The 57,671-nt window shown below is 44.8% G+C and carries 43 protein-coding genes (2 of these 43 cut by a window edge); 27 read left to right on the plus strand and 16 right to left on the minus strand.

The annotated features are described in order from the left end of the window. From Q5691_RS03760 to Q5691_RS03770, 3 genes are all read left to right on the plus strand, one after another. Positions 1-3,278, plus strand: partial view of a response regulator gene (locus tag Q5691_RS03760; protein WP_333343930.1) — the 3' portion only. It extends 1,423 nt beyond the left edge of the window; only the last 3,278 of its 4,701 coding nucleotides appear in the window; the start codon falls outside the window, past its left edge; it ends in the stop codon at positions 3,276-3,278. After that, positions 3,244-5,271 (plus strand): adenylate/guanylate cyclase domain-containing protein, encoded by a 2,028-nt coding sequence (locus Q5691_RS03765; RefSeq protein WP_333209827.1) that lies wholly within the window; start codon positions 3,244-3,246, stop codon positions 5,269-5,271. The genes Q5691_RS03760 and Q5691_RS03765 overlap by 35 nt, the downstream gene beginning before the upstream one ends. A gap of 264 nt (positions 5,272-5,535) precedes the next feature. Then, positions 5,536-6,426: an alpha/beta fold hydrolase gene (locus Q5691_RS03770; protein ID WP_333343931.1), complete on the plus strand. Its 891-nt coding sequence runs from the start codon at positions 5,536-5,538 to the stop codon at positions 6,424-6,426. Positions 6,427-6,985: 559 nt separating this feature from the next. Here Q5691_RS03770 and Q5691_RS03775 read toward each other — a convergent pair. After that, positions 6,986-7,867, minus strand: a complete 882-nt coding sequence (locus tag Q5691_RS03775) for a Cof-type HAD-IIB family hydrolase (protein ID WP_333343932.1) — start codon at positions 7,865-7,867, stop codon at positions 6,986-6,988. A 366-nt stretch (positions 7,868-8,233) separates the two neighbouring features. On the opposite strand from Q5691_RS03775, the gene Q5691_RS03780 reads away from it, so the two are divergent. The 4 genes from Q5691_RS03780 to Q5691_RS03795 all read left to right on the plus strand — a co-directional run bounded on the left by Q5691_RS03780 (position 8,234) and on the right by Q5691_RS03795 (position 18,391). After that, positions 8,234-13,762 (plus strand): ATP-binding sensor histidine kinase, encoded by a 5,529-nt coding sequence (locus tag Q5691_RS03780; RefSeq protein WP_333343933.1) that lies wholly within the window; start codon positions 8,234-8,236, stop codon positions 13,760-13,762. Positions 13,763-13,810: 48 nt separating this feature from the next. Beyond that, on the plus strand, positions 13,811-15,223 hold the full coding sequence (locus Q5691_RS03785; protein WP_333209818.1) for an adenylate/guanylate cyclase domain-containing protein: 1,413 nt from the start codon (positions 13,811-13,813) through the stop codon (positions 15,221-15,223). 142 nt (positions 15,224-15,365) lie between these two features. Beyond that, complete coding sequence (locus tag Q5691_RS03790; protein WP_333343934.1) at positions 15,366-16,586, plus strand: heparan-alpha-glucosaminide N-acetyltransferase domain-containing protein; 1,221 nt, start codon at positions 15,366-15,368, stop codon at positions 16,584-16,586. A 239-nt stretch (positions 16,587-16,825) separates the two neighbouring features. Then, on the plus strand, positions 16,826-18,391 hold the full coding sequence (locus Q5691_RS03795; RefSeq protein ID WP_333343935.1) for an NERD domain-containing protein: 1,566 nt from the start codon (positions 16,826-16,828) through the stop codon (positions 18,389-18,391). Between the two features lie 10 nt (positions 18,392-18,401). Here the strand turns inward: Q5691_RS03795 and Q5691_RS03800 are convergent, their stop codons facing one another. Further along, the gene (locus tag Q5691_RS03800; RefSeq protein ID WP_333343936.1) at positions 18,402-20,123 is read right to left on the minus strand and encodes an RNA-directed DNA polymerase; all 1,722 of its coding nucleotides are present in this window, start codon (positions 20,121-20,123) and stop codon (positions 18,402-18,404) included. Between the two features lie 183 nt (positions 20,124-20,306). Between Q5691_RS03800 and Q5691_RS03805 the strand changes: the two genes are divergently transcribed. Further along, positions 20,307-20,579: a hypothetical protein gene (locus tag Q5691_RS03805; RefSeq protein ID WP_333343937.1), complete on the plus strand. Its 273-nt coding sequence runs from the start codon at positions 20,307-20,309 to the stop codon at positions 20,577-20,579. Between the two features lie 53 nt (positions 20,580-20,632). Here the strand turns inward: Q5691_RS03805 and Q5691_RS03810 are convergent, their stop codons facing one another. Further along, positions 20,633-20,821: a hypothetical protein gene (locus Q5691_RS03810; protein ID WP_333343938.1), complete on the minus strand. Its 189-nt coding sequence runs from the start codon at positions 20,819-20,821 to the stop codon at positions 20,633-20,635. Positions 20,822-20,897: 76 nt separating this feature from the next. Here Q5691_RS03810 and clpP point away from each other — a divergent pair, with 76 nt between their 5' ends. Next, positions 20,898-21,506 (plus strand): ATP-dependent Clp endopeptidase proteolytic subunit ClpP, encoded by a 609-nt coding sequence (gene clpP, locus Q5691_RS03815; protein WP_006635758.1) that lies wholly within the window; start codon positions 20,898-20,900, stop codon positions 21,504-21,506. Between the two features lie 212 nt (positions 21,507-21,718). On the opposite strand, the gene Q5691_RS03820 is transcribed toward clpP, so the two are convergent. Further along, the gene (locus Q5691_RS03820) at positions 21,719-22,696 is read right to left on the minus strand and encodes a hypothetical protein (protein ID WP_333209807.1); all 978 of its coding nucleotides are present in this window, start codon (positions 22,694-22,696) and stop codon (positions 21,719-21,721) included. An 876-nt stretch (positions 22,697-23,572) separates the two neighbouring features. Between Q5691_RS03820 and Q5691_RS03825 the strand changes: the two genes are divergently transcribed. The 4 genes from Q5691_RS03825 (at position 23,573) to Q5691_RS03840 (ending at position 28,600) form a co-directional block, all read left to right on the plus strand. Then, complete coding sequence (locus tag Q5691_RS03825) at positions 23,573-25,939, plus strand: ribonuclease R family protein (RefSeq protein WP_333343939.1); 2,367 nt, start codon at positions 23,573-23,575, stop codon at positions 25,937-25,939. A 410-nt stretch (positions 25,940-26,349) separates the two neighbouring features. Further along, positions 26,350-26,973 (plus strand): flavin prenyltransferase UbiX, encoded by a 624-nt coding sequence (locus tag Q5691_RS03830; protein ID WP_333209804.1) that lies wholly within the window; start codon positions 26,350-26,352, stop codon positions 26,971-26,973. A 171-nt stretch (positions 26,974-27,144) separates the two neighbouring features. Further along, entirely contained in the window at positions 27,145-28,026 is an 882-nt protein-coding gene (locus Q5691_RS03835) for a LapA family protein (RefSeq protein WP_333343940.1), read from the plus strand. Positions 28,027-28,048: 22 nt separating this feature from the next. Further along, positions 28,049-28,600 carry a shikimate kinase gene (locus tag Q5691_RS03840; RefSeq protein ID WP_333343941.1) on the plus strand — a complete coding sequence of 184 codons (552 nt, stop codon included), beginning with the start codon at positions 28,049-28,051 and terminating at the stop codon, positions 28,598-28,600. Positions 28,601-29,537: 937 nt separating this feature from the next. Here the strand turns inward: Q5691_RS03840 and Q5691_RS03845 are convergent. Both Q5691_RS03845 and Q5691_RS03850 read right to left on the minus strand, forming a co-directional pair. After that, positions 29,538-29,981 (minus strand): hypothetical protein, encoded by a 444-nt coding sequence (locus tag Q5691_RS03845; RefSeq protein ID WP_333343942.1) that lies wholly within the window; start codon positions 29,979-29,981, stop codon positions 29,538-29,540. A gap of 63 nt (positions 29,982-30,044) precedes the next feature. Further along, complete coding sequence (locus Q5691_RS03850) at positions 30,045-30,449, minus strand: NIL domain-containing protein (protein WP_006635751.1); 405 nt, start codon at positions 30,447-30,449, stop codon at positions 30,045-30,047. A 178-nt stretch (positions 30,450-30,627) separates the two neighbouring features. Between Q5691_RS03850 and Q5691_RS03855 the strand changes: the two genes are divergently transcribed. From Q5691_RS03855 to Q5691_RS03870, 4 genes are all read left to right on the plus strand, one after another. Beyond that, positions 30,628-31,230 (plus strand): thioredoxin family protein, encoded by a 603-nt coding sequence (locus tag Q5691_RS03855; RefSeq protein ID WP_333082553.1) that lies wholly within the window; start codon positions 30,628-30,630, stop codon positions 31,228-31,230. A 63-nt stretch (positions 31,231-31,293) separates the two neighbouring features. Beyond that, the gene (locus Q5691_RS03860) at positions 31,294-31,506 is read left to right on the plus strand and encodes a hypothetical protein (RefSeq protein ID WP_333309679.1); all 213 of its coding nucleotides are present in this window, start codon (positions 31,294-31,296) and stop codon (positions 31,504-31,506) included. Positions 31,507-31,710: 204 nt separating this feature from the next. Beyond that, a complete protein-coding gene (locus tag Q5691_RS03865) occupies positions 31,711-34,935 on the plus strand; it encodes an efflux RND transporter permease subunit (protein ID WP_333343943.1) in 3,225 nt (1,074 codons plus the stop codon). 406 nt (positions 34,936-35,341) lie between these two features. Further along, complete coding sequence (locus tag Q5691_RS03870) at positions 35,342-36,439, plus strand: RtcB family protein (RefSeq protein ID WP_445305822.1); 1,098 nt, start codon at positions 35,342-35,344, stop codon at positions 36,437-36,439. A gap of 117 nt (positions 36,440-36,556) precedes the next feature. Here the strand turns inward: Q5691_RS03870 and Q5691_RS03875 are convergent, their stop codons facing one another. Then, positions 36,557-36,922, minus strand: coding sequence for a DUF4278 domain-containing protein (locus Q5691_RS03875; RefSeq protein WP_333343945.1), 366 nt, complete (start codon positions 36,920-36,922; stop codon positions 36,557-36,559). Between the two features lie 242 nt (positions 36,923-37,164). Continuing rightward, entirely contained in the window at positions 37,165-37,509 is a 345-nt protein-coding gene (locus Q5691_RS03880; protein ID WP_333209786.1) for a BON domain-containing protein, read from the minus strand. 181 nt (positions 37,510-37,690) lie between these two features. On the opposite strand from Q5691_RS03880, the gene Q5691_RS03885 reads away from it, so the two are divergent. After that, complete coding sequence (locus Q5691_RS03885) at positions 37,691-37,891, plus strand: chemotaxis protein CheW (protein WP_333209784.1); 201 nt, start codon at positions 37,691-37,693, stop codon at positions 37,889-37,891. Here Q5691_RS03885 and Q5691_RS03890 read toward each other — a convergent pair. The 8 genes from Q5691_RS03890 to purC all read right to left on the minus strand — a co-directional run bounded on the left by Q5691_RS03890 (position 37,888) and on the right by purC (position 47,029). Next, positions 37,888-39,150 carry a DNA cytosine methyltransferase gene (locus Q5691_RS03890; RefSeq protein ID WP_333209782.1) on the minus strand — a complete coding sequence of 421 codons (1,263 nt, stop codon included), beginning with the start codon at positions 39,148-39,150 and terminating at the stop codon, positions 37,888-37,890. The genes Q5691_RS03885 and Q5691_RS03890 overlap by 4 nt on opposite strands. A 136-nt stretch (positions 39,151-39,286) precedes the next feature. Next, on the minus strand, positions 39,287-40,459 hold the full coding sequence (lpxB, locus tag Q5691_RS03895) for a lipid-A-disaccharide synthase (RefSeq protein WP_333343946.1): 1,173 nt from the start codon (positions 40,457-40,459) through the stop codon (positions 39,287-39,289). Positions 40,460-40,468: 9 nt separating this feature from the next. Next, on the minus strand, positions 40,469-41,071 hold the full coding sequence (locus Q5691_RS03900) for a Uma2 family endonuclease (RefSeq protein ID WP_333209780.1): 603 nt from the start codon (positions 41,069-41,071) through the stop codon (positions 40,469-40,471). Between the two features lie 41 nt (positions 41,072-41,112). Next, entirely contained in the window at positions 41,113-41,907 is a 795-nt protein-coding gene (lpxA, locus tag Q5691_RS03905; RefSeq protein WP_333209778.1) for an acyl-ACP--UDP-N-acetylglucosamine O-acyltransferase, read from the minus strand. 142 nt (positions 41,908-42,049) lie between these two features. Continuing rightward, on the minus strand, positions 42,050-42,571 hold the full coding sequence (gene fabZ, locus Q5691_RS03910; RefSeq protein WP_333163518.1) for a 3-hydroxyacyl-ACP dehydratase FabZ: 522 nt from the start codon (positions 42,569-42,571) through the stop codon (positions 42,050-42,052). Between the two features lie 86 nt (positions 42,572-42,657). Further along, positions 42,658-43,515: a UDP-3-O-acyl-N-acetylglucosamine deacetylase gene (gene lpxC, locus Q5691_RS03915; RefSeq protein ID WP_333309670.1), complete on the minus strand. Its 858-nt coding sequence runs from the start codon at positions 43,513-43,515 to the stop codon at positions 42,658-42,660. A 218-nt stretch (positions 43,516-43,733) separates the two neighbouring features. Beyond that, the gene (locus Q5691_RS03920) at positions 43,734-46,115 is read right to left on the minus strand and encodes a BamA/TamA family outer membrane protein (RefSeq protein ID WP_333209774.1); all 2,382 of its coding nucleotides are present in this window, start codon (positions 46,113-46,115) and stop codon (positions 43,734-43,736) included. Between the two features lie 185 nt (positions 46,116-46,300). Beyond that, complete coding sequence (gene purC, locus Q5691_RS03925) at positions 46,301-47,029, minus strand: phosphoribosylaminoimidazolesuccinocarboxamide synthase (protein ID WP_333209772.1); 729 nt, start codon at positions 47,027-47,029, stop codon at positions 46,301-46,303. 400 nt (positions 47,030-47,429) lie between these two features. Here purC and Q5691_RS03930 point away from each other — a divergent pair, with 400 nt between their 5' ends. The 9 genes from Q5691_RS03930 to Q5691_RS03970 all read left to right on the plus strand — a co-directional run. After that, positions 47,430-47,861 carry a response regulator gene (locus Q5691_RS03930; RefSeq protein ID WP_015177949.1) on the plus strand — a complete coding sequence of 144 codons (432 nt, stop codon included), beginning with the start codon at positions 47,430-47,432 and terminating at the stop codon, positions 47,859-47,861. Positions 47,862-47,979: 118 nt separating this feature from the next. Continuing rightward, on the plus strand, positions 47,980-51,396 hold the full coding sequence (locus Q5691_RS03935) for a response regulator (RefSeq protein ID WP_333343947.1): 3,417 nt from the start codon (positions 47,980-47,982) through the stop codon (positions 51,394-51,396). Positions 51,397-51,594: 198 nt separating this feature from the next. After that, positions 51,595-53,895, plus strand: a complete 2,301-nt coding sequence (locus Q5691_RS03940) for a DNA phosphorothioation-associated putative methyltransferase (RefSeq protein ID WP_333343948.1) — start codon at positions 51,595-51,597, stop codon at positions 53,893-53,895. Between the two features lie 191 nt (positions 53,896-54,086). After that, positions 54,087-54,500, plus strand: coding sequence for a GNAT family N-acetyltransferase (locus Q5691_RS03945; RefSeq protein WP_333343957.1), 414 nt, complete (start codon positions 54,087-54,089; stop codon positions 54,498-54,500). A 289-nt stretch (positions 54,501-54,789) separates the two neighbouring features. Further along, a complete protein-coding gene (locus Q5691_RS03950; RefSeq protein ID WP_333343949.1) occupies positions 54,790-55,401 on the plus strand; it encodes a hypothetical protein in 612 nt (203 codons plus the stop codon). A gap of 233 nt (positions 55,402-55,634) precedes the next feature. After that, positions 55,635-56,003: a DUF4440 domain-containing protein gene (locus tag Q5691_RS03955; protein ID WP_333210770.1), complete on the plus strand. Its 369-nt coding sequence runs from the start codon at positions 55,635-55,637 to the stop codon at positions 56,001-56,003. A gap of 86 nt (positions 56,004-56,089) precedes the next feature. Continuing rightward, the gene (locus Q5691_RS03960) at positions 56,090-56,419 is read left to right on the plus strand and encodes a GNAT family N-acetyltransferase (RefSeq protein ID WP_333210768.1); all 330 of its coding nucleotides are present in this window, start codon (positions 56,090-56,092) and stop codon (positions 56,417-56,419) included. Positions 56,420-56,732: 313 nt separating this feature from the next. Further along, positions 56,733-57,317, plus strand: a complete 585-nt coding sequence (locus tag Q5691_RS03965) for an SMI1/KNR4 family protein (protein ID WP_333343950.1) — start codon at positions 56,733-56,735, stop codon at positions 57,315-57,317. Positions 57,318-57,421: 104 nt separating this feature from the next. After that, positions 57,422-57,671: the 5' portion of a BrnT family toxin gene (locus Q5691_RS03970; RefSeq protein ID WP_333162936.1), read on the plus strand. 47 nt of this gene lie beyond the right edge of the window; 250 of the gene's 297 nt are visible here — the first part of the coding sequence; its start codon is at positions 57,422-57,424; its stop codon lies off the right edge, out of view.

Raw genomic sequence — 57,671 nt, forward strand, 5'->3', positions numbered from 1 at the left:
GGCAAAATAAAGTGCTGCAAGCAGAAATTCGCACCCGTGTCCGCGCCGAGCAAGCTCTGCAAGAATCGGAAACAGAATTGCGGGCGATTTTTGCCGCCATGACTGACACAGTTTTAGTGAGAAATGCAGAAGGGCGCTGCATCAAAATTGCCCCGACAGCATCAACAAATTTGGTGAAACCTCCCAGCGAAATGATTAACAAAACCGCTCATGAAGTCTTGCCTAAACCTGTAGCAGATTTAGTATTAAATGCCATCCAACAAGCTCTAAAAACTAAGCAAAGCATTAATGTTGAATATAGCTTTAAAGTCGGAGAGCGCGACGTTTGCCTCGACGCTAAAGTTTCTCCGCTGACTGCAGATTCAGTGATTATCGTGGCGCGAGATATTAGCGTTCGCAAACAAACAGAATCCGCACTCAGAGAGAGCCAGCACTTCATTCAAGCTATCGCCGATTCCAATCCCAACCTGTTGTACGTTTACGATCTAATTGAACAGCGGAATGTCTACAGCAACCGACAAATTTCGACGATGCTCGGATACACAGCCCAAGAAATACAAGATATGGGTACAGCAATGATGCCAATTCTGCTCAACTCCGACGATTTGCCAAATTTTTTTGAAAGCATCCAAAAAGTAGATCAAGCCAAAGACGGTGATGTCATTGAATGTCAATACCGAATGAAACACAAAAACGGTGAATGGCGGTGGATGCACAGTTGGGATACAGTATTTCTCAGAACAAGCGATGGTAAACCCAAACAAATTCTCGGCACTGCTAATGACATCACAGACCGCAAATTAGCCGAAGAAAAACTGCTAGAATCCCAACAAAGAATCTCATTTTTATTGCAGCAAACGCCGATCGCAGTTATCGAATTAAACCTCAATTTAGAAATTATCACTTGGAATCCCGCAGCCGTGGCTATTTTTGGCTACAGTGAGCAAGAAGCGATTGGTCGAGTCGCCTCCGATTTGATCGTACCTGAAAGCTATCACCCGCAATTATCTGAGATTTTCAATCATGACTTGAATGCCAAATCCAGCGGCACTACCGAAAATCTGACCAAAGACGGCAGAATTATCATCTGCGAGTGGTACAATACTCAGCTAATTGACGATAACGGTACAGCGATCGGCATTGCTTTAATGGCTGTAGATATTACCGAACGCAAGCAAGCAGAAACCGAACTGCAAGAAAGTGCTTTACGACAAAGAGCGATCGCCCGCATCATTGAAAGAATGCGGCAGACTTTAGATATCCGAGAAATTTTTCACGCCACAACCCGAGAATTGCGCCAAACAATGAAGTGCGATCGAGTCGCTATTTACCGTTTCAATCCAGACTGGAGTGGCGAATTTGTAGCCGAATCCCTTGACCGCAAGTGGGTTTCTTTCATCCAATCACAGGAGATCGATTCTCACCTTACTGAAGGCGCTTTAAACAGCGACCTTTGCGTCGTCAAAGAATTAGATAGCCCCTCACAAGAAGTACGCGATACCTATTTGCAACAAACCCAAGGCGGAGCCTACAGCCGAGGTACAACTTACCTTTGTGTCCCAGATATTTACCAGCAAGGTTTCGATAATTGTTATATCCAATTGCTAGAAAAATTTCAAGCTAAATCCTACATTATTGTACCAATTTTCTCCGGCAAAAAGCTCTGGGGATTACTAGCATCCTATCAAAATTCTGCTCCCCGCCAGTGGAGTGAAGCAGAAATCAACGTTGCAGTTGATGTAGGTACTCAGCTAGGAGTAGCATTACAGCAAGCGGAATTGCTCGCCCGCACTCAAAGGCAGTCCATGGAACTGATTAAATCCAAAGAAAACGCCGAAGTTGCCAACCGCGCCAAAAGCCAATTTCTAGCTTCCATGAGCCACGAACTTCGCACACCTCTCAACGCCATTCTCGGTTTTTCCCAAGTCATGGCGCGCAACAGTTCTATCACGGAAGAACAAAAAGAATACATAGAAATTATTAACCGGAGTGGCGAACATTTGCTGGAACTCATCAATGATGTTTTGTCCATGTCCAAAATAGAAGCAGGTCAAATTACCATCAATCCCAGCCGCTTCAATCTCTACAACCTTCTCAACAGTCTCAAAGAAATGCTGCAACTAAAAGCCAACTCAAAAGGTTTGCACCTAATCTTTGAAAATGCCGATGATTTGCCACAATACATTCAAACAGACGAAGCTAAATTGCGGCAAGTTTTAATTAACCTGGTCGGCAATGCGATTAAATTTACTCAGCAGGGAACCGTGACTTTGCGCGTCAGCAGCCAAGCTGAAAAAGACGCTACAGAAGAAAAAAAATCCCAATTGTATTTTGAAATTGCCGACACAGGCCCCGGCATTTCTCCCTTGGAACTTTCCACATTATTTAAGCCCTTTGTACAAACTGAAAGTGGTCGCAAATCCATGCAGGGAACAGGTCTGGGGTTGCCGATTAGCCAACAGTTTGTCCGAATCATGGGAGGTGATATTGCTGTTGCAAGCAAACTCGACCAAGGCACAATTTTTAGCTTTAATATCTGGGTTAACCTAGTAACAGAAAGTGATGAACAAGAAAAACCGCCGATTAAACAAGTTATTGCTTTAGAAGCCGGACAAGATACTTATCGGATACTAATAGTTGAAGATGTAGCGGAAAATCGACAACTGCTGCTTAAGCTGCTGGTACCCCTGGGATTTGAAGTCCGCGAAGCAACTAACGGTCAAGAAGCAATTGCTTTGCATTCAACTTGGAAGCCACACATGATCTTAATGGATATGCTGATGCCCGTGATGGATGGGTATGAAGCGACAAGACAGATTAAGAAAACTCTACAAGGTAAAGAAACAATAATTATTGCTTTGACTGCCAGTGCTTTTGATGAGCAGCGACAAATAATTTTATCTGCTGGTTGTAACGATTTGATATGTAAACCATTTCGGGAAGAGGTACTCTTTGAAAAGATAGCGGATCATCTCAACCTGCGTTATATTTATGAGAAAGAAAACTTATCTACTTCTTTTTCAACACCGACGCTGCTTAAAAGTTTGACCACCGAGGATTTGAGCGTAATGCCCACAGACTGGGTGGTCGAGTTGCACCAAGCAGCACTTTGTGTTGACGACAACCGCATCCTCGAACTCATCGAGGAAATTCCCGAAACTGAGGCAAATCTCGCTAACGCTTTAACAGATTTAGTCGATAATTTTCGGATAGATATCATTATCGATTTAACTCAATTATATTATGATGAACGACCATCCATTACCAGCGACTCCTAAAGACATTCTGATCGTTGACGATATGCCGGATAATTTGCGACTTTTATCCACTATGCTGACATCTTACGGGTATCATGTCAGGAAGGCTATTAACGGACACTTGGCTTTGCAAGGGGCACAAATATCTCCTCCCGATCTAATTTTACTAGATATTAATATGCCGCAAATGAACGGGTATGAAGTTTGTGAGCAGTTAAAGTTAAGCGAAAAAACTCAAGATATTCCGGTAATTTTTATTAGTGCGCTAGATGACGTGCTGGAAAAAGTTAAAGCTTTTCAAGTAGGAGGAGTGGATTATATTACTAAACCGTTTCAAGTAGAAGAAGTTATAGCCCGCGTCCAAAACCAACTTTCCCTTCGTTCGCTGCAATCCAAACTGCAACTGCAAGCTAGGGAACTGCACGATCGCAATTCTAGATTGCAGGAAGAAATCGCAGAACGGCAGCGGGCTGAAGAATCAATCCGGTTTTTGCTGGAAACGACGCGGGCGATCGGCGAAGCTGTAGACTTTCACTCAGCTTTAGAAGTAATTTTGCACCAAGTTGGCGAAACAATTGGATGGGATGTAGGAGAAGCTTGGATTCCCGATGCAGAAGGAACTGTGCTGCAATCTGCCAGGGGCTGGTATGCCAGCAACGCGAGGATGGATGCGTTCCGCAAGCAAAGCGAACAACTGACATTTGCCATGAATATAGGGCTGCCAGGACGAGTTTGGGCATCCAAGCAACCGGAATGGGTAGAAGATATTACCCGCGGATACCCCCATTTTCTCCGAAGTCAAATAGCACTAGAACTTGGATTCAAAGCGGGTTTTGGCGTGCCGATTTTGGTAGACGATGAAGTATTGGCAGTCCTAGTTTTCTTTAAAATTTCGTCTGGCCGGAAAGATGCACGATTTATAGACGTTTTTAATGCGGTAGGCACTCAATTAGGTTCTTTGATTCAGCGCAAACAAGCAGAAGAATTGCTGCGTATCGCTCAAGAAAAATATCACAGCATTGTAGAAAATGCGATGGAAGGCATTTTTCAAAGCACGCCTTCAGGAGGCTATCTCAGCGCTAACCCAGCTTTGGCAAAATTATACGGTTACGAATCCCCAGAAGAACTGATGTCCGAGATTAAAAATATTGCTCAGCAACTTTACGTTGACCCAGAACGCCGCCTCGAATTTGTGGCTGCTATGGATACTGAAAATGCCGTTTCGGGGTTTGAATCTATGGTATGTCGCAAAGACGGGCGCCGGATTTGGGTGTCAGAAAATGTTCGGGCTGTTCGAGATTCAAAAGGTAATCTGATCTACTATGAGGGTACTGTTTCTGACATTACAGAACGTAAATTAGCGCAAGAAGCGCTAAAAGTTCAACAAGAACAAAGCGAGAAGTTGCTGTTAAATATTTTACCCAAACCAATCGCAGAACGCTTGAAGGCAGAGCAAAGCACGATCGCCGACAGTTTTGCCCAAGTAAGTGTTTTATTTGCTGATATTGTTGGCTTTACTGAGTTGTCGGCGAGAATGTCTCCCACCGAGTTGGTAAAGCGCTTGAACGTAATTTTTTCGCACTTCGACCAGTTAGCGGAAAAGTACGGTGTGGAGAAAATTAAGACTATTGGCGATGCTTACATGGTAGTCGGGGGATTGCCTACACCGAGACAGGATCACGCCGAGGCGATCGCCCAAATGGCCCTGGGAATGCAGGCAAAAATAGCAAAGTTGTGCGCTGAGACAGGGGAAAAACTGGCAATTCGCGTTGGCATCAATTCCGGGCCGGTGGTTGCGGGAGTAATTGGTGTGAGCAAGTTTACTTATGATTTGTGGGGAGATACGGTGAATGTAGCGGCGAGGATGGAAGCTACGGGTTTTGCCGGCAGAATTCAAGTTACTGATGTTACTTATGAGCTTTTGAAAGATAAATATTTGTTTGAGAGGCGAGGCGTCATTCCGGTAAAAGGTAAGGGGGATATGATGACTTATTGGTTGCTAGGAAAAAAGTAAAAATTGGGAATTGGGAATTGGGAATGGGGCATGGGGCATCGGGCATGGGGCATTGGGCATGGGGCATTGGGCATGGGGCATGGGGCATTGGGCATTACAACAAATAACCAATAACAAATAACCAATAACACATAACCAATAACCAATAACCAATAACCAATAACACATAACCAATAACACATAACCAATAATTCATGACTACTGACTACTGACTACTGACTACTGCTATGATGAAAGTAGTTAACGAAACTTTACATAATAGCCGTGACTGCACAACAATTAGTATCTGCAACAAGTTTTGAAAAGCTAATTTGGACTTGGAAAGGTCACAAAATCCAATATACCGTCCAAGGAACCGGCCGCCCTCTGATCTTGATTCACGGATTTGGGGCTTCGATCGGACATTGGCGGCAAAATATCCCCGCACTCGCGGCCGGCGGCTATCGCGTATTTGCTCTGGACTTGCTGGGATTCGGTGCTTCCGCCAAACCAGCCCTAGATTACACTCTGGAATTGTGGGAAGAATTGCTGACTGATTTCTGGGCGGATCTGGTACTAGAACCGGCGGTATTTGTCGGGAATTCGATCGGCGCTTTGCTGAGTTTGATGGTAGTCGCCAACCATCCAGAAATATCAGCCGGCGGTGTCTTAATCAACTGTGCTGGCGGGCTCAACCATCGGCCAGACGAACTGAATTTCCCGCTGCGAGTAGTGATGGGGACTTTTACTAAATTAGTTCGATCGCCCCTGATCGGCCCCTTTGTATTCAACAACATCCGCCAAAAACACCGCATCCGCAACACCCTGCGCCAAGTCTACGGGAACCGCGAAGCCATCACTGACGAACTCGTAGAACTCCTGCACGCCCCCTCCTGCGAGCCCGGAGCTCAACAAGTGTTCGCCTCGATTCTCACAGCCCCTCCAGGCCCTCAACCCTCAGAATTGCTGCCCAAAGTCGATCGTCCGTTATTGGTACTTTGGGGCGCAGATGACCCCTGGACGCCCATCGCCGGCAGCCAGATTTATCAACAATTGGCCGGCAACGATAAACCAGTGAAATTTGTTTCAATTCCCAACACAGGCCACTGTCCCCACGACGAGCGGCCGAGTGAAGTCAACGCTCTGATTTTGGACTGGCTGCTGGAATTGAAGTAAAATTTTTCTGCTCAACCCAACCCTGGGGCGATCGAGTCAAACCCTTGCAGTGCAGGAGTTTTGCCTTGCTCCACCGCACCGACACCCCGGCAGCAGCCGACTCAAAAAACAATTTTTGTAAAAAGTATTGACACAATTTACTGAGTCAGCTATATTGATGGACGTGTGAGGAGCGAACCAGAAGAAGCACCGAGACGAAACACGGCCAGTCGTCGGTGCTTTTTCTGTTGCAAGGCATTTTTAAGAGTTTTAAATTATCTATAATTTACATCCAGAATATCTGTAAGCCCGCCCCGCTTTCTTCCATTCTTCCTTCTCGTTCTTAGCGTCTTCGCGGTTCGTTAAATAAATATTCTGATGTTGCAAAAAAAGTAATTGACTCCACTTGATCGGGAAAAATCTGAAAATGTGGATCTTTTTAGATCATCAAAATTTGATTGCATAGAAGTCAAAACTAGACAGTTATATAATAATAAATTGTCGCTGGGTCGGGGCGGGTTGATATACATTTTTTTCAAATGTCGCTAAACCCGCCCCTGCGGTATTGGTGCTACAAATATCAACGATCGCCCAAAACAAATTGTTCGATCGCAGCCGCCACGCCATCTTCCTCCACATCCGGCGCCACCCAATCAGCAGCAGCCTTCACGCCATCAGGAGCATTGCCCATCGCCACGCCCACACCCGCATAGGCAATCATTTCCACATCATTAAAATTGTCGCCGATCGCCATGACATTCGCCGCCTGCAAACCCAAAAGTTCCTCCGCTAAATACTGCACCGCATCTCCCTTATTTGCCAAAGGATGCGTAGCTTCAAAAAAAGTAGCAACGGATCGAGTCAAATAAAGCTCCGCAGGCGTGTAGCGCTGCCGCATACTGCTGAGCAAGCCGTCAAGTACCCCCGGATTCTCGCACAATGCCAAAACTTTCGTGGGTTCCCCCGGAAGATCTCGCCGCAAATCTTTAATCACCATTGGTTCAATGCCCGATCTTTCGGCATAAATTCGGGTAGCTGCGGTAATTTCCGGCACGTAAAGTTGGTCGTCAATGTAGAAATGGATCGAAAGCAGCGGTCGCAAATGCGCTTCTTCAAAATGGTCTAACAGTTGCAGAGCAGTTTGTTTCGACAGCGGCAAGTGCCGCAGCCGTTTTTGAGTAGCGTGATCTTGAATCCATGCGCCCTGGTAGCAAATCAGTGGCAATGTTGAGCCGATGTCACGGTGAAAACGCAAAGCTGAGCGGTACATCCTGCCCGTAGCGACGGCCACTTTCACTCCCCGCGACTCGGCAGCCAAAATTGCCTGCTTGACTGGTTCTCGGATGTCATTTGACAAACCTGCGATCGTGCCGTCTATATCCACTACCAGCAATTGAATGTCTGCGGTGCCAAAAGCGCGATCGGTCGCATTAGCTGGATTTGAGGCAGTTATATTCTGCATGATTTTTTTAGATTTTAGCTGTTGATTTGCACGCACCCGTTTATTTTGCCACTGGCGGGATAGCAAAGTGCGACTTCTGATTTTTTGAAGACTAAAATATAGATAACTAAATAAAGGAGAAAAAAAGTATCTAGGACCACTCTTTAGGGAGGGATTTAGCTAAGCTATATCATAGTAGCCAGTTTACTGCCGTAAAAACCGCACTCGACCGACGCTGTGTATTTTCACTTACTTAATAATACTTGTGACCAAAAAGAATGCAACTATAAGCCCGCGCTCCAAACCATTATATTATTAATCATTCCCAATCTAAAATCTAAAATCTAAAATTGTCTAACCGCATCTTTGAAATTACCCCCAACCATCATGATTTCTATTCCGGGATACCGCATTGACGGAGAACTTTATACAAACCCTCACACAGTTATTTATCGAGGGATGCAGCTTGAGGAACAAAAACCCGTTATCCTCAAAACTCTCACGCCGCCATATCCTAGCCCAGCGCAAATATCTCAACTGCTGCACGAATCAGAAATTCTTAAAAATTTGAATTTACCGGGAATAGTCAAGCTTTACAAAATAGAAACCTACAATCACTTTCCGGTTTTAGTTTTAGAAGATTTTGGTGGGATTTCCCTAAAAGACTTTCTCAGCAACAACCAGCTAGAGTTACAACAATTTCTGCATATTGGCATCAAACTAGCAGAAACTATTGGGCAACTTCACGAACACCACATCATCCATAAGGATATTAAACCCAGCAATATTATTGTCAATATCGAGACAGGAGATGTCAAGATTGCTGATTTTGCGATCGCCTCCCTGCTACCGGGCGAAAACCTCGCCCCCAGCCATCCCCATTTACTCGAAGGCACTCTCGCCTATATGTCTCCTGAACAAACGGGACGCATGAATCGGGCGATCGACTACCGTACCGATTTTTATTCTTTAGGTGTCACCTTTTATGAGATGCTTTGTGGCGAATTGCCTTTTCAGGCGATCGATCCTATGGAATTAGTACACTCCCATATTGCCAAAACGCCCGTTTCTCCTTGTGAAAACAGAAAGCAAAAAGTAGAAAGCAGAAGCATCGAAGGCAGAATCAATCAAGTAAAAACCAAGGAGATTCCTCAAGTCGTTTCCGATATCGTCATAAAACTCTTAGCAAAAACCGCCGAAGACAGATATCAAAGTGCTTTTGGACTTTTGTACGACTTGGAAAATTGTCTCGATCAACTGCAAACTACAGGCGAAATTTCCCACATAACCCTCGGCGAACAAGATCAGTCAAGTCACCTACAAATTTCGCAAAAATTTTACGGGCGAGAAGCAGAAGTTAATATGCTTCTCAGTATCTTCCAGCGGATGAGGCGAGGCAATACAGAAATCGTGCTAATTTCTGGTTCTGCAGGTGTGGGAAAATCTTCGTTAGTATATGAAGTTTACAAGCCGATGCGGCTGGAAAACGGGTATTTTATAGACAGCAAATTTGAGCAATTTAAACGAGATATTCCCTACGCTTTTTTGCTCCAAGCTTTTCAAGATTTGTTGCGACAAATTTTCACCGAAAATACCGCAGAAATCCATGTTTGGAAAGAAAAAATTTTAAAATCACTCGGCGGTAACTGCCAAGTAATTATTGAAGCTATTCCCGAATTAGAACTGATTGTTGGGCCGCAGCCCCCCGTCCCAGATTTAGGAGCAAATGAATCTCAAAATCGCTTTAATTTAGTATTTCAAAACTTCATCCGCGTCTTTGCTCAAAAAGAACACCCCCTAGTAATTTTTCTGGACGACTTGCAGTGGGTCGATTCAGCATCTCTCAAGTTAATAGAACTGCTAGCAACTGACCTGGGAACTCAATATTTATTAATAATTGGAGCTTATAGAGAGCAAGAAGTAGATGCAAATCATCCCCTAATGCTGACCGCCGAAGCAATTAAAAAAGCAGGCGGGACTGTGATGGCGATCGCCCTTTCGCCTTTAGATATAAGTAGCGTCAACCAATTTGTTGCCGATACTTTGAACTGCGGCCCAGAAAAATCCCTAAGTTTAGCAGAATTGCTTTGGCAAAAAACCGCTGGAAATCCCTTCTTTTTAACTCAATTAATAAAATTTATTTACTCAAAAGGTTTAATTCAATTTAAACTTTCATCCTCTGAGAATTTGGTCGAGTTAGCTGAACCTAAACTGTCGGGATTAGCGCAACCAATCTCAGAGCGAATTGTGAAAAAATGCCAAATTATCGGCGAGTGGCAGTGGGATATCGAACAAATACAAGAAATGGGAATAACTGACAATGTTGTAGAATTAATGATAGATAACATTCAGAAGCTTTCAGAGAATACCCAAGAACTGCTTAAATTAGCCGCTTGTATCGGGAACAAATTTGATTTAAAAATTCTCTCGACAATCGCCGATAAACCTCTGGCGTCCGCAGCAACAGACCTCGGGGAGGCACTTCAGTCCGGTCTGATTTTGCTCGTGAATAACGCCTACAAAATTTCGATAGCACTAGCAGCAAGCACAGAAGTAACAGACACAATATCTAGAGACTTTACCGATAAATTTTCCCTACCAGTGGCTGATATTCCTAGCGCCACTTACAATTTTTTGCATGAGCGAGTGCAGCAAGCAGCTTATGCTTTAATATCCGATTATGAAAAACAAAAAATCCATCTCAAAATAGGCAACTTTTTCCTGCATAATTCACCGCCAGAGCAATTAGAAGAGCATATTTTTGATACCGTAAACCAACTAAATTTAGCGAAAGAAATTATCAGCAGCCAATTAGAACAATTTCAATTATGCCAATTAAATTTAATTGCTGGCCGCAAAGCAAAAGCAAGTGCAGCTTACGAACTTGCCCTCAAATATTTAACTGCAGGTATTGAACTGCTTCCTCCCCAAAGTTGGCAAACTGACTACGACTTAACTCTGGCACTCTACGAGTCAGCAGCAGAAGCTGCTTACCTGAATACCGACTTTGAACCAATGGAAAAATGGGCGATAATTGTCCTGCAACACGCAACAAATGAACTAGACAAAATCAAAGTGTTTGAAATCAGAATCATAGCTTGTGCGATGCAAACCAAACTCCAAGAATCGGTAAAAATTGGTCGGGAAGCACTAAAAATGTTAGGAATCCAATTTCCCGAATCGCCGATTCCCCTCCACATTCAGCAAGCAATGGCTAAAACTGCAGCTTATTTAACAGAAAAAAAAATAGAAGATTTAATTGACTTGCCAATTATGACAAATCCGCACAAATTAGCAACTATGCGCGTGCTTTCCAGTATGTTGTCAGCTACATTTATAGTTGAACCTGTGCTTCTGCCACTGATTGTGTGCGAGCAAGTTAATTTATCTATTAATTACGGAAACTCTACTTTTTCTGCCTTCGGTTATGCTAATTACGGAGCAATTTTAAAAGGAATAGTTAGAGATATTGAATCGGGCGATCGCTTTGGTCAATTAGCTTTAAATTTGAGCGATAGATTAAATGCGTTAGAATTCAAAAGCAAAACGCTTAATTTAGTAGCATTTATTTTGATGAACGGCAAGCATCACGTTAAAGACTCATTGCCACTATTAGAGGAGGCTTATCAAAGCGCGCTAGAAAATGGGGATTTAGAATCTGTCGGATATTCAGCCGTAAATATTTGTCAGTCTTTGTATTTCATCGGTCAAGAATTGCCACAACTGGAACGGAGAATGGTAACTTACAACCATTTGCTGTTTCAACTCAAGCAAGACACTGTATTGACTTGGAATCAAATATATCGGCAAACTATTTTGCAATTGATGGGAAAATTGGAAAGCCCACACCTGGTATTAGGTGAAGTATACAGCGAAGAAAAATTGCTGTCGCTGCTGTTGGAAGCTAACGATCGGGTGGGACTACAGCACTTTTATTTGCAAAAATTAATACTAGCCTATTTATTTGGAGATACCGCTACAGCGCTAGAAAATTCAGCGCAAGCCGAAGTATATTTAGACGGAGTTGCAGGCTTTATTAATGTTTCTGAATACCAGTTTTACGATTCTCTAGCCCGCCTAGCTGCCTATCCATCGGCAACAGAAGAGGAACAAGAAGAGCATATTTTTTACGCTGTGAGTAACCGAAAAAAACTGCAACAAAAAGCGCTTTCTGCGCCCATGAATCTTCAGCCCAAATGCGACTTACTTACGGCAGAAAAAGCGCGTGTTTTGGGCAATGTTGAGAGAGCAATGGAATATTACGATCGCGCAATTGACGGAGCCGAAGAAAACGGATACATACAAGTACAAGCACTAGCAGCAGAATTGGCAGGAGCATTTTATCTATCCATAGGACGAGAAAAAAATGCTAAAACTTACTTGACAGAAGCGCGTTATTGCTATCAGCGCTGGGGAGCAACAGCCAAAGCAGCGCATTTAGAATCGAAATACTCGCACTTGCTAACTTCCGGCTCGATTTCAACTAATATTGAAACTCACCAATCTACCAGCAGCACTTCCACTACGAACGATAGTGCAGGCGTGCTAGACTTGACCACAGCAGTTAAAGCCTCGCAAACCTTAGCCGGCGAAATAGTTCTAGACAAACTGCTGGCAAAAATGATGAAAATTGTTATTGAAAATGCCGGGGGGCAACGAGGGTTTTTAATACTAGAAAAAGAGGGTCAATGGGTGATTGAAGCATCAGGATCTGTAGATGTCGATCGCGTTGCTGTCATGCAATCAATTCCGATAGATTTTGTAGCCGACGATCAAGAAGTAACTTTGCTGGCAGTTGCCGTTGTGAATTACGTCGCCCGCACCCAGGAAAGTATAGTTTTAAACGATGCCACCCGCGAAGGACAATTTACTCGCACACCCTATATAAGGGCGGTTCAACCTAAATCAATTCTTTGCACTCCGTTAATTAATCAAGGTCAACTCACTGGGATTCTATATTTAGAAAACAATCTGACCGCAGGCGCTTTTACCCAAGACAGGTTAGAAATATTAAAACTGCTGTCTTCTCAAATTTCTATCTCCATCGAAAATGCCCAACTTTACGCCAACTTGCACCAATTCAATCTGAATCTCGAAAATTTAGTACAGCAGCGTACCTCCGAACTCTCCCAAACTTTAGAAGACTTAAAATCAGCTCAAAATAAACTGGTAGAATCGGAAAAAATGGCTGCCCTCGGAGGGTTGGTTGCAGGTGTTGCCCACGAAATCAATACTCCCATCGGCATCGGCATCACCGCCGCCTCCCTGCTTGCGGAAAAAGCCACAAAGTTTTTTGAGGTTTACAGTAACGGTCAAATCAAACGTTCCGAGTTAGAAAAGTTTCTGGATACCGCCATGCAAAGCAGTAATATGATCTTATCTAACCTCACGCGGGCAGCAGACTTGATTCACAGTTTTAAAGAAGTAGCTGTAGATCAGTCGAGCGAGTTAAAACGCACGTTTAATGTTAAAAACTATCTAGAGGAAATTTTGACATCCTTAAGTGCCAAACTCAAAAGAACTAAGCACAAAATAGAGATTAAGTGTGATGAAAATATTGTAGTGGACAGTTACCCCGGCGTAGTGTGTCAAATTGTGACAAATCTGGTGTTGAATTCCCTAATTCACGCCTACGATGGAGAAGATGAAGGAGTTCTGGCTTTTGATTTCAAACTAGAGGGCGATCGGCTAATATTTGAATATGCCGATAACGGCAAAGGAATTGACCCAGAAAATCTCAGTAAAATTTTTGAACCGTTTTTTACCACCAAAAGAGGTCAGGGAGGCACGGGATTGGGACTGCACATTATTTATAACCTTGTTACTCAAAAACTAAAAGGCACAATTAGCTGCACAAGTCAACTAAATAAAGGGACAAGATTTATGATTGAATTTCCCGCTAAAATGAGCAGTTAGTTATTAGACCGCCAACATGGATATAAGTTTTATATAGGAGAACGATATATGTCAGAAGCTAGTAAAAACCTGTTGGCTGCAGGCGATGACGAATTAATCGCGGCGGGCGACGATGAATTAATATTTGCCGAGGAAGACGAGGCGGAACAACAACCGCTAGAAGAAAGTTGGAAAATATTAATTGTAGATGATGAAATAGAAATTCATAATATTACTAAACTAGCGTTAAACGATTTTAAGTTTGAAGGTAAAAGTATAACATTTATCAGCGCGTACTCAGGAAAAGAAGCCAAAGAAATAATCCAAAATAACTACGACATAGCATTAATTTTACTCGATGTAGTTATGGAAACAGAAGAAGCAGGCTTGGAAGTAGTTAAATACATCCGCGATATTTTAAATAATCAAATTGTGCGAATTATTTTACGCACTGGACAGCCCGGACAAGTGCCAGAAGATGTAGTAATTGTCAGCTACGATATCAATGATTACAAAACAAAAACAGAACTTACTAATAAAAAATTATTTACCACAGTAGTCACCGCACTGAGAGCATTTAGATCACTCAATCAAATCGAGTCCAGCAAAAGCGAACTAGAAAAAATAGCTGCTGCTTCAGCCCGTTTTGTACCCCGTGAATTTTTGAAATTTCTCAAAAGAGAAAGCATCGTTGATGCCAGACTAGGAGACTCTGTACAAGCAGAAATGACGATTATGTTTGCCGACATTCGCTCATTTACAAGTCTGTCAGAAAGTATGTCTCCCCGAGAAAATTTTGAATTTCTTAACTCTTACTTAAGTCGAGTTGGCCCAGTTATCCGCGAGTATAACGGTTTTATAGATAAATACATTGGTGACGGGATTATGGCTTTGTTTCCTAACAGGGCTGAAGATGCTGTGCAAGCAGCAATTGAGATGCAGCATCAAGTGAAAATTTATAATAGACACAGGCAAAACAGTGGCTATCAACCTATTTCGATAGGGATTGGTTTGCATACGGGGACTTTAATGTTAGGTACGATTGGCGAAGCGGAACGAATGGAAAGTACGGTGATTTCTGATGCCGTTAATTTAGCTTCCCGCGTGGAAGGATTGACAAAGCTTTATGGAGTTGCTATTGTAGCTAGTGTCCAAACCCTTTGCCGAATAGACGATCCTCAACATTACAAGTGCCGGTTTCTCGATCGCGTTCAAGTCAAAGGAAAACAAACACCTGTTGCTGTATTTGAAATTTACGATGGCGACTCGCCGACAATGATCGAACTAAAAGCACAAACTCAAACTTATTTTGAACAGGGAATTTTTTTTCACTACCAGCAGCAATTCGCGCAAGCAAGGCAAATGTTTTTGCGCGTTTTGCAAATCAACAAATATGATAAGGCAGCATCTTTTTATGCAGAACGCTGCGATATGTTGATGAAGAATGCAGTCATTATGACTCTGGAAGGGATAGAGATATAGGGAATAGGGCATGGGGCATGGGGCATGGGGCATGGGGCCAAAAAGAATTAGGGAATGGGCATCAGCTAAGATACTGAACAGTGAACAGTGAACAGTGAACAGTGAACAGTGAACAGTGAACAGTTAACAAATAACTTAATTTATGCGCTTCACATCCCTTGATGTTTTTCGCGGAATTGCGATCGCCTCGATGATTCTAGTCAACAACCCCGGCAGTTGGAAACAGGTGTATCCACCGCTAGAGCACGCAGAATGGCACGGCTGCACCCCGACAGACTTAGTATTTCCGTTTTTCTTGTTCATCGTTGGCTGCGCGATGTCTTTCTCGCTGCCTAAATATATTCAAAATTATCCAAAAACCGGAATAGAAACCTCAAAAATTACACAAACAAAGGAAAAATCAGCATCCGCCAAAAACCCTCTTCCTTCTTCCTTCTTCCTTCTTCCTTCTTCAAATATTTACTGGCGAATTGCGCGCAGGGCCGCGATTCTATTTCTATTAGGATTGCTGCTAAATACATCTTCGATCGCCCTTGACGTACTTCTCAACAGCGCCCCAGTGGAAAACTTCGGTAAAATCCGCATCATGGGAGTATTGCAGCGCATCGGCTTAGCTTATTTCATCAGTGCGATCGCTATTCTCAACCTTCCCCCCCGCAATCAAAAACTGCTCGCTGTGGCCGTGCTTTTGGGCTATTGGGGCGCACTAACCGTATTTGCTGTAGGGGGGTACACTGCAGGCGAACTCACGCCAGAAGGGAATCTAGGAGGATATGTCGATCGGCTAATTCTCGGTAGCCAACACCTGTACAAAGGCGGCCCCTTCGATCCAGAAGGATTGTTGAGCACTTTACCCGCAGTTGTCACAGTCCTCACAGGCTACTTTACCGGAGAATGGCTGCGAGTACAGCAAATCAAAACCCGCACCAGTATCAACTTAGCAATCTGCGGTCTCAGTTGCGTGGTAATCGGCCACTTGTGGGGATTTTTATTTCCGATAAACAAACAACTTTGGACAAGTTCTTATGTAGTTTTTACTGCTGGTTGGGCTTTACTATTGCTAGCATTTTGCTACGAAACAATTGAAGTGCGGGATTGGAAATGGGGGAAACCGTTTGAAATCATGGGATTGAATGCAATTTTTCTGTTTGTTGCTTCCGGTATTGTCGCCAGAATCCTGTTGAAAACTCATATCGGTACTGGTGAAAATGCTCCAACAACTTACAGTTGGATTTATGAAAACTGGTTTGTGCCGTGGGCGGGGCCGCTGAATGGTTCTCTAGCATTTGCGGTGACTGCGGTATTATTTTGGTGGTTAATTTTGTATGGAATGTACCGCCGAGGTTGGGTGATTAAAATTTGAGTAGTTTAGTATGTAGTGGATATAACTCTTTTCTGGCTAGCGCCTGATCTGCTTGAATCGGAGTGTGCGAGGTACTAGATGCTTGAAAGGGAGACTTCCTCTGGCAAGTAGTAGCTAATGGGGCTTGACATACAAAAGCCTTTTGCGGTAATATACACCATAAAAATTATTCTCCAAATACTATATAAAAACTTACCAATAAAGTAGTAGTCATCTAAAAAGAGAAGAGGTGAATAGTTATGGCAAGAATGATTCCTCAAAAATTATCATCAACAACTAAGAGCTACGCAGAAAAGACTCTATTCCAGATTTTTGAAAAAAATTTGAGTGATGACTACGTTGTTTTTCATGGAGCATGGTGGCAGCACATCAAATATATCGTTCAAGATAGGGAAGCTGACTTCATCATTATTCATCCCGATCGAGGAATTATTATACTAGAAGCCAAAGGAGGGCAGATCGCCTACGATCATCTGAATATGGCATGGTATCAGAACCAATACAAGATGAAGATATCTCCTTTTCAACAAGCTAGAGAAATTAAGTATAAGTTTTTGGATTTTCTCAGTAAACACGACGAATTTAAAAATAAATATTTTTGTATTGGACAATGTGTGGCTTTTCCTGATATGGATGACGTGGCCAATAATCTACCCTCGGAAGCACCTCAAGAAATCTTACTTTTACGTCCTCAGTTAGGAAATATTAGTGGCTGGATATCTTCGGTTTTCGATTATTATCGAGCGGCAGGAAATTTCCCAAAACTTGGACAGCAGCGGACAGATTCAATCATTAACCTCATATCTCCAAGTACAGTGTTCAAAAAATATGTTGTTAATGATATTGGTGAAAACAACCAAGAAATTCTTCAATTAACAGAACAGCAATTCGATATCTTGAATAATTTGTGCTTCCATTCTCAGTGCATTGTTTTGGGCTGTGCTGGTTCAGGGAAGACTCAGTTAGCCATAGAAAAAGCACGAAGGTTATGCCAACATAAGGTTAGAACGCTCGTAATATGTAAATCTAATAACCTTTCTCTTTATCTCGCTGCTGCTTTACAAGATGAAATTACAGTAGGTTACTGTGTAGTTTATAGTTATGAAGAAATACAACTACAAAAATTTCAGTTAACATTTGAGTTTACAGCAATCATCGTTGACGAAGGACAAGACTTTGAGCAAAAGGAAATTAACGATTTGAAACAGTTGATTCCTGATGATGGAATATTCTACATTTTTCAAGATAGTAATCAAAAAATATCAAAAAATGCAAATAGATGCGCCCTTCAAGTAAACCCGACTGTCTTAAATAAAAACTGTCGAAATACTCACAAAATCTTCAAACATGCAGAGAAATTTGTATCCTGTATTTATGAAAGAAAGAGTTCATTAATTGAAGGAAGAGAAGTAATACATCAGATATATGAAGATACAGATGATATCTTTAGTCTATTAGAAAAAGATATTACCGATCTAGTGAATAAGGAGAATGTTTCTCCGGCTCAGATAGTTATATTAACTGATATGTATCCATCATCAAAGTCCCTACTTTCACAATATTCGCATATCGCTCGTTTTTATCTTAAGCCATATTCATTTTCCGATAAAGATCAAAATACTATTCATTGGTCGAATATAGGGATGTATAAGGGACTAGAAAGTGATGTTATAATGTTATTTTTTGAAAAAGAAAAGAATTTGATATTAAGTAATTGGGATATCGCAGATAGGTATGTTGGATCTACAAGAGCAAAAAGCTTGCTTGTTATTTATGAACCTCCCGATCGAGATATTGATTTTTAAGATTGGAATTTTACTGAGAATTCAAGTCTTCCGATTCATATTCTATTTCACTCTCTTCCAAAATCTCTTCAAAAGAAGCTAACCCTGGAGAATGATTTTCATATAAAGTTCCTATCTGATAAACAGCCTGTTGGATCGGTTTTGGTATGGGACGCTTTAAGTTATGAGATACAAAGTCTTGCAAATGTCGATGATCGCGGTCCCTGAACATCAGATAATAAGCATATATACAATTCAACTGCAATGCGATACAATTGATTTTCATTAACTTAGTTATATGTTCAATAATTCTATTTCGTAGTTTTTGATTCATCCCTATTCTTTCTATATAGGGTAAGCCCCCCTTTCGTGAATTAACCAGATGATGAATAATTCTAGTTTTGATAAATACATTAACAAGTTCATCATCAAATACTTTAAAAAGATATTTAAGGCTGATGTTTTGAATATCATTACTATAATTTTGTGATATAAATTTTACCCACAACCAAGAGTAATAGCTCCAATGTTTTGGGTATTTTTTGGACAATATATAAAGAGATTCCATCTGCTGACTAAATGCTTGATTTTCAAGTTTCGCGCCTAATTTAATGCCATTCAAAAAAACACAGATTTTTTTTGCTTTATCTTCATCATCAATATCGTTTATTTTTATAACTTTCTTTGGATATTTTAAAAAATATAATTTCTCATATTGCTCACTTGCTTGTTTAGAATCAATTTCTTTAATGATTTGGGTTTTATCTAGCTTTTTTTCTTGCTGGCTTTCATTAGAACTCTCTTCTTGACAGGGCATTCCATAAATCCCACTTTTATTTGAATGTTTAATGAATTTAATAATTTGTTCTTGAGCTTCTATGATTTTGGTTTTTGAAGTATTCAAATTTAGTCCTATTTTGAGAAGAAATTCTTGTAGGATTATTAACACCTTTAATGAATCACTTTTATTGTTTGTAAAAACTCTAAAATCATCTACATATCTGCCGAAATTTATACCTAAGTTGAATAATGCTTCATCCACTTCATTAAGAAATATATTAGCTATAAAGCCTTCTGCTGAATTTCCTATCGGTATACCTTGGCTATTATATGTTTCACATAATTTTCCGTCCACCATTGAATAGTAACAAGTTTTGAATTTCAATGTCCTACTAAATAGAATCATAAAATGACTTTCATTAGTTATGTTTAGTTTTTGTGAAATTGCTGACAGGAGATATTCATGAGATATAGAGTCATAAAAAGATGATATGTCGGTTTTCAGCAGACAAGTGCTATTTTCAACTTGGGCAAATTGCCAATCTATAAACTCTTGAAATCCTGCATAGTGAGGCATATATAAATATCTCTTGGATATCTTATTTTTTATATTTCTATCAAGACGATGTGAAAAGCAATTGTGAACAAACGTAAAATCCAATAGTTCAGCTAATACCGATACAAAAATAAATTTGATTACTAAGTCTTTGAATGGAGTGTATATCATCCTTCTGAAGAACATATCTGATTTTGGTAGATAGAATGAAAACGCAGTTTCTGGTTCATACAAACTGGGATTTTCCAGAGATAATTCAATTTCTTTAAATAATTTTTCTTTATTTTGTCGGTAGTAAGCTATTTCAATAAAGTTGCAGTAGGCATCTTCTTTGATTTGGTAGTAAATAGCATAGACATAGGCTTTTTCAAAAACTTCTCTTTTTTTAATTTGTTCAAGCCAAAAATCTTTATTCATTAGTTTGATTAATTTAAATGTTACCTATCAGCAAAGGATTCAATGGGTCAGGGCAAATCCCGAACGGCGGAGGGCATCAAGGGAAGGATTGCCGATCGCACCTCTAATGATATGAGAAAAGGGCGATGGATATTCTGATCGAGACACCAGTTTAGGTTAAATTTCAACGCAGGATGATGTATTATGCCGACCACTGCTCAAGAAACCTATATCCAAGTTGTCCGCACTTTGTCACTAACACAGCGGCTGCGCTTGGCAACTCTTATCCTCAACGAGTTATCGCAGCCAAATCTCGCTGTAGTCGAGCCAAGTGATACCTGGACTGAGGAAGATTGTCTCGATGTCACAACCTTTTCTTTGCAATACGCAGCTACTATCGTTCATAACGACCCCGACATTTTAGGGGGGGAGTCCTGTCTTTATCGGTACTCGCGTCCCGATGAAAATTCTGCTTGATTGTATCGAAGCTTGTGATTTGCTGAATGAGTTTCTAGACCATTTTTCTAGTGTCAGTCGCGATCGAGCGATTTCAGTTCTCCCAATGATACGATCGCCACATAACAACGTTTATTGATGTCCGCTTCCTCAACATCGATCGCCTGCAGGATCGGATTTCCGATCGCACCCCCGCCACAATTTCCCCAATGACCGCCCCAATCCGTTCCAAATAAAGGATTTTGCCGATTTCTCGATCGCACGCCACCGATCGCTAACTATAACTGAGCCCTAATCGCTAAAATTAAAAAAAGATACGTAATAGGCAGGCAGGCGTCAATGATCCCAACAGTTATAGAACAATCCGGTCGCGGCGAACGCGCCTTTGACATTTACTCGCGACTCCTGCGCGATCGCATCGTCTTCTTGGGCCAACAGGTTGACTCAGATTTGGCTAACCTGATCGTTGCCCAATTGCTATTTTTAGACGCCGAAGACCCGGAGAAAGATATTTACCTCTATATCAACTCCCCAGGGGGTTCGGTAACAGCAGGTATGGGCATTTTTGACACGATGAACCACATCCGCCCCGACATTTGCACTATTTGTCTCGGTTTGGCAGCCAGCATGGGCGCTTTTCTGTTGAGTGCCGGCGCTAAAGGCAAGCGGATGAGTTTGCCTCACTCCCGGATTATGATCCATCAACCTCTAGGCGGAGCTCAAGGACAAGCAACCGATATTGAAATTCAGGCCAAAGAGATTTTGTACCACAAACGTCGCCTGAACGAACATCTTGCCAACCATACCGGTCAGCCGCTTTCCCGCATTGAAGAAGATACCGAACGGGATTTCTTCATGTCCGCTGAAGAAGCAAAGGACTACGGATTAGTCGATCAAGTGATCGATCGCCGTCCTTCCGCCAGCCGCCCGATCGCCGCTGTGGTCTAAATAAAAAGTTAAAAATCAAAAATGAGGAAATATTCTTCATTTTTGATTTTTAATTTTTAACAGTCATATAGCAGTTTTCAGTGGAGTGAATTACAGATGCTGGGGCCCATGATACGGCATCATAGTTAAATCCTTACTGTTTTTCATACAATTGAAAACTGCTATATGTAGCTATTTTTTAAAAAAATCACACCTAGAAACCTACAGAATTACTAAGGCAAAGATTCGAGATATTGCAGGAAGTCGAGCAATTCTACTTGATTTAAGAAATGGCGCGCTTCTTTGCCATAACCTTGTTTGAGATAATCTTTTCCTTGGTTGGGAGTCCAGTTCAACCGCTTGATTTCCTCAGTAGTTCTGCTGTAGATTTCCAGATATTCTAGGAAATCTACCAACTGTTCGGTAGAAAGCTCTCTCTGAGACGACTTGCCGTAATTGTGTTCGAGACAGTCGCTTTCCTGTTTTTTCTTCCATTGCAGGCGTTTGAGGATGGCATCTATTTGGGCGATCGTATCAGAATTATCCTCGATCGCATCGCTGGGGATTCCCACCGCGATCGGTTGCAATTCCCTGACTTCGGCCGCACCCTGTAGCAGTTCACTTTCGCTAGAAGTCGGTACATCCAGTTCCTGAAGGGGTTCGCCGTAGCTAGAAGAAAGCCAAGCGTCCGAGTCTAACTGCTTTGGTACAAATCCAGTAGCCTCGACGCGATCAACCGTTGGCGGCAGCGGTTCCGGTACAGGTGCGATCGGCTCTTCATTTAATTTCGTTTCAGTCTTGACAAAATTGCTTTGATATGTTTCAGGCAATTTGTCAGCAACAGGCATTTCTAGAATCGGAAGAGGAACACTTGTCGGCCCAACAGGAACCGGAACAGCAGCAGGAGGGGGAGGGGGAGGAGCAACTGGAGCAACGGAAGCAACCGGAGCAATCGGAGCAACTGGTGCAACCGGAGCCGGATCAAAACTCGCGATCGCACGATCGGGCGCAGCAAATCCAAGGACAGCGATCGCTCGCAACCGGGCGCGGTCTTCAGCATCCTCAACAGACTCAGCAGCCGACATAGCCGTAGCCAGAGTTTTGCCGTCAACCTGAACCAGACAGCGAACAACAAACTTACCGTGATGAACAGTCAGCAACTCACAAATTAACTGTCCAGCGGGATAAAGGGCGCGAAATTCAGCAAACATAATTTTTTGACCCCGAAACCAGAGGGGGCTTATGACTTAAGTGTAGTACAGCCCTGAGAAAACAATTTTCTGAAAGCACCTATTCAACATACAATAAATTAAAGGTGAGTCATCCGCGCAACCTTAAACGCCACTAAACCCCATGCCACATCCAGCGGTTTAAGCTAACAAGCATCGGGCGTCATTTCTACCTATAGGAGATGACACAGCAACTAAGCAAAAGTAGTAAAAGTCTCCGGTTTGCGTACCTGCACTTTCTACAGCACAGATTGCTCCCGGCCCGCTCGTTGCACCTCCGTCCGCAAGGACAGATCGCGTGCAAAAAACAGGGGCATCGCAGCGGCGAGCTACTAGCAATTTTGCCTTGATCCGGTAAGTTCTTTGCTAAAGCAAGAGGCAAGAGGCACTTCAAAAGGAAGAAGGAACAACGCAGAAGGAAACAAGGCAGAAGCGAGAAATGCACATTTTCTCCCTCTCCATCCCTCCATCGGCTCATCCTCGACTCAAGCCGTTGCTTTCAGTATCGAGCCATCTTTTAAGAACCGACAGAGGCTTTCTAATTCGCGAAGTGCTCGGCGCTGCTGACCTAAAAGCAAACAAACCAACGCTAAAAAATTGTATTGGGGAATAGCGTGCGGGACAGTTTTCTGCACCGTCAGCAGTCAGTTCAATACAGACAGCAGACAATTAGCACGAAGCCGGTGTCGGGAGAGAATCTCAAAAAAAACTCGCGATGAAACAAGGTGGCTGTGCTCGCGTCTCCACCTATCAACCCGCGCATTTGTTGGGAAGCAGGCACTGCGAGGGCCCGAGGGGGTGCGGCTGATTTCGCCAAAATTTAGACTAATTGCTGGAAACAAGAGGATCGATCGCTACATGGAATTTTCTATCGCTGCACTGCTGGCAAATTTTACAGAAGACAAATTAGTGGCTCCAAAAGCATTGGAGAAAAAACTCGACTGCAACGACGCCACCAGTCAACTCAAACTTCAAATCGCATTAGAAGCTCTAGAGAAAATTGGCATATTAGTCAAAGACAAAGGCCGCTATCGCCGAGTAGCTGAAGACGACGTAGTAGAAGCAAAACTGCGCTGTTCGAGCAAAGGATTTTGCTTTGCAATTCAAGACGCCGAAGGCTCAGAAGACGTTTATGTGCGGGAAAGTCACCTCTCGACAGCTTGGAATGGCGATCGAGTCTTAGTCAAAATCATCAAAGAAGGTAGCCGCCGCCGATCGCCCGAAGGCGAAGTCATGCTCATCCTCGAACGCGCCAACCCCTCGGTACTGGCGCGAGTCAAGCAAACCGCCACCCCCACTGGCCGCGTCAGCTACAGAGCAATCCCCCTGGACGATCGCCTGTTGTTTGAACTAGACTTGCTCGCAAACGGCACAAATCTCCAAGAGGCGATCGACCATCTAGTACACGTCGAAGTCAAACGCTACCCCCTCGGCACCCATCGGCCAGTCGGCAAAGTAGTACAGGTACTCGGTTCCGACGCCGAAGCCGCTGACGACCTCGACATCGTATGCTGCAAACACGACTTACCGCGATCGTTCCCCGCCGCCGTCATCAAAGCAGCGGAAAATTTGCCCAGCAAAGTCAAAAAAACCGACATCAAAAAACGCCTAGATTTGCGTAACATTCTGACTGTTAGCTTCAGCAAAAACGAACCGGCAACAACCAACAGCGAAAACAATGCTCCTCAAGCCCAGGAGGAAAATCTCTCCGAAGGAGGAGGCGAAAAGGAGTTTGACCCGACATCCTTCCTCTCCGATCCGCCAGTGGAACGCGCTTTGTCGATCGAAACCCTGAAGCCCGGCCGCTGGCAAATAGGAATCCACATCAGCGACGCCGCCGAGTACGTGCAGCCAGAAACCCCGATCGACCGCGAAGCGCGCAAGCGAGGCACCGCCGCCCATCTGGGAGAAAAAATCATCGCCGTACTGCCAGAAACCCTCAACGAGCGCTGCTCCCTGCTGCCAGACAGCGAACGGCTGGCCTTCAGCATACTGCTCACCCTCGACCAATCAGGAGAACTCCTAGAATACGAAATTCAAACCAGCGTCATTCAAATTGACTACCACCTTACCTACGAGCAAGCTCAAGCAATTCTCGAACCAGGCGATGCCGAAGAGCACCCTTTATCCTCCGCCCTCCGTCCTTTCCTCGATCAACTCGGTGCCGCCTCACAGGCAGCCAGACAGACAAGGCTCAAACGGGGAGCTTTTGAACTAAATTTGCCTGATGCTAACTCTCACTTCGACGACGAAGGCGAATTAGGAGCTTTTGCAACAGCTCCCCCCGCTCAGTCGGCTGTGTCCGAGTTGGTCGTACTCGCCAACCAAGCTGTCGCCACTCACCTGCAAGCCTTGGGAGTCCCAGCAATTTACCGTGTCCAGCCGATGCCAGACCCGGCAGACATTCAAGAGTTCATCAAACTCTCCAACAACCTCGGAGGCGAACTGTATCTCGAAACCGAAGAAGAAGTTGTGCCTTTGGACTTTCAGCGATTTACCCAGCAGTTTGCCGGCCTTAAGTCCGAAAGAGTTCTCACCTACCTGCTAGAAGACACCATGAAGCCCGCTGTTTACAGCACAACTCCCAAGCCACACTTCGGTTTGGGGCTGTCAGAGGGTTACACGCGCTGCACTTCGCCGCTTTCCCGTTATGCCGATTTGCTGGTACTGCGGGTGTTGCAAGCGGTGTTCGAGCAAGGCCGCAGCAGCCGCACAACACGGGCTAAGGAAAAAGTTGACTTGCACCATTCCTCCTGTCACGGTCAAATTACTTGGAATGTTCTCCCCCCAGATTTGCACCACGAATTTGAGACGGAGTTTGCATCGGTAGTAGTACACCTAACCGAACGCGAAAGAGTTGCTGAGGATGCCGAAAGCGATTTGCAGGGATTGAAGAAAACCGGATTGATGAAAGAACGCACCGGGCAAACTTTCCAGGGTTTGATTACAGGTGTGCAGTCTTACGGTTTCTTTGTGGAAATTGAGGTGCGGCCACCCGATAGCGACATCTTGCGTGTTGAGGGATTGGTGCACGTTTCTTCGCTAAAGGATGACTGGTACGAATATCGATCGCGCCAGCAAACTCTGGTAGGCCGCAAAAACCGCAATCAGTACCGTTTGGGCGATCGGGTAGAAGTTCAAGTCAAGAGTGTTGACTACTACCGCCAGCAAATTGATTTAGTTGCAGTTGGTGGCGGCAGTCAAGCTTTTGATGATGATGAATAATCAGTTGACAGTTGACAGTTGACAGTTGACTGTTGACGGTTAACTGTTATTAATACTTAGTTGTCAGTGTCTAGCAACTAAGTATTAATGGACTACCAACTAGACTCAAAAATCATCAAAAAATAATTCATGACTAATATCAAATCCGGTAGCAGCGTCGGGCGTACAATCCCGTCAAAACTCGACACTCACGGACGGTGTAACCGGAATTTATATAACTTATCTGCGTTAATTTGTGTTAATCTGCCTATATCTGCGGTTTAAAAAAGAGAATTTCTTCACCGCAGATGACAAGGGATGGACGCTGATTTACGCAGATGAAGATAAGAGATTTATGAATAATTCCTATGCTAACAGATTTGATATAACAACTAATTACTAACAGTCAACAGTCAACTAAAAAATAACTAATGACGAATAACTACCCCCTAATTGTAGGAGTTACTGGTGCATCGGGACTGATTTATGCGGTGCGAACATTGAAATATTTGTTGGAAGCCGATCGCGCGATCGAACTGGTCGCTTCCAAGTCTACTTACATGGTTTGGCAAAGCGAACAGAACACGCGAATGCCCGCCGAACCGACGCTACAAGAGGAATTCTGGCGGGAACAAGCAGGAGTAGCCACAATGGGTAAACTTCGCTGTCATCCCTGGCAAGATGTCGGTGCTAATATTGCTAGTGGCTCCTTTCGCACTCAAGGGATGATGATTATTCCCTGTAGCATGAGTACGCTGGGCAAGTTGGCGGCTGGCTTGAGCTCGGATTTGCTCGAAAGAGCGGCCGACGTTCAGCTCAAGGAAGGGCGAAAATTGGTACTCGTGCCTCGCGAAACGCCTTTTAGCTTGATCCACCTGCGGAATTTGACTACCTTGGCGGAAGCTGGAGCTAGAATTGTACCAGCGATTCCTGCTTGGTATCACAATCCGCAAACTATTGAAGATTTGGTAGACTTTGTGGTGGCTCGCGCTTTAGACCAGTTGGGGATTGATTGCGTTCCTCTCAAACGCTGGAAAGAAGAAGAAGGGAGTTAGTTGACAGTTGACAGTTGACAGTTGACAGTTGACGGTTGACCGTTGGCAGTTGGCAGTTGACAGTAACAACCAATAACCAATAACCAATAACCAATAACCAATAACTGACAACAAACAACTGACAACAAACAACTGACAACTGACAACAAACAAATTACCAATATTTTTAATATGCGACCTGTATTTTTGCTAGTAATTGTGGTGGGGCTAACTATTTTTGCCCTGCAAAATGTGGAGCCGGCCTTATCGCTGGTGTTTTTGGGAGTTCGATCGCCTGCTGTGCCCTTATCTATCTGGATTTTGCTGAGCATGGCGGTGGGAGCTCTCACATCTTTATTGATTTCTGGTTTGCTGGCTTTTGCAAATTACCTATCTCTAACGGCAGACCGCGCCGGCAGATCCAGTCGCAGCCGTCCCGATACTTTCCCAGAGGACAGGAGAACGCCTTACACGCCGCCTCCCCCTCCTAGAAAGCTGGAAATTGACCCGGATCTGAATAGGGAAAATAGTCAAACTCAGGCTGCTGGTTCCTACCGAACTGAGTACGGCACGTCGGCTGGTTACAGTGCCGGGACTTTCCTGCAAGAAACTCCGAACCCGGATGGGGCGAAGAATTACGCTCAACCGGGGGCTTATGCAGCAGACGATGAGGACGATTGGGTCTCAGATGGCTCAAAATCCGGCTCTCAAGGGGGTGATGACGATTGGGGGGACGATCGCGATTTTTCCGATCAACCCCAGGTAAATGATGTTCCAGCGGCAAATCCGAGGGCTTACGAAGCTCAGCAGGAACCGAAAAGCAAGTCTTGGGCTGGCTCAGTATACTCTTACGGTTATCGAGATCCGAGCCAGTCTGGGGTGGGGCAAACTGAGGCTGTATACGATGCGGAGTATCGAGTGCTGGTTCCTCCGGGAGGGGATATTCCTAAACCCGCTGATGAAGCACCAATAAATCCTCTTGCCGAAGCAGATGATGATTGGGGATTGGATGAGGGTGATGTGTTTGAGGACGATGATCGCCCCAGTGGCGGATCGATTAACCTGAAAAAATAGAAAAATATCGGAGGATTGGGCAGTGGATGGGTTGAGGGGAGTAAATATCTATCTCGTCGGGATGATGGGTGCGGGGAAAACAACGGTGGGGCGGATTTTGGCAAAAAAATTAAAATACCGTTTTTTTGATACTGATGAACTAATTGTTCGAGTTGCTAATCAGTCAATTGCTGAGATTTTCGATCAAGAAGGGGAAGAGGCTTTTCGGGAACTAGAAAGTAAAGTGCTTGGGGAGTTGTCTGCGTATCAAAATTCGGTCGTGGCTACGGGCGGTGGCATTGTGACGCGATCGAGAAATTGGGGTTACTTGCACTACGGTGTAGTGGTTTGGCTGGATGTGCCTGTAGATCAACTGTACGATCGACTGCGTTCGGATACCGCTCGACCCCTACTGCAGGAGGGCGAGATTAAATCAAAGCTGCAAAGCCTTTTGAAAGAGCGAGAGCGTTTCTACACTCAAGCAGATGTCCGAGTCTATGCTGGTGTGGGTGAAAGGCCTGAAGCAGTGGCGAATAGGGCGATCGAGGAAATCCAAAAAGTTATCAAACCAGAAACCGGGCCTGATCTCAATTGATACATTCATAAACCCGGTTTGTGGGAAAATAACAGGTTTTTGAAGACTTGTGATATTAGTTCCCAAAAATAATGCAACCCTAAGCAAGCTCCAAACCACCAGCTTCATCAGTTATTCCCCAAATCTAAAATCTAAAATCTAAAATCTAAAATTGTATGACTTCGGTAAAAATACTGATTTTTGTCTGAGTGTGTCCGTTTAACTACCCCATATTTTGAAATCCACCGGGTTTGAGTGGATGTAATGCGTAAGTTTTATAGGTACGAGGATGTGGCGATACGGAGATTTTATACAAGAACTAATGCCAGAATCATCTGATTCGTTGAAAGCCGGCTATTGAGTTATCCCTAAAAATAAAATGGCCCCACCGCTGAAGGGCTGTAGGGCGCAAGGACAGTTAAACGCTAACTTGATTGTCGGGAAATTTAGCATCAATGATACCCTGCTATGTGACGATTTTACGATCGTCCATTCCCTCATCAACTCTCTCGTATCAAAAAATGTAACCCAGCACCGATCGAATTTAATCTGTCCTATTCTAAAAACAATACCTCATGCATTCTGACTAGCAGCTCCCGAAAGCTGCTTTTTTATTGCCATAAGTTTTTGGCTGCGGGACTTCCGGGATCTTGGCAATAACATTTTGATCACAAGTCGCTACAGTTCAATACAACCCTAGGGGTTTTCAGTTCCACTCCCGGTGTGTCGGTAATTAGTAATTGGGAATTAGTAACGCGCAACGGGGAATCGGAAATTTAGAAGCTTGACCTCACGAGGCTGGAAAACTGCTATGATTACGGCGCGGAACGGGGAATTAATCCGGGGGTGGGGTATTGAAAAAAAATAAGCTGTATTTATTGATGGACAATCTGATAGTTTTCGGCTAAATATCCGTTGCGAGTTATAGAATTTGGTTGGATGAATTTCCCGTTCCCAATTAAGAGAATACGAGCCTGCCTGTTTTTAACCAAAACTCCAGAGATCCGCCCAACCCCACACCAGTTAAAGAAATGGTAGCTAATACCGCAAAAGCCCGCCAATTCTTCCAACCAGACATTTGAATATCGAGTCTTGCTAAAGCTCCGGCTGAAATCAAGAGTAAACAAGTAGCAAAAAGGTGCATCCAGGCAAAAACTACCACTGCCACAAAAGCTCCTACAATAATAGAAAGAAAAGCACCAATATCACTCGAAAACCACCGAAAAATTAAGGCTTTTATGTCTCTCAGCGGGAACGACAAGGCGACAGCCAACACTAAAATTGAAGCTATGGCTAGAAACCAAGTCAGGTGCGGGGGAACATCAAACTCCGATAATTTCCAGCCAAAAGTGAAATAAGTAACAAAAAGTAGAGTTAGGGAAACCCAAGAGTTTTTTTTCATCCAATGGCACAATTAGGAGAACCAGGGAAAAAAGATGATGCTTCCGATGAGTGTATACAGTTTCTAGAGGTTAGTAGAAATAGCTTGCACCGGACAAGTAGGGATGCACTGCTCGCAAACGATACACCGCGATCGAGCAAAACTTAGTTTAAAGCTTTCTGGGTCAAGGGTCAAGGCTTCCGTCGGGCAAACTCCCGTACACAAACCGCAGTGAACGCAGATATCTTCGTCTATGAGTATTTCCCGACTGGCTAGGGAAACGCCGATATTTTGCGATCGCATCCAGTCGATCGCCGCTTCTAGTTGGTCGATGTCCCCTGATAACTCTAGCACCAGTTTGCCCACTTGATTAGGAGCTACCTGAGCACGGATAATGTTGGCTGCAACATTAAAATCCTTTGCCAGTCGATAGGTGACAGGCATTTGGATCGATCGTTGGGGAAACGTCAGTGTTACCCGTTTTTTCACCCTGCAAGTCCTCGGTAATTTACAAACAATCTTTGTTATCTTCTGTTTTAGCGCACTTAATCTAATTACTGCCTTTAGCACAAATTTTTATGAAATGGGTCTGATTATCTCAAAATGTGCTATAATCTGAATCTATTATTTAAAATAAAAACATAGAAATCAAAGCGCAATTTATTTTATGACCCAGAATTCGCCCAAGTCAACGGTCGCCCCCGTCGCCAAAAATCCCGAAACAAAAGTCGCCACGCGCCTCAGAAACTTATTGATCGTGTTAACAGCGATCGCTCTTTCAATATCCATCTTCTTCGGGCTGCAAACCCAAACGCCGTCAAGCAGTCTCACCGACATGGCAAAAGCTTCAACGCCATTAGAAACAGCTTTGGTAAATGGGAAACCGACACTCATGGAATTTTATGCTAATTGGTGCGGTAGCTGTCAGGCAATGGCTAACGATTTGAGCGAAATCAAACAGAAATATGCCGAACCGCTAAATTTTGTGATGCTGAATGTAGACAATGACAAATGGCTGCCAGAAATCACCAAATATCGAGTAGACGGCATTCCGCACTTTGTCTACTTGAACGATAAAGGCAGCGCCGTTGCTGAAACGATGGGCGAAATGCCGCGCAGTATTATGGAAGCTAACTTAGAAGCTTTAATTGCAGGAAAACCTCTGCCACACGCCCAAGCTGGCGGTCAAGTTTCTAATTTTACTCCCCCCACAGGGCCTGTGAAAACAAGTAGCTCCGACCCCCGCGTCCACGGCTCTCAAGTACAGTAAAAGAAGGAAGTTCGGCAACGGATTCGCTCCACGAATGTAACGGATGTAACGGATGTCAGTTCGATGGAAGTCGGAAGTCGGAAGAAGAAGAAGAAGAAGAAGGAAGAGAGAAAAGGGAAGAAAACTTTAGGAACAGGCAAGATGCCTGTTCCACCAAAAAGTTTATTTGTTGTGGAACAGGCATCTTGCCTGTTCCTGATGGCGATAACTTATAGAGATTCAAAATCCCCTCGCAATTTCTGCCAATCTGCATTTTGGGCGATCAACTACCTCTAAAGGAATATTCAAAAAAACATTTTTGACAATTTATTAAAATTTATTATACTACTTGTCAGGTGCAGAGCGTAAATATTCTCTCACTGCCTATACAAAATAAAGCCTGAGCGAAAACAATTTGGTCGCCAGCCCCGCGATTCATTCCTTTGCAGGCTGGCTGACTGGGTAAACTTTTCAATTCAAAAATCTAAAATCTAAAATCAAATGACCCCCGACAAACCCGGATTCAGCATTAGCGCGACCGCCATCCGTCGCCATATTGGCACCCTCATGCTGACACTTGCTATTATAATCGTGGGCTTTTTCTACATCACCCAACTGCCCGTTGACTTGCTACCATCGATCACCTATCCCCGCATCGGCGTTCGCTTAAACGCCCCAGGCGTCTCCCCAGAAGTAGCAATAGACGAAGTTACCCGCCCACTTGAACAAGGACTTTCCGCCACTGAAGGCGTCATGCAAGTTTTCTCGCGGACTCGCGAAGGACAAGTCAGCGTCGATTTATTTTTCAAACCCGGGGGCAACATCGACCAGGCCCTCAACGACGCCACCGCCGCGGTCAACCGCATCCGCAACCGACTTCCCGATACAGTTGAATCGCCCACTCTCTTCAAAGTTGACCCTTCCCAGCAGCCGATTTACGAATTTGCCCTCACTTCCAACTCATTGCAAGGAGTTGATTTGCGCGTATTTGCCGACGAAGAATTATCCAGAGAATTAAACGTAATTCCAGGAATCGCAGCAATTGACGTTGCCGGCGGCGTGCAAGAAGAAATTCAAGTAAATATTGACTTAAATCGCTTGCAATCTTTAGGGGTCAGTATTTCCGACGTTTTATCAGCCCTCGAATCCCGCAACCTCGACACTTCCGGCGGGCGGCTGCGGCAAGAAGCAGCGGAACCTTTAACCCGTACCGTCGGGCGATTTAAGAACGCCAAAGAAATTCAGGCAATTTCCTTTCAAGCATCGGGTTCTAATCCACCCAAACGAGTGTTTTTGCGCGATTTTGCTCAGGTAATTGACGGTACAGAAGAAGAGCGAGTTAAAGTATTTCTCAATCAGAAAGCAGCCGTAAAAATTAGCATTCAAAAGCAGCCGGACGCGAATACAATCTCAGTTGTAGACGGCATCAAAAAGCGGCTAGAAGAATTAAAAGAATCCGGGGTAATTCCCGAAGGCACGACTATCGTCAATACCTTCGACGAGTCTAAGTTTATCCGCGATTCTATTAGCAATGTCCTATTTTCTGGTTTAACCGGGGCTGTTTTAGCGGGGGCATCTGTATTGCTTTTTCTCGCTTCCCTTCGCCAAACTTTGATTATTGTCCTAGCAATTCCCCTCGCAACTTTAATGGCGATTATTCTGATGGGAGTTTTTGGCCTATCTCTGAACGTTTTCAGTTTGGGCGGTTTGGCGCTGGGTGTGGGAATTGTGGTCGATAACTCGATCGTGATGCTGGAGAATATTGTCGAAGGAACCAGCAATAAAAAAAGTGCCAACGGTCAGCGCTTCAGTAACAAGCAGTTGATGCAGCAAGCAGAAAAAAGCAGCCAAGAATTAGAATCAGCTTTATTTGCTTCCACCATCACTAACTTAGTTGCCGTACTACCATTTTTGCTAATAGGCGGCTTAGTTTCCTTACTTTTCAACGAATTAATCCTCACCATCACCTTTTCCGTCGCCGCCTCTCTGATTGTCGGATTGACAGTAGTACCGATGATGGCTTCTCGACTGCTAGCGTTGCGGCTATCCAGCGGTTTGAGCAACTTTTGGCCGCTGCGCGCATTCGATCGAGCTTTTACCAATGCTACCGCCGGTTACGGTAAATTTTTATCGGGCATAGTGCGGTGGCGGTTGATTATCATTGCAGTAGCGATTATTGGATTGGGCGGCGGCAGTTGGCTGATGGCTGGTCAAATTCCCCAGGAAATATTGCCCAGAATTAATACCGGTCAAGCGAGATTGTTTGCTTTGTTTCCTGCGGGCACAAATTTGGCAACCAACCAAAGAATCATGGCAGAAGCTGATAAAATTATCCTCAGCCAACCAGAAACTCAATACACTTTGACGACGGTGGGCGGGCTGTTATTCGGCAACAATACGGTTGAGAATGTGCTGCGCGGCGGCTGCAACATTACGCTGAAACCTGGCACCAATACATTGGATTTTGTGCAGCGAGTTACGCAAGAATTGAATAAAAAAATTGACTTGCCCAAAAATACTCGTTTGCGTCTGAATCCAGAAAATGTGCGAGGTTTGGTTTTAACTAATTCGCCAGTGCGTGGCGCGGAAGTTGATGTCCTGCTTCAGGGCGAAAACGAGCAAATATTGCAGCAAGCCGGCCGCGAGATATTGGCCACTTTGGATGAGAAGGTAAAGTTAGCTACTTTTCGCCCGGATGCAGACCCGCAGCAAACGGAAGTGCAGATTCGCCCCAACTGGGAACAAGCGGAAATCTACGGCTTGAATGCGAGGCAAATCGGAGAGGCGATTCAGACAGCTATTCAAGGTTCTGTTCCTACGCAATTGCAGCGGGGAAACCGTTTGGTTGATGTGCGGGTACAATTCGATCGCGCTGCTGTTCAATCGATTTCCGCACTAAAATTTATCCCTTTAACTGCTAGGGATAACAGCATTATCCGCTTGAGCGATGTGGCGAATATTGAACTGGGAAAAGCGCCTGGGGAAATTCAAAGGCTTAACCAGCGGCAAGTTTTCATGATTGCGGGGAATGTTAATAAGGGCGCGAGTTTGGGCGCTGCTTTGAAACAAGTGGATACAGTTTTGTCGGAAATCAAATTGCCGCCGGGAGTACGAGTTATACCGAGTTCGGCGGCGGAAACTAACCGGGAATTGCAAAGTTCGCTGATTGTTTTGGGCTCTTTGGCGGCGTTTTTGGTATTTGTGGTGATGGCGGTGCAGTACAATTCGCTTGTCGATCCGCTGGTGATTATGTTAACGGTGCCGCTGGCTTTGGCTGGGGGGATTTTCGGGCTGTATGCGACTAAAACTGCGATCGGCGCAACGGTGATTGTGGGGGCGATTTTGCTGGTGGGAATTGTGGTAAATAATGCGATTATTATGGTGGAGTTGGCGAACCAAATTCTGGAAGATGAAAAGGTCGATCGCACGACAGCAATTCTCAAAGCGGCACCTCAGCGCTTGCGTCCGATTTTGATGACAACTATTACCACAGTTTTGGGTTTATTCCCCCTAGCTTTGGGCATTGGAGACGGTTCGGAATTCTTGCAACCGCTGGGTGTGGTGGTGTTTTCCGGTTTGTCGCTGGCGACTATGCTGACGCTGTTTATTATTCCGTGTTTTTACATTTTGCTGCACGATTTCTTCGGGATATTTGCAGGGAATAAGAAACCGCAGGCGGTGGCTATTCCCTTGCAGAAGGCCGGGAGAAAAAATGCGAATTTGTAAAATGTAGCGTCAGCAAATACGCACTTTCCCGCAATCCGGCAGGGGTTTAAACCCCTGCCTCATAGCGAAAGTCGGTTAAAACCGACTGCTGATTGTGAGGGAAAGCCTTATCGATTTCAGTCCTCTTTTAGAGGACTTTTGCTATGAGACAGGGAATGAATTCCCTGTCGGGCTGTCGGACTTACCAACAATATCGGTGCTGCATTTGATGTTAAGCTGACCCACCGTAATAAAATCAGCCAGTAAGGTGAATTTGACATCAGAAATTATTTATGCTACAATATATACTACATAACAATAAGCAAAATAAATCTCAATAAAAATGCCCTACGAAAAATTAGACATATCAGCCCCAAAACCAGTATTATCTTGGGCAAATCACGCCCTAGGTGAAAAAGAAACCAAGATGACCGCAAACGTAGCATCCTTGCCCTTTGTATTCAAACACGTCGCACTAATGCCCGACGTACATTTAGGAAAAGGCGCTTTAGTCGGTTCAGTAATTGCCACAAAAGAAGCGATTATTCCGGCTGCTGTCGGAGTTGATATTGGTTGCGGGATGGCTGCCATTAAAATGCCATTCAAGGCTCACAAATTAGAAGGTAAACTCAAACAAATTCGCCTCGATATCGAAGCCGCCATTCCCGTGGGATTTGCGGAAAATAAAGAAGTAGAAAAAACAGTCACTAACTGGCAAAAATGGGGCGAGTTTAAGGAACTTCATCAAGGCGTACAGCATCAAAACAATAAAGCCTTAAAACAAATGGGTTCCCTCGGCGGTGGCAATCATTTTATTGAGGTTTGCGTTGATACTGAAAACTTTGTTTGGCTGATGCTGCATTCCGGTTCTCGCGGCATTGGAAATTTGCTCGCACAGCAGCATATCGAGACTGCTAAAGATTTAGCTAAACTGGCAGAAATTAATCTGGCTGACAAAGATTTGGCTTATTTTGTAGCGGGCACGCCGGAGTTTGCGGCTTACTGGCACGATTTGCAATGGGCGCAAGATTATGCTCGTTTTAATCGCGATGTAATGATGAATCGGTTTAAGCGAATTGTGGAAAAGCACGTCGCGGGAGGCAAATCTGTTAAGCCGTTATTAGAGGTGAATTGCCACCACAATTACGCGGAAAAAGAGGTGCATTTTGGCGAAGATGTGTATGTGACTCGCAAGGGTGCTGTACGCGCGGATGTAGAGGATTACGGGATTATTCCGGGTTCGATGGGGGCGAAATCTTTCATTGTTAAAGGGAAGGGAAATGCTGAAAGTTACTGTAGTTGCAGTCACGGTGCGGGGCGCTTGATGTCTCGCACTCAAGCGAAGAATGTATTCACTCTCGATGATTTGGTGCGGCAGACTGAGGGGGTTGAGTGCCGGAAAGATGAGCAATTTTTAGATGAAATTCCGGGGGCTTATAAGCCGATTGATGAGGTGATGAGTCAGCAGGCGGATTTGGTCGAAGTTGTGGCGACGCTGAAGCAGGTGGTTTGTGTCAAGGGGTGACAGAAACTGGTTTATTTGTACTTCTACCTGGAAAGTGCTTTATGGGAAGAGGGGGAAAATCAAGCTGCTGTTGATTTCCCCCCTCTTGACAAACGCTTTGTTTTCTGAAGCTTTTCTCTAACACACCATGTGTCTCGACTCAATTTCTAGCAAGCGTAGCAGTCTTTCATCGCCCTTGGCTTGGGCCGCTTGCTTTCTACGATCGAGAATATTGCAAAGATTCGCCCGGTGCACTTGCGCCACTTCCACAACTGTTGGGTAATAATCCACCCTCGCTGAGGCGCTAGCTGCTGCGACATCGCCAGCTTGAGCATCTCGCTTTTTGGTATAGTTTGGGCCGCCGTATTTTCTGGGGTTGGGAATGTGTCTCGGATACCGATAGTTCCAGTTTTGCCCCCGGTATTTGCCCGCGACTTCGCCTTCCACCATATCAACTGTCGGAATGTCGTACTCGTAGTTTGAACCGCGATAAGTCAGTTTCATATTTTTTGATCCTTATATTTATGGAGATAAAAAGGGCAGTCAGGTCAGGGTTGGTTTTCTTTGCTAAAACTTTTTTAGTTTCTGTATTCAATTATACTGTTTTTTGAGATAAATCGGTTTTATTTACAATAATTAATATTTTGAGGGGGTGACGGCAACAAAAAACCCGCCGCAGCGGGTTTAATGGAGTTGTTGGCTAATTTGAGCAGCACCCGGAGCGAGACTGCTTCGGTTCCCAAGAACTAGCCGACTGTCACCTGATCGGTTTGCACGTTTGTGGCACCTTCTTCAGCAGAGGCGATCGCCACCAACTTGTCGAGAATTGCCTGACTAGGAACTTGACCTTTGAGAACAACGGTGCTGCTGAGCTGAGCTACATAAACAGTCTCGATATCAGCAACTTCTGCATCGGCGTCAAAAGCTAAAGCAACCCGCTTCGCTAAGCCGCTTTCGTCAAAATTTCCGTCTGGGCCGACTTTAGCAGGAGCGATGGATTGTGCTTGTGCTGCTTGCTGTACTACTTGTGCCATCGGTTCAGCCTGGGGTGCAGGCTTTTCGAGTCCGAACAGTCTTTTAAACCAACCCATAGTAGTTGAGTCTCCTGAAAATACACTTTTTACACAATAGCTCTAGAAGTCCAAAAGACTTGTAATTGTTGCAAAACTCAGTGAAATTTCTCACAATGTTTTCCGGCAGACTTTCACAATCTCAAATCTCCTCTGATATCCAGATGTTGATTTTGCTATTTTATGTATAGGACGCTACGCCTTGGATTGCAGCCCAGTAGTCGAAATAGTTCCCACTTTTACCTTGAAAAAACTTCACAGCGCCCCGGAATACATTCCCGGTTTGTTGAACTACCGGGGACATCTCGTGCGGGTAATCGAACTGTGTTCACTGATACAGGGGACGCTAAACCCGCGCTTAATGGGGGTAGCCCTGGATATACGCTGTCAATCTAATTCTTAACTTTTTAGATAATATTGTTCTGCTTCCGACCAATTGAGTTTAAGCAACGAATCATCTCCCCATGTCAGTTTGAGACTGGGCTTAAAGGCTGTCACCCCTAAAGCGCTAATAATTTGCGCTGCGACAGCTTTCGCCAATAGCGGTGGTACAGAATTTCCGACTTGGCGAAAACCGTGCCATTTGGTGACGTGAAATCTAAACCAGTCAGGATAGGAATGCAGTCGCGCAGCTTCTCTGACTGTAATGCACCGAGGGGCGATCGGGTGAATCGGTCTCGGCGAAGTATAAGCCCCCCTCGCCCTGTCGGTTCCGGCCCTGAGTGTGTTGCAAACTCCGTCAGGGTGAAGCTTGTAAAAACGGCTGATCGGCTCTTTTTCGCCGTGTTTGGCCGCCTGAAACCTTTCTATACATTCCTGAGAATGTTTAGTTCGCAAACTACCAGAGAGGATTTGTCGATCGTATTCGCGATCGTAGGAATAATCATCATCCAAACCCTCAATTCCGCGCATTATACTCCCATAAGTGCTGCACTTTCCATACTCCGCCATCACCCAATCTCGATGCAGCAACTCGCTGTACTTTTCCACTTCCGGCAAATCTCCAATCGCATCCCAAACTGTCGGGACAGTAGGTAAATTAATTTTTTTATAGCGTTTAGGAATTTTAATTTTCGGCAGTATCGTAGTTTGCTGAGGGTATTTTGGTAGCTCATAACCTTCTTTGCACCCAATCAAAAACAATCGTTTGCGAGCTTGCGGCACTCCATAGTTAACAGCGTTGAGAACTTGATAATTTTCTTCTACTTTATAGCCACGTTTCATAAAAGAGCTAATTAAAACATTCAGGAGTTCTTTGTGTTCTCCTGATGCAATTCCCGGCACATTTTCCATGACAAAAAACTTGGGTTTTAGCTCCAAAACTAAACGCTGAAAGTGAAAAATTAAAGAATTTCGTGGGTCGTCCACATCACGCTTGCCCATCATGGAGAATCCTTGACAGGGCGAACCGCTGATTACTACGTCTATCTCGCGCCGCCCGATCGCCGATTTTTTCCGAATTTCTGAGCCCGTAAGCTGTGTGACATCTTTGCACAAAATAGAACACAGCGGGAAATTAAACTCGTGTGTGGCGCAGTGAATAGGGTCAATTTCGACTGAGGCAAGTACATCAAATCCTGCTTGTTCAAAGCCCAGGGTCATGCCACCCGCGCCTGCAAATAAATCAACAGCGATCGGTCGCTTTTTCCGATTGCTTGGCATAACATTTCAATAAAAAAGTTGCTTTAATAGAAATTAAGGAAATCAACCGCGTTTTTGGTAATAAATCGTGGGTTTGTCCACGAGCCAGCCACAAAGGAACCAGGTTTATACATAACCTTTCAATACCAAAATTGCTTTAAGAAGCTGTATTTAATTTGACATTTTTCATTATTTCCGCAGCAGCCCGATCGCACACACCCACATCTCCGAGATTTTCGCGCATTTCCCGATAACCCGCCAAAGTTTGCTGGCGTCGATCGGCATTTTGCAGCAATTCCAGTGCATGGTTCACTATATTTTCCGCAGTCGCCTCGTCTTGCAGCAACTCCGGGACGATCGGCTTCATTTGCACCAAATTGGGCGGAGACATAAAAGGAATCGAAAATTTCAGGACGTGGCGAGCAATAATCGCCGTAATCGGACTGACGCGGTAGGCGACAACTTGCGGAACGTCGAGCAAAGCTAGCTCCAGATTAACAGTACCAGATTTAGCGATCGCCAGATCGGCAGCAGCCAAGATTTCCAGAGTTTGATTTTCTAACAAAGTAGCCCGCAAACCGTAATTCTCGATCGCCTGTTCAATTTTGCTGCGGAAAGCTTTGTTAGCAAGCGGAATCCAAAAATGAACTTCCGGCAATTTAGCTTGAATAATTTGAGCTGCCTCAAATATAACCGGCATCAGGTACTTGAGTTCTTGGTGTCTGGAAGCGGGAATTAGGGCGATCGACACCTGTTCCGGCAAAATTCCCAAAGTTTTGCGGGCAACTTCCCGGCTGGGCGCAGATTGCATTCTATCCACCAAAGGATGACCGACCCAACTCACTTGGGCTCCTTTTTTTTGATAATAACTAGCTTCCTCTGGGAAAATTGCCAAAAGTTGGTCGCAAATACTGACAATCAGATCAGTATTGCGAGGAGAAATCGACCAAACCCATTCTTGAGGTGCGATGTACCAAACCACGGGCAAATCAGGCAAACAGCGACGGATATAGCTGCCAATACCGAGATTAGGAGTCAAATAATCAATCAATACAACAGCATCCGGGCGGAAGTTTTTGAGATATTGTTTAGCTTTTTGCTGAACTTTGATTGTGGGCCAAATGTACGGCACTGATTCTATAAGGCCCATAGAACCAATGCCCAAAGTATCGCCTAAAATAGTAGCACCCGCTTCCGCCATACGAGGGCCGCCCAATCCGGTTATTTCTAACTCCAAACCAACGGCGACAGCGTAGCGTTTTAAGGCTGCAACTAACAAAGCTCCTTGCAAATCGCCCGAAACCTCACCAGTGCTGATAAAAATTTTCATATTTTGAATTTATACAGGTGAGATGTTTGCTAATAACTCGGTAACAGCATCATATTGATCGGGCATATTAGCACAGCGTAGCAGTAATTCTAAGTCCAGATCGGGAATGAATGTACTCCGGGCCATCTCCTGATAATTTTCACCTGTTAAGTAATAGATAGATAACTGACTATTTTGCCAAAACCAGACTTCCCGAACGCCCAACCTTTTGTAGAACTCTAGAGTATTTATCCCACCACTGGTAATTACCACTTCAATAGCAATATCTGGGACTATTTTTTGCGTTCCTACATCATAGGAATCATCCGGCTCTTTTCTACCGCCTAATTCTCTGTTACCCAGAGTCGGGGCGCCCTTGCCGTAAAATCGAATCCCATTTGCTCTCATATATGCCTCTAGCAGCATACAGAGAGTTTTCTTGATGATTTCGTGTTCGGGCGAGACAGTCATAATTTGCAGTAGTCGATCGAGATAGAAAAATTTCACACCTCTGAAATCTTTAAAAGCTGCTTCTATCGCTTCAAATTGCTCCCAACTAACATCTGAGAACCTGATGCAGCCATCTGGTTCTGTTTCAGGGGATGTAGATTTGACTGAAGTATATACATTCATAGGGCAACAGTCGCTTAGTTCATAGGTTTATTCTACCTGATTCACTTTTTGCCAGGAATCAAACCTCGCCGCCCTTTGGTTATAGACTGCTGCACAAATCTCTGCAGGTGCTGCAAGTGGGGGTTTTCTGGCAACAAATCCAACTGTTCCAAAGCTTGATTTAGAGTGTAGCCAGAATGGTAGAGAATACGAAAAGTTTTCTTCAAAACTAGCAAATCTTCTGGGGTAAAACCAGCGCGTTCGAGGCCTATTTTGTTGATTGCTCGCACTCTCGAAGGATTTCCCTCGACTAGCATATAAGGAGGTACATCTCGATCGATCCTGCTCAAGCCGCCCACCATAGACAAGCGGCCGATTTGGACAAACTGGTGAACCCCCAAAACACCGCTCAAGCGGGCTTGAGACTCGATTTTAACGTGTCCGGCTAAGGCTACAGCATTGGCGATAATTACTCGATCGGCGATCGCGCAATTGTGTCCCACATGAACATAAGCCATCAATAGATTATGATTGCCAATAGTCGTGCTTTCTCCGGCTCCAGTAGCGCGGTTAATTGTCACGTATTCCCGAATGAGATTGTTGTCGCCAATTTTCACCCTAGTCAGAGAACCCTCGTATTTCAAATCTTGAGGTTCCAAACCAATCGCCGCACCGGGGAAAATTTGATTGCGAGCGCCTATTTCTGTTAGCCCATCGATAATTGCATGAGCGCCAATCTTAGTCTCCGGCCCGATTTTCACTCTTTCCCCAATTACAGCATAAGCTCCCACTTCTACAGTCGGGTGAAGTTCAGCGCGGGGATGAATCACAGCAGTTGGGTGAATCAAAGTAAGCATTTTTCAGTTGTCAGTTGTCAGTTGGCTGTTGTCCGTTGTCTGTTGACTGTTGGCTGTTGTCTGTTGGCTGTTGTCTGTTGGCTGTTGTCTGTTGGCTGTTCTTAGTTATAAATTACCAATTACCCGTTACCAATTCCCCAATTTAATCTACCATCGAAAACGTCAATTCCCCTTCACAAACTTTTTGTCCGTCTACTTCAGCCAGAGCCTGCATTTTTGCAAAGCGGCGGCGTTTTACCCACAGCAATTCTACAGTCATCAGCAACTGATCGCCCGGTACAACCTGACGACGGAACTTGACTTGATCAATTCCGGTAAACATCCACAATCCTTGCTTGATGTCAGGCAACTGAGCCAGAACAATACCGCCAACTTGAGCCATCGCTTCGACAATTAATACTCCAGGCATAATCGGCCGTCCGGGGAAATGCCCTTGAAAATGCGGTTCGTTAAAAGTCACATTTTTAATTCCTACAGCCTTCTCGGACGGCACGTAATCAACAATCTTGTCAACCAGTGCAAAAGGATAGCGATGAGGCAATAATTTCTGAACTTCTTCGAGAGTAAAAGTAGATTTAACCGCTGGAGAATCTTCACCGTTTTTGGTGGAGACGGATTCAGAATTAGCAGTATTGAGGGTGTTAACTTCAGTCAGCGTAGACATTTCTTGAAGAATTTTGAGTGTGGTATTGCAGAAGGCAGAAGTCAGAAGGAAGATGCAATCTTAACAGAATATCACCTTGTTTTTTCCTAACTTTTATCTAGGGTAGCTAGAGCTTCCGATTTCAGGGCTTGGGCGAGTTGGACGTGCAGGTTGTGACTGGCTTTGTAAGCCAAGTAGTGAGCTTTTGGCCAAGTTCCGAGCAGACTGAGGTCGCCTACTAAGTCTAGGATTTTATGGCGCACTGGTTCGTTGGCAAATCTCAAAGGCGGGTTGAGCCAGCCGGATCGATCGCAAACTAGGGCGTTCTCTAGGGTACCACCTTTGATCAAACCTGCTTGTCGCAATTGGTCAACTTGGCGAGCAAGTCCAAAAGTGCGGGCTGGGGCGATCGCGCTAGCAAAACTTTCTGCTTCTGGCGACCAACTGTACCATTGATTGCCGATCGCCTGTTCCTCAAAATCAATTCCGTAACTAAATCGAGTTTCGGCTGAGGGTAAAGCCGCTGCAAAAGCATCCCCGTGGCGCACCCAAATTGGCTGTTCTAGGACGCAGGAGGGAGTGGGGGCTTGCTTCGATTCTTGAGGAACTAAGCCGGTATGGGTGATCGCCTCTACCCAAACCAGAGCCGAACCGTCCAGCAGCGGCACTTCCGGCCCATCAACCTCAATTCGAGCATTATCCGCTCCCATCCCCGCCAAAGCCGCTAATAAATGCTCTACAGTGCGAATTTGAGCATCGATACCTGCCAGTTCAGTTGAAAGTGCAGTCTGAGAAACCGCCTCAATTTTTGCAGGAATTATCGGAGCACCAGGCAAGTCAACTCTGACAAAATAGCGGCCTTCCCCAACCTCCGCAGGCAAAACTCGGACGCGAGTTTGTGTGCCGCTATGCAAACCGATTCCCGACAGTTCAAATTCAGATTTTAAGGTACGTTCAATAGTCATTAGTCATTAGTTAGTAGTCAGTAGTTAGTAGTCAACTGTCAACTGTCAACTGTCATTAGTCAGTAGTTAGTAGTCAACTGCCAACTGCCAACTGCCAACTGCCAACTGCCAACTGTCAACTGTCAACTGTCAACTGTCAACTGTCAACTGCCAACTGCCAACTGTCAACTGTCAACTGTCAACTGCCAACTGCCAACTGTCAACTGTCAACTGCCAACTTAGAATCGTTCACCAATTCCAAAGTGAATTTGATTGTCGCCAGTGTCGTTGATACCGTAATCGATCCGGATCGGCCCTAAAGGAGATTGAATCCGCACGCCGAGGCCGTAACCGTAACCGCTACCGGGCTTTTCGCGGATACCTGCCGGGTCGCCTGGGACATCTTTGCCCGTACCCAAGTCAGTGCCAGCATCCAAAAATAGCGCTCCGCCGAGAAACGAAATAATCGGGAAACGGTACTCAACGCTGGCTTCTAGGAAGCTGCGGCCGGCTCCCATGTCGCCTTCGTCGTATCCGCGCACCGAGTTGGCGCCGCCCAAGGCAAAGGCTTCGTAGGGAGGCAAATCTCCGAATACGGTGCCGCCCCTAAAACTGAATGCCAGGGTTTGAGGGCCGGGGGTAAAGTTAGTGTACTTGACTGGTAGGTACAAGCTGTAGCTGGCCCGCAGGCGGTTTAACAGGATGCTGCCGGAACCTACAGGAATCGATTGTTCCATCCCAAACCTGAGCAGCGAACCGCTAGTGGGGCGGAGGGGGTCGTTGCGCCGATCGCGCACAACACCTGCTTGCAAAGTTGTCAAGTCATCCGAGCCCGAATCGCTAAAACTCAACAGGTTGCCGAGTTCGTCCTCGGACTCGCGCCTGCCTTTGCGATCGGTAATTGAGACTCGCTGGTACTGCAAGCCGACTGAAGCAGTCCACTCAGAATCGGCAAAAGGATTGCGCGACAGGGGACGGGTGAAATTGATGCCGGCCCCGGTGCGATTGATGCGGGGTCGATCGTCGTTGGGCAATCTAACTTCCCGTTCGCCGCCGTCAAAAATCACGCTGATTGATCGTCTTCTAAACGCATTAATCGTATAAGAAGTCCGGTAGGGATCGCCCGCAATCCAGGGATCTGTAAAACTCAAGTCAAACAGATTTTGGCGTTCCCCTATTTGCACCTCCGCGCCCAACTTTTGGTTCCTACCTCTGAAGTTTTGCTGCTGGTAACTCAGCGTACCGAACAAACCCGTCGCAGAACTCAAACCCGCACCCGCCGCCAGAGAACCGGTATTTTTCTCAATGACGTTGACAATTACCCTTGCCTTGCGGGGGTCAGTCGTTCCCGGTTCCAAGGCAAGTCGCACGTCTTCAAAAATTCCCAAACCAAACACCCGTCTCAAATCCCTTTCCGCCTTGGTGCGGTTAAAGATGTCTCCGGGCTTGAGTTCTACTTCGCGGGTAATGACAAACTGACGGGTGTTGCCTCCGATGGGCTGACCCGTGGGATCTGTTGCCTCTCCCTCCTTGTTCAGGAAGCGGACATCAACGGATTCGATCTGGCCTTCTGCCACTACCAGGGTGACAGTGCCGTCGTCTGCTACTTGCGGGGCATCAGTAATTTGGCCCAAAACATAGCCGTTCTCTTGATACCACGCATTAATTTTTTTCACTCCCTCCTCAAAGCGGCGGAGGTTGAGAATTTTGCCGTATTGATCGCGGAAGCTTTCGTCAATTACGCTTTGGGGCAGGACTTGCTGGCCGGTGATTGTCACTCCCTGCAGCACTGGATTTGGCTGGACAATAAAAGTCACCCGGACGCCCAACGGGGTGTCTTCCGGTACTGCCCGCACGTTTCTGAAAAAGCCTGTGGCAAAAATGGCGTTGATGTCTTGTTGCAGTTGGCTGCGGTTGGTCGTGCGTCCTGGTTGGGTGCTGATGACTCGGTAAATTTCGGTTTCCAAGTCTTCCGTCGCCCCGGTGACTGTCACTTCTGCAACTAGCACTTGCGGTTCTGCCGCCCCGGCGGGTGCAGGGGCTTGTCTCGGCTGCGGTGCTGGGCCAGGGGGCAAAGAGGGAACGGTGTTAGCGGGTAGTCCCGTCGGGGCCGGTCTGGGCGTAACTTGGGCGTTTTGAGCGATCGCCCCGGATTCATCTGGTTTCCCTAGCTCTGCTGCGATCCAGGCGGGCATTACCGCCGCTTCCGATGGGGGGAGCGAGCTTTCCTGTTGCGCCTCTGGCAGGGCGTTTTGGCTGCTAGAGGCGGGGGAAGGGTTGGATGCTAGCTCGGGTTTGAGTTCAAGGATCGGAGGTGAAACCGGGGAGGGCGGGTCTGTGACTTGGTTTGGGGGTTCCCGGTCGTTCCCTCCTCTGGCAGGGGCCTCCGCTATTTTTAGGGCTTCCCCTTTGCTGGTTTTAGCGGCTTTGCGGTTTTGAGGAGGGTTTGGGGTTAATTCTGGAAGGGGGCGATCGGGTAATTCGATCGGCGGGGCGGGCCGGGCGGCAGCCAAAGCTTCCTCTGCTGATTCAGAGTAGGATGTTTGGCCGGAAGCAGAATTTGATAACCCGAATGTTGCTGAGGCAGTAAAAACTGCCACCAATACAGCAGATAAACGCATTTTTGTTCACTTTTTTGGGCAATCCACACACCACATTAGTCATTATTCATTAGTCATTAGTCATTAGTTATTTAAGTCGGTGGAATTTCGCGCTGACCGCTAATTGATGACTGTTGACCGCTGATTGCTGACATCGAAAACAGAAGGGTGACAAACTGTGCAATTCTAGCGCATTACCAAGGCCTCTAGACTTTCTGAGCGAGAACCCGTTGCAGAACTTGCTGGTAAGCAGTTTCTACCGATCCTAAGTCGCGGCGGAATCGGTCTTTGTCCATAACACGGGCGTCGGGGTCGGCTTCTGCGTTGTCCCAGAGGCGGCAGGTGTCGGGACTGATTTCGTCGGCGAGGATCAGATTTTGATGTTGGTCGATACCGAATTCTAGTTTGAAGTCTACCAGGGTGATGCCACACTGGCTGAAAAATTCTTTGAGTATTTCGTTAATTTCGCGGGCGGCGATTTCTAGTTGGTCTACTTGTTCGGGGGTGGCTAGCTGCATTAGCAGCAGCCTGTCGCGGGTCAGTAGCGGATCTCCCAAATCGTCGTTTTTGTAATAAAACTCGACCAGCGGCGGATTGACTATTGTGCCCAGGGCGAGTCCGGTTTGCTTGCACAGACTGCCGGCGGCAATGTTTCTGACTACGACTTCCAATGGCAAGATTTGGACGCGACAGACTCGCATTTCGTTGGGGGCCGGTGTGTCGATGAAGTGGGTGGGAATGCCTTTGGCTTCTAGCATCCGAAACAGGTGGGCGGATACGGCGCAGTTGATTTCGCCTTTGCCGACGATGCTGCCGCGTTTCTGAGCGTTAAAGGCTGTGGCGTCGTCTTTGAAGTGGGTCAGCAAAATTTCGCTGTCTTCGGTGGAGTAGAGGATTTTGGCTTTGCCTTCGTAGAGTTTGCGATCGGCTGACATGGCGATTAATAATAAGGTAGATGAGTTTTAGATTTTACCGTAGCTCGATCGGGTGTTATTGGCGAGTTTTTGGATCTCCGCTGCACCGCTCATGCTCTGACCAAGAATTTCTTGATGGTACAAGCTCCCGGATTTATCCGTGGAATCAATCCCAAATCTCAAATCTAAAATCCTCAAGCCCCCGCATTTATCCGTCGGGTCAATCCAAAATCTCAAATCTCAAATCTAAAATCGAATTACGGGCAAGTACGCCTGCAGGTAGATACTGTCATCGACCCCGGCATAAATGATTCTTGACAAAGGACAATAGATATTAAACCTGCTGGGTTCGCGATCCGTGCTGACAAAACCTCGCAAACGAGACGGGCGCTTAAAAAAACATCTAGAAAATGGCTGATTTATGCAAGACAAAAAAATTCATATTCTCTTGGTAGAAGATGATGAGGTTGATGTGATGAACGTCCGGCGAGCTTTCAAAAAAAATAACATCGTCAACCCCCTCTACATTGCTGCCAATGGATTAGAAGCTCTAGCTATATTACGTGGAGAAGGAAAAATAGATCCTCCCATGCCTAAAGCGCGCCGGTTGATTTTGCTGGACTTGAATATGCCGAGAATGAGCGGGATCGAGTTTTTGCAAGAATTGCGACTAGATGAATGTTTGAGGTCGATTCCGGTAATCGTCCTCACAACTTCTAATGAAGATAGAGATAAAGTAAAAGCTTATAATTTGAATGTAGCGGGCTATATTCTTAAACCTGTTACTTTTTCTAACTTTGTGGAAGTGATGGCTACCCTAAACAAATACTGGATGCTGAGCGAAATTCCCTAAAATAGGGAAATTTGAATATTTTTTTTCAAAGAAGATTTATGATTTTTCAGCGATGCAGTTGTTTGAATTCCTTTTTCTCGACAGCAGCTTTTTCGGAGTAATCCACAATTCGGTTTTTATGGACAAAATTCTCACAATTCTGATAGTTGATGACGATGCAGTAGATCGAATGGCGATCAAACGCTCGCTCAAGTCCGCTGGTGTTTCGGCAGAAGTTACTGAGGCAGAAGACTGCGCGGATGCCCTGGTCCAACTCTCGGTCAGCAAAAATTCTACGCAGGCTACCGCGAAACTCTCCCAACAAAATAAATCTCAACCTTTAAGCGAGCTTGAGGAGACAGAACAGGGGCTGCTATTAAATCAAATATTTGAGTGCAAATTTGACTGCGTATTCCTCGACTACGGATTGCCGGACGGAGACGGACTGAGTTTGGTAAAACATCTACGAGAAGCGGGACTGAAAGTTCCCTTAATTGTACTCACAGGTCAAGGCGACGAACAAATTGCTGTGGAATTGATGAAGGCAGGAGCTTCTGATTATATCGCTAAAAATAAGCTTTCTCCCGAAAGTTTGTCTCGCAGTTTGTCCAATGCGATGCGGGTTTACCGCGCCGAATTTCAGGCGTTTCATACCAGTCAAAAGCTTAAGGAAAGCGAAGAACGGTACAGGTTAGTTTTAGAGGGAGTGAACGACGGAATTTGGGATTGGGATTTAAGTAAAAATGAGGTTTATTGGAACGATCGCCTTTTGGAAATTATCGGTTTGTCGCGCAAGCAATTTGGCAGGACTATGGAAGCTCTATATAACCGCCTGCACCCGGATGACAAGGAGGGAATTGTCGCGGCGATCGCAGCTCACTTGGAACAAGAAATAGATTACAATGTAGAATTTCGGCTGCTGCACTCAAACGGTGTTTACCGCTACTGCACTTCTCAGGGAAAAGCTCAGCGCAATTCCCAAGGAAAACCGCTGCGAATGGCCGGTATGATTAGCGATATTACTGAGCGGAAACAGGCGGAAGATGCTCTGGAAAGGGAACGGCAGCAACTGAGACAAATTATTACTTGCGTGCCTGTAGCAATGGCGATGTTAGATACACAAATGCGCTATATGGCTAACTCTAAAAAATGGGTTAGTCAATTTAATTTGGGCTTGCCGTCCCTAAATAATCTCAGCCATTACGAATTGTTTCCAGATACGCCGAATCGCTGGAAAGTAATGTACCAAGAAGTGCTCCAAGGCAAGGTAGTTTCTGTCAGCGAAGATGCTTGGGAACGAGCAGACGGCTCTGTTATCTATCTGCGCTGGGCCGCTCACCCTTGGTACAATCCAGACGGTAAAGTAGGGGGAATTGTGATGGTTGCCGACAAGATTAATGAGTTGGTGGAAGCGCGCGAAACTGCCTTAGAAGCTAGCCGGGTGAAGTCGCAATTCTTGGCGAACATGAGTCACGAAATTCGCACTCCGATGAATGGGGTTTTGGCAATGGCTCAATTGCTGCTGCGCGCTCCTCTGGAACAGAAACAGCGGGACTGTGCTCAGACGATTTACCGCAGTGCTGAACATTTGCTAAATGTTATTAATGATATTCTCGATTTCTCTAAGATTGAAGCTGGAGAGATGCGGCTGGAAAAGGCTAATTTTGATTTGGATACTTGCGTTGAGTCGGTGATAGAAATTATAGCGCATTTGGCAGAAGAAAAAGGTATTGAATTGAATATTTTAGTTGACAGCTCAGTGCCGAAAAAGTTGGTGGGCGACTCGGGAAGATTAAAGCAAGTTTTGCTGAATTTAACGGGTAATGCCATAAAGTTTACGGATCGCGGTCAAGTTTTAGTTCACGTAACGGTGAAACAAGGCAACCGAATGGCAGAGGGTAGACAAGGGGCAAGATTGCTATTTTCCGTCCGAGATACTGGCATTGGAATTTCGGCCCAGGGGCAAACAAAGTTGTTCCAATCTTTTTCTCAGGTAGACGATTCTCCTACTAGGCCTTACGGCGGGACGGGTTTAGGTTTGGCTATTTGCAAGCAGTTAGTGGAGATGATGGGAGGGGAGATTGGAGTCCGCAGTTTGCTAGGCAGCGGTGCTACTTTTTGGTTTACTGTACCTTTGGAAAAACAGTTGCCAGTTGAGCCTCATGATCCCGAACTAGCGGGCAAGAAGTTATTAGTAATCTCTGGAAGCGCTTTGAGGAGGGCAGCGGTGCGCTCGCTCGCTCAAAGTTGGGGTGCCCGCTGCGACGAGGCAGAAACTGCTGCTGAGGCTTGGAGTTGGTTGAAAAATACCCAGGGTGGGATTTCTCAGAATTCGGGAGAGGGGGGAAAAAGCTGGGATGTGGTGCTGGTGGACTTGCAAATGCCGGAGTTGGATGCGGAGGAATTTGCTAGGAAAGTGCGATCGACCTCGACATTTGGCTCGTTAATCGCCATGACTGCTTTGCGGGAACAGCCGAAGGCTGAATCGCTTTGCAGTCGAGGTTTTAACGGATATTTGATCGAGCCGGTGCGACCAAGCCGCCTGCTTGAGGCAATGCTTGCGCCGGTGAAGGGAACGGGAGATTTTGGGAGAGTGGAGGCTGCTAATACTTACAAGTTGCCACCAGTTAATACTCAATATGTTACTCCCAATTTGCTGTCATCGCTAAGGATTTTGGTGGCGGAAGACCACCCAATCAATCAACAAGTTCTTGTCGAACAATTGGCAGTTTTAGGCTATCAAGCTGACTGCGTGGTCAACGGTCAAGAAGCGCTGGATTTGCTGGCAAAAAAAAGCTATGATTTAGTGCTGATGGACTGTCAAATGCCGATACTTGATGGTTACAAAACGGCGCAAAAGTTGAGGCAAATTGAAGGAAGAGATCGGCATACTTTTGTGATGGCTTTAACGGCTCATGCTATGCCGGGTGAACGAGAAAAGTGTCTGGCAGCGGGGATGGATGATTATCTCAGTAAACCTGTAGATTTAGATGCTTTGGCGGCGGCTCTGAAAAAGTATGAAGCCCTAAATGTTCAGGGTGACAATAAGTATGGAGTTAAAAGTATAAATTCGGCAAATAAATCTCAATTAGCAACAAATTATACAGAAGTTATGGAAAAAGCGCAGGTTGTGGCTGGGCCGACACCAAGGGCGATCGCACCTCAAACTTGGGAACATATAGACTACGACGGACTGTTCGACAAGAGCAGATTGGAGCAACTCGGACGAGTTAATATTAAATTGCCAGAGCGACTTTTGCAAGCTTTTGTGGCAGGCGCGCAAGCTGATGTAGCTGCTGCCAAAATAGCCGTAGAAGCTAAAGATTGGCAAGCTGTGGAATATCAAGCCCACCGTCTCAAAGGAACTTCTGCTAATGTAGGAGTTGCTCTGATGTCGGATTTGGCCGCACAATTGGAGCATCAAGCGCGAAGCTTTCAATCTGAATCACCAGATGTGGAATTGTTAAATATTGAGAGGGTTGAGAACATATTAGTAAGTTTGTTCAGTCATCTAGCTAGGGTTCAAAAATTTGTGGAAACACGAATATTTGGTTAATATCTTACTCGATCATAGTTGCTCGTAGTCGGCAATTAAAATCGCCATTACAAAAACGAAGTTTCTCTCTAAGAAACTAAGAAATAGAGCGGTAAGGTACGGAGTGTCCATCCTAAATAGAAAAAATCTAGGAAAATCTTCTTTCTTTCGTCACTCCGTGTTCTCTGCGGTTAATTAAAAATAATAATTAATTTAGCTATGAATTACGATACCAGTACAAACACTATTTTAGATAGCAATTTATTAAAAAACGATGAAAAAATGCTAACGCCTTTGAGGGTTTTTGCTCGGGAAGTTTTATTGTATGAAAACGAGGCTATCTCTGAGCAATATTCTGTAAATGTTGTGCCGTACCCGCAAGATGAAAACAATAATTTATGTGTTGACAATCTCCTAGCAAAAGTGGCTCGCTGCTGTCGCGAAAGCAAGGTGGGCAAAAAATTACCGACGGCTTTTTACGTTCACGTTTCGGCTTTACAGACACTCCACCCTGTCCTCGGTATCTACGAAAATTGTGCCAGACACACTCTCGAAAATATTGATAAAGCAACTTTAGTGAAATTTTTGCTCCATCAACCTAAAATATCTTATCTTTTTTACCCTGATTTCGATACTGACGCTCATCCTGCTTTGCAAACCAGCATCCAAATTAATCTAGCAACAGGGGAAGTTAAATATTTCGATTACAGCAACAGCGAAAATCCTCCTGTTTTGCACCGTAAGGAAACTTTTGTAGCTGCCGATTATCCCAATTACGAAAAGTTTGCAAGGCTGACTCGCTGCGAGGAAAAGTGGGGGCTGCTTGATAACACTAGCGTGATCGGCACTCGCGAGGGTTGGCTCAAATATTTGGGATATTGCGGTGTAGACATCCAAGATCATACTGTTGTCGAGCGTTTGAAACAGGAGAATAGTGAGCTATCAATTCCTAAGATCGAGCGACACAAAGCTGCAATGGTACGCAACTCGCTTTCTAAACCTCTGCGTCTGGTTTTAGAAGCTGATTTAGTGAGGGACGGGGCGACTTTTTTTGATTACGGTTGCGGTTACGGTGGGGATGTTAAATATATTGCACAAGAGGGTTATGCTATTTCTGGTTGGGACCCATACTATCAGCCGGATACTCCGCGAATTTGTGCTGATATTGTGAATATTGGTTATGTGATTAATGTGATTGAATCTTTGGCGGAACGCCGAGAAGCGTTGCTGAATGCTTGGGAATTAACTAAGAATTTATTAGTTGTGGCGGCTCAGGTTTTGATTGATGATAGCGATCGAGGTCAAATTGCTTATGGGGATGGGGTGATTACTTCTCGGAATACTTTTCAGAAGTATTACGAACAAGAAGAGTTGAAGGTTTATATTGACCAAGTTTTGAATGTTGATGCGATTCCCGTGGCTTTGGGGATTTATTTTGTGTTTCGGGATGCTGCGGAGGGTGAAGGTTTTCGCGCTTCTCGGTTTCGATCGCACTTATCGACTCCCAGGGTGCGATCGCAAGTTAAGCATTTTGAAGATTATGCGGAAATGTTGGCTCCTTTGATGGCTTTTGTGAGCGATCGAGGCCGGCTTCCGGTTAAAGGCGAACTAGCGGAAGAATCGGCGATTAAGGGGGAATTTCACAGTTTTAATCGCGCTTGGAGGGTGATTTTGCAAGCAACGGATGCGGATGATTGGGAGAGAATCGCCGACAAGCGCCGCCAGGATTTGCTAGTATATCTCGCTCTCAATGGTTTGGGAGAGCGGCCTTCAATGCGCCGACTCCCGGCTCAAATCCGCAACGACATCAAAGGTTTGTTTGACAATTATCAAAAAGCTTGCACTTTGGCAGATTTAATGTTATACAGTTTGGGCAAACCTGATATTGTTGCCGATTGCTGTGAAGATAGTGCGATCGGCTACAAACAGCATGGTTCCCTGTCAGTTCACGTCTCTGCATTAGAAGAACTCGACCCTTTGCTCAGGCTCTACGAAGGCTGCGCCAACCGCACAATCGGCAGGCTTGACGGCGCGACAATAATCAAATTTTACGCTCGCAAACCTCAAATTTCCTATTTATTTTATCCAGATTTTGACACTAACCCGCATCCAGCCCTTCACACTTCGATGCACATCGATTTGCGCGACCTTTCTGTGAGCTATCAAGACTATTCTGATGTGTATAATCCGCCAATTTTAGTTAGAAAAGAAGCTTTTGTTACTGCTAGTTATCCCCATTACGACAAGTTTGCGAAACTCACCCGCCAAGAAGAAAAGTTAGGGATTCTAGATCGTGGCGTAGTTAAAAAGCATCGGGAATGGGTGAAGTGTTTGGAGGAAAATTGCGTTAAAATTAAGGATCATAAGTTGTTTTGGCGATCGAATGCTGACCCAGAAAAATTGAAAATGCTGCAAAAAGCTGCGTCGGAACGTCACCAGAAAAAGATTGAGTTTAATGCAGGAAAGATTGAACAAACCGCAGAGAGCGCAGAGGATGGAAAAGAAGAGGGAGAGGAATAGGAATATTTATGGAAGCGAAGTATGATTTTAGTTAGGGTACGCCCGAGGCGATCTATCTAACATTACCTCGGAAAACTCGGATCTCAGCTATTACAAGTGTGACGTTCAAACGTGAAGTTATGATTAATCTACGCTCCGCGACTTCCGCTGATTTGGATCTGTTACGACACTAGGATGAGCAACCTCACGTAATTTCGTCAGATCCTAACGATGACTGGGCTTGGGAGGTGGAACTTGAGCGCGCGCCCGATTGGAGAGAACAATTGATTGCTGAAATTGATGGTCGTCCCATCGGATTTATCCAAATCATCGATCCGGCACGCGAGGAGACCAACTATTGGGGTGATGTGGCGGCGGATCTTCGTGCTATTGACATTTGGATTGGGCAAGAAGCTGATTTAGGCAAAGGCTATGGAACACAAATGATGCAGCTTGCAATTGTCAGATGTTTCGCAGATCCGGCGGTGAAGGCTGTCCTCGTCGATCCGCTTGCCAATAATACTCGGGCCCACAACTTCTATGAACGTCTTGGCTTTCAATTTATCGAGTACCGAAAGTTCGGTGATGATGATTGCTTCGTTTATCGCCTGAACCGAGTAGATTGACACTATGAATTGATCTCGCATTGCTCTAGCAGCAGTCCGTGAGCGATCGCACAAATCTACAAGTTATTTTTTGAGCCGTGATTTGAAAATATTAGATGATCCTTACAGTACCTTTCGATTTATTTCGGGCAGTGTGTGGAGTAGAGATCGCCTAAAATCCATAAACCGCCGAAAATTTAAACCCCCTTCCTAGACTGAAAATCGTTTTTTGCAAAAAGCTTTAACAAATATATGTAAAACTTTAGCCCCAAAATTGGTATCATCTAAAGTTTGAGAAATGGATATTTTTATGAGCTACAATGAATCGAAAAAGATTTACGCTGCATACGAAGCATTTATACGTTCACTAAGTGAGAAGTCTAATATTTTTTGTTCAGAGATATGGGCTGGTCTCGGTTTAGCTATTTTATCCCGTGTGATTGGAGTTGTTGGGATAATTATTAGTTTGTTATTGCTGGCTTTTACACTATTAGCAATAGTTCCATTAATTGTTCCATTGAGCGTGTTTTTAATATGTGCAATGATTGCGTTTTTTATTGAATGGATGGCAGAGTTCACAACGAAAAATCAGAAGCCAAATGTGATTAATGTAGCAATATGTTCTAAAGAACAAGTCATTTATCAATCTCGGAGTTACCGTCAAGATGTCTATTATCTCCATGTGTATATTAAGAGTGGCTATAGAGTTGATTCAAAAGGGAAAAAAACTATGTTGCCAAAATTCAAGGAAGAGAACCCAAACTTCAAAGGAAAGTTTCGATTTCAAGTAAATCCTTATTTGTGGGAGGATTTGCAACTAGATGAAGAAGTTGAACTCATTACCACCAATTGTTGCTATGTATTTGACAAACTTGTAAATATACTCAGCACAGATAATCCTAAATATCCTCACATATTTTAATATCTAAAGCCCTTAGCTGCGAGTGAGTTCAGCTAGTATATCGCAGAGTTCGCTCCATCAAAGTTATCGTTTGAAGCGCAGTTCAGAGAACTAGAAATGATCGGTTTCGTTGTTGAGTCCAGAGAAGTTATCGTCGATCGCCCGATCATAAATAATTGTTAAGAGATCGGGCATAACAAATCATTGGATCGGACAAAATTGTGATATTTTTAGGTTTAGTTGGAGTGATAGTTATGGGAATCAGCAGCGAAGACAGAGACACCCTCGAATGCCTAGAGCAAGAGCTATGGCGTCAAGAAACTCGCCTTGACAAGCAGCGCATGAATGAACTCCTCGCACCGGACTTCTTTGAATTTGGACGTTCTGGACGTGTCTGGCAAAGACAAGATACACTTGTGGCAGAGCCTTCATCAATAGATGTCATCTTTCCGCTACCTGAATTTCACATTCGCCTGCTCGATGAGAACATTGTTCAGGTTACCTATGACAGTGCATTTATTTATGACGGCGTTGTTGAACATACACACAGAAGCTCTATTTGGTCGCGAACGGCAAGCGGTTGGGTACTTCGCTTTCATCAGGGTACACCGTTTCAACCTTGACTACTCTCAGCACTCGGATCACAACGATGAATGCCATTACCTATAGACATCCAGAATTTGGGGATGAACACTAAATCAGTGCTTGTATGTGGGCTGCTGCGGATCTATGGGAACTTACAGATGGAACACCAGAAAGTGTTGCTGAATGGAAAAAAATTTCTGACCTAGAAGAATTAAGAGCCAGAATTTTGAGTAGCGAGAAAAGGCTAGTCGCTAGGTGGAGTGGGATTATTGTTGGTTTTATTGCATTTCAGAGAGGGAATCATCTGTCATTGTTGTTCGTCCGAAGAGAATTTGGTGGGCAAGGAATCGGTAGAGAACTATTCACTCGATGCAGCAACGATATTGAGGAAATCACGGTTAACTACAAAGAAGATGGAAAAAAGCTTCAGATTGAAGCAGTTGAGCGTGGTTAGGATTGCTATAATAGACCTCTTGCAAAAAAAATCTATCTTAGAATTAAAGGTTTTGAGTGTTAGACCTGAGAGCCAACTCATAATTGTCAAGTGCTGATATAACCTGCAATCTGCTCTAATTAAGCAAAACTTTTGATTATAGCATAAAATTATTTTGCAAGAGGTCTAATGACCTGAGCGATGGTTAGAGTCGATAAAAAGTAGCATGGAAAGAGAGTCAGCACCCCGCTTTAATTTTAGGCGGTTAAAACCGCTATCTCGCTTTCCTCTGAACTCTCGCATAGACTGAGTTTCCAGCTTCGGAGGTTTTCTCATGAAAATAATTTGGGAAAGAATTGATAATTGGCTGGCAGCCAATGCACCTGAAGTGCTGAAAAGTCTCAGACCGGGCGCTACTGATGAGGAGATTGATCGAGCAGAAGCATTCTTTGGTGTAGAGTTTCCCGAAGATTTCAAGCTGTCTTACCGCGTGCATAACGGTCAGGATGAAGAATCTTATTCCCTGTTCCCCAACTTGAAGTTCCTCTCTCTCCAAAGCGCGATCGAAATATCTGAAAAATGGCAGGATTATTCAGACGATAATTTTAGGTGCGATGGTGACGACATTTTTGAAGGAATCTGGAAGGGTTGGTGGAACCAGAATTGGATTCCATTCACAAACGAAAGCAATGGTGCTTGCGAATGCGTAGATTTAGCCCCAGCAGCAGGCGGAAATGTTGGACAAGTCATTATTGTTGAGTGGCAGGAACCTACTAGAGGGCTTATTGCACCTAATTTTCGAGTTTATATGGAGAACTTTGCAGATGCACTAGAACGAGGAGAATATCGGTTCTCTGAGGATGGTTATGGGTTAGTCGATCTAGTGGACTTTGAAATATTGATGCAGAAACATAATTGAAAGGCCCCAACAAGTAGCACAGGCTGTGGCAGTAGTTTGAAAACGATCGTTTTTTGTGAATAACGTATTGACATTGTAAATACATTTTACCTATACTAGGGAGCATGAATGTATACTTCGTGCTCAATGGCATTACCTTTGTATGGGACGAGGGAAAAGCGCGGATAAATCCCACGAATCATGATGGGGTTACTTTTCAACAAGCTGCTGAATCCTTCTTTGACCCATTTCTAGTTGTCGTTGATGCCAGCCGCAATGAGGAAGCGCGTGAGGCTGTGATTGGGCTAGATAGTCGGTGGAATCTACTGTATGTGGTTCACATTGAGCGTGAAGAAAATGTCATTCGGATTATTT

The organism is Microcoleus sp. w1-18aA5 (genome assembly GCF_036701705.1).
Classification (GTDB): domain Bacteria; phylum Cyanobacteriota; class Cyanobacteriia; order Cyanobacteriales; family Microcoleaceae; genus Microcoleus.

What these genes read in the sequence shown, in the direction of transcription:
- Q5691_RS03860 (WP_333309679.1), top strand. Translation starts at nt 31,294, where the DNA reads ATGGAAGTCGGAAGTCGGAAGAAGAAGAAGAAGAAGAAGGAAGAGAGA.
- Q5691_RS03790 (WP_333343934.1), top strand. Translation starts at nt 15,366, where the DNA reads ATGCGCTTCACATCCCTTGATGTTTTTCGCGGAATTGCGATCGCCTCG.
- Q5691_RS03775 (WP_333343932.1), bottom strand. Translation starts at nt 7,867, where the DNA reads ATGCAGAATATAACTGCCTCAAATCCAGCTAATGCGACCGATCGCGCT.
- Q5691_RS03965 (WP_333343950.1), top strand. Translation starts at nt 56,733, where the DNA reads ATGAAAATAATTTGGGAAAGAATTGATAATTGGCTGGCAGCCAATGCA.
- Q5691_RS03855 (WP_333082553.1), top strand. Translation starts at nt 30,628, where the DNA reads ATGACCCAGAATTCGCCCAAGTCAACGGTCGCCCCCGTCGCCAAAAAT.
- Q5691_RS03940 (WP_333343948.1), top strand. Translation starts at nt 51,595, where the DNA reads ATGAATTACGATACCAGTACAAACACTATTTTAGATAGCAATTTATTA.
- Q5691_RS03830 (WP_333209804.1), top strand. Translation starts at nt 26,350, where the DNA reads ATGACGAATAACTACCCCCTAATTGTAGGAGTTACTGGTGCATCGGGA.
- lpxB (WP_333343946.1), bottom strand. Translation starts at nt 40,459, where the DNA reads ATGAAAATTTTTATCAGCACTGGTGAGGTTTCGGGCGATTTGCAAGGA.
- purC (WP_333209772.1), bottom strand. Translation starts at nt 47,029, where the DNA reads ATGTCAGCCGATCGCAAACTCTACGAAGGCAAAGCCAAAATCCTCTAC.
- Q5691_RS03805 (WP_333343937.1), top strand. Translation starts at nt 20,307, where the DNA reads ATGCCGACCACTGCTCAAGAAACCTATATCCAAGTTGTCCGCACTTTG.
- Q5691_RS03930 (WP_015177949.1), top strand. Translation starts at nt 47,430, where the DNA reads ATGCAAGACAAAAAAATTCATATTCTCTTGGTAGAAGATGATGAGGTT.
- Q5691_RS03845 (WP_333343942.1), bottom strand. Translation starts at nt 29,981, where the DNA reads ATGAAAAAAAACTCTTGGGTTTCCCTAACTCTACTTTTTGTTACTTAT.
- Q5691_RS03825 (WP_333343939.1), top strand. Translation starts at nt 23,573, where the DNA reads ATGGAATTTTCTATCGCTGCACTGCTGGCAAATTTTACAGAAGACAAA.
- Q5691_RS03920 (WP_333209774.1), bottom strand. Translation starts at nt 46,115, where the DNA reads ATGCGTTTATCTGCTGTATTGGTGGCAGTTTTTACTGCCTCAGCAACA.
- Q5691_RS03800 (WP_333343936.1), bottom strand. Translation starts at nt 20,123, where the DNA reads ATGAATAAAGATTTTTGGCTTGAACAAATTAAAAAAAGAGAAGTTTTT.
- Q5691_RS03900 (WP_333209780.1), bottom strand. Translation starts at nt 41,071, where the DNA reads ATGAATGTATATACTTCAGTCAAATCTACATCCCCTGAAACAGAACCA.
- lpxA (WP_333209778.1), bottom strand. Translation starts at nt 41,907, where the DNA reads ATGCTTACTTTGATTCACCCAACTGCTGTGATTCATCCCCGCGCTGAA.
- Q5691_RS03960 (WP_333210768.1), top strand. Translation starts at nt 56,090, where the DNA reads ATGTGGGCTGCTGCGGATCTATGGGAACTTACAGATGGAACACCAGAA.
- Q5691_RS03795 (WP_333343935.1), top strand. Translation starts at nt 16,826, where the DNA reads ATGGCAAGAATGATTCCTCAAAAATTATCATCAACAACTAAGAGCTAC.
- Q5691_RS03955 (WP_333210770.1), top strand. Translation starts at nt 55,635, where the DNA reads ATGGGAATCAGCAGCGAAGACAGAGACACCCTCGAATGCCTAGAGCAA.
- Q5691_RS03865 (WP_333343943.1), top strand. Translation starts at nt 31,711, where the DNA reads ATGACCCCCGACAAACCCGGATTCAGCATTAGCGCGACCGCCATCCGT.
- Q5691_RS03785 (WP_333209818.1), top strand. Translation starts at nt 13,811, where the DNA reads ATGTCAGAAGCTAGTAAAAACCTGTTGGCTGCAGGCGATGACGAATTA.
- Q5691_RS03890 (WP_333209782.1), bottom strand. Translation starts at nt 39,150, where the DNA reads ATGCCAAGCAATCGGAAAAAGCGACCGATCGCTGTTGATTTATTTGCA.
- Q5691_RS03820 (WP_333209807.1), bottom strand. Translation starts at nt 22,696, where the DNA reads ATGTTTGCTGAATTTCGCGCCCTTTATCCCGCTGGACAGTTAATTTGT.
- Q5691_RS03765 (WP_333209827.1), top strand. Translation starts at nt 3,244, where the DNA reads ATGATGAACGACCATCCATTACCAGCGACTCCTAAAGACATTCTGATC.
- fabZ (WP_333163518.1), bottom strand. Translation starts at nt 42,571, where the DNA reads ATGTCTACGCTGACTGAAGTTAACACCCTCAATACTGCTAATTCTGAA.
- Q5691_RS03875 (WP_333343945.1), bottom strand. Translation starts at nt 36,922, where the DNA reads ATGAAACTGACTTATCGCGGTTCAAACTACGAGTACGACATTCCGACA.
- clpP (WP_006635758.1), top strand. Translation starts at nt 20,898, where the DNA reads ATGATCCCAACAGTTATAGAACAATCCGGTCGCGGCGAACGCGCCTTT.
- lpxC (WP_333309670.1), bottom strand. Translation starts at nt 43,515, where the DNA reads ATGACTATTGAACGTACCTTAAAATCTGAATTTGAACTGTCGGGAATC.
- Q5691_RS03950 (WP_333343949.1), top strand. Translation starts at nt 54,790, where the DNA reads ATGAGCTACAATGAATCGAAAAAGATTTACGCTGCATACGAAGCATTT.
- Q5691_RS03780 (WP_333343933.1), top strand. Translation starts at nt 8,234, where the DNA reads ATGATTTCTATTCCGGGATACCGCATTGACGGAGAACTTTATACAAAC.
- Q5691_RS03935 (WP_333343947.1), top strand. Translation starts at nt 47,980, where the DNA reads ATGGACAAAATTCTCACAATTCTGATAGTTGATGACGATGCAGTAGAT.
- Q5691_RS03835 (WP_333343940.1), top strand. Translation starts at nt 27,145, where the DNA reads ATGCGACCTGTATTTTTGCTAGTAATTGTGGTGGGGCTAACTATTTTT.
- Q5691_RS03870 (WP_445305822.1), top strand. Translation starts at nt 35,342, where the DNA reads ATGACCGCAAACGTAGCATCCTTGCCCTTTGTATTCAAACACGTCGCA.
- Q5691_RS03880 (WP_333209786.1), bottom strand. Translation starts at nt 37,509, where the DNA reads ATGGGTTGGTTTAAAAGACTGTTCGGACTCGAAAAGCCTGCACCCCAG.